Below are 57671 nucleotides of genomic sequence, written 5' to 3'. Positions count from 1 at the left end.
GTTCGAATCGCGGCTGGACGGTTCTAAGGCTTACTAGTACGTTTTGAGTTCTCCGTTCGCAACTGGAAGGCATTGCATTTCATAGCCTTCTTTATTATTTTCTTTCGTAAGATTCCTAAAACAAAAACTCTAAACAGGTTCAACATATTGAATTATCCCTTCGGTATTTCGATTAAACTGCAGATGGTATAGATGTCAACGAATTTTTCTCTGCATCGGGGCGGGATGATATCATTTTATATACTAATGATTACTCTAGAATAAATGTTATTTAATGAATTACCATCATATCCTCGAGTTGGGTCATCTGTTATGTTTACAGTAATATTTGATACGCTCCCAGAATTAGCGGATGTACGAGTAAGGGTAAAACCTAAGACAGAATTACTATTGGCCGGAATAGTTTGACCGGCATTTATTTTAAGTGTCAACTGCTGATTAGACACGTTATTGGTAACAGTCCATTTAGTATTATCAACACTAACCGGGTTACTACTTCCGCCACTTACATTTATACTAGTAATTGTATTATTAAAAGAAATGGAGTAACCTACAGGCACAGAAACCGTAATATTAACACTACCACTCGGAGTTTGTATACTATTGCTTTCAAAAAGGTTTACTGAAAAGCTCCTCACATTATCTGGTGCAGTAGCAAAATTACCTTGGGGTAAGTAAACAGTTGGAGTCAGATCAGGGCTTAGGTCTCTCAGCAATACAACTGATGAAAAAGAACTTAATGTGATCTGGTGATTATAAAATTGATTTTTAACATCACGATAATTACCATTAAGACTTATAGTAGTATCAGTTGAATGCGGGTTATAATAAAGTTTAATAAAATCATCCGGATTATCCTTAGTAATAGTAGCTTCCTGAAAGCTAATATTATCTAACCACATAGACTCTCCATCTTCAAGAGCCTGAAGTACTAAAACTGCATCTGAATCATTTACAGTAGCTGTAAAAGCGACTTCATAGTATTTGCGTGTAGTACCCAATAAAGAACCTACCCGAGTTGCCAATTCCTGCGCTCCGTTTCTTGTCCTTAAATAGGCATGTAACGTTTTCCCATTTATTGAAGATAAAGCATCAAATCGTAATACATAGCTTGTACCACTTGTAATAACGCCTAGATCATGGTATACAAAAATATAGGAAGCTTTAAAACCAGACGTAGGTTGAAAATAAATACGCATGCTGCCTCCATCAAGCTGACCGCCATTATTCCACTCCAATTTTCCATTATTGTAATAACTCTGCGAATACCATTCTGATATATCATTATTAAATGAACCATTACCAATTCTATTAGCACCTGTAATCGAGTTAATTTTGAAACCTTTATAATTAATAGGGCTTTCTTTTGAGTTTAAGTCTTTACTATAAAGTCGTTGCCAATCCTTTAGACCATACGCATTACTCGAATTTGTATTTACGTCTAAAAAAGCAGCATTTATTTTAATTGCGTCGTCAAATGGACGAGCATAATAGTTATTGTCAATATTTCCATACTGCCCTAAGTCTGTTCCAGCTGATTCATAACGTGCAACGGGTTGGGTTGGCGTTTTGCTAACCATAATATTGCCTGTTAAAGTATTGTTCCTAGGAGGACATGCATTCCCTGCTGCTAATACTAACTGACTCTCGTTGTTATTGAAGAATGTATTATTATAAACATTGTTATTCGAAACAGCTATCATAAATATACCTATCCCTCTACAATTGAAGACAGTATTATTACCTACTTCAACATTTTGAGTACAACCATCTAAGTAAACCCCATTAACACCCGAGTATGTAGGGCCTGGCACTGCTCCTTCAAGTGAGCCTATACCATTATAGATTATATTTGATATTATCTTATTATTAGACATTGATAACTGAGAGCCATTAAATGTGTAAACTCCCCCTCCCTCAGTTTTTGTTAATAAAAAGTTTGATATAACATTCTTACTTATAGTTAAACCCGTTGTTTGTGCTGAAAAACTTATACCATGGAATCCAACACTATCAATTATATTATCTTGAAAAATTAAGTTAGTTGTTACAAAAGTTGCTACTCCTAAATATTGACTATCTCCGCTATTTCCTCTACCAGGTATTATGCCTGCTCTTTTAACTTTATTTTTCCGAAAAGTTAAATTCGTTAGTGTTTTTATTTCAACCCCGTTGTTGTTACTTTGATCAATTAAATTATTTTCAACCATTACTGTATTACCTCCACCATGAATTACCAACCCATTTTGACCTGAATTAATTATATCAAGATTCGCAATCGTACAATTAGAAATATTAAAGGCACTTACACCTATTTCAAACGTTTCAGTAACTTTTAAATTTTGAATAGAGACATTCGTAACATTACCAAGATAAACTCCAATATTGGCTACAGTAGCAGTAATCTGTTGGTTATTAGGGTCTTGAAGGCTAAATAGCTGAAAAGTCTTAGTTGAAGAATTATAATACCATTCACCGCTTTGATCTAAAGTAGCCGGGTGGTTTTGTATGAAGTACCCCCACCCATCAGTTAAGTCATAGCCAGCATTTGTATTATTAAGAGTAAGTGCATTGCCGTTTTGCTGTGTAATAGGTGCTCTGTTTATTATCCATAAATTAGGCCTGTAGACAACTTCACCTCCCACCCAATTTGTTGTTAAAGGTTGCTGACTAACCAATTGTGTCTTACCTATATGAGATTGAACTGTTTGATATCCTTTATTCGATGCATCAAGGTTAGGGTACCGCCCCAACGGTAATGTAGAATTATTTTGATACAATCCAGTTACTGAAGTACCACAACTAGGGCAAGTCGCCTGCCATTTGTTTCCTCCAATACTCGTCCATCCGTTAACAAGAGTTGACCCAGATATAACAGGTTTATTCCCCCCCGCTCCATAAGCATCAATACGAATAGGGTTGCCCGCCCCCCCAGAGTTCACAATATTTAATGTCCCTCTAAATATATCCCCTCGGCGAAAAAGTACATTATCGCCTGCTTGCAATATTAATGTATTAACTTTATTTATTGTTTGAAAAGGTGTAGATTGTGATAAACCGTTATTAGAATCACTTCCTGCATTTGATACATAAAAAGTACGTTGCGCATTCGCAATTTGCGCAGTGCAAATCAACAAAATATATATTATTAGTCGCATACCGATCAAAATTGACTCTTTTCAAAGGTAACTCTAGAAAATACATTAATGTTTTATCGAGGTTACCCATAAAACACCCAGCTATTTATAATTTAGTTGCGCATTATATGTGGGCAGGAGTGAGTCCATCAAACGTATGGGCTAGCAAAAACAAATACACTTTCAATAGGTTTGCGAAAGTGATTTTTTAGAAACACATCTCAAGCCGCATCGGGCCAATGGCTACTCTTTTTCCGGTGAATTCGTAAATAAATTTGTTCATGCTCGGCATACAAATCCTCCTGCTCATAGTCGATGTAACCTTTGTCGCCGTAGAGTTCAGTTCCCGCTGGCAAATTGATACTCATCGACTGAAGAGCCGTTACATCCCAAAACTGCCTGCCACTACGAACTAACCGACAGGTAGGCAGTTTTCATCGACAATAACTTAGGACTTTCGCTTTAGAGGGAAATTGCTTGAATTCTGGGTCTAGCCAACTCACAGATCAGATAGTCTTTAAAAGAGATGTTCGAAGCCGATAGATGGTTTGCCCAGTTTGTTTGGCACTCACTTTCAGAGCTACCCAAACCTGATAGCAGCAAGCTAAGTGATTTCGTTGCGAACGGGCTTTTCGAGATTGGCATTTCTCTGAACTGTCAGTTGTTTGAAGCTTCGATGGAAATCCTCGATCTGCCACCGATTGTCATTGGCGAAGTCAGCCACAAATAGGTTTACAGATACGTCTAAGCTATTGGTAATGAACGCTCCGGCGTCCTGGCCAGTCAATGTCGCCGTTTGGGGAAACTATCTTGAACAGTTTGACCATAAAAGGTATTTTTTCAACTTGACGAGTAGCCCGCTGACCATCGTTTTCTCATCAAAAATCAATGCCTCCAAATGCTGATAGCTTATGGCTCAGTCTACACTTACTAAACGGTTGCTCTTCAGTGTGGTGAAGAAAGTTCAACCGTTTCGGTGAATGAGCTTAAGATTGGTAATGGAGGCATACCAACTATCAAAAAGTATTCGTCTGGTTTTGAGTCGTTTATGAGTGATGAGTCGCATAAACATTTCTTCAAAATGGTCATTCTTAGTTTCCCCATCGATGTCAGGATAGTAGATGTAGTAATCACTAGGCCAAAAACCTCCATCATTACCTGTCGAATGAACAAAGTTAACCAAGCCAATACCTTTAACTGTAGTGTGCTCATTGCCAGAGTATTGTTTCTTGACTAAATCAATAAAGAATGAATAGCGTTTGTCCTGTACACTGTCATCAACAATGATCGAAGCGGTTGATAAATCATCAATCTGGGCCTTGACTATAGCCCAGAGATAGCCGGGCTTAAAGCGTTCTGTTCGCACACTGACCACGTCGTGGCTCAGGTTGGGTTTATGGTCAGCCATGTTAGTACAGGTGTAATTAAAAGGAGTACTCAATAAATACTCTATGTACTCATTTTTAGTGATCATTCTACTAATTTACCATTTAAAAAAGGCTAGGCGAAAGTCCTATAAATGAATTTTAAACCCGTAGAAATATTCTTTTTTCGCTTCGTTGTAGCCATAATTGGCTTTCACTTGAAGGAGCTTACATAGGGGAATCCGGCAATTTCAACAAACGGCTACAGCGAATGAGTCGATGATATAACGACTACTGGTACTGAGACCTTTAAGGGTAAAGCCCAACGTATGAAACTGGGCTATTAGCCGGGCTTCAAGCCAATGCAGACGTCGATTAAAGCCTGCCTTGTCGATCATTTCAGGCCATGCTATTCTTACATATATTTCATGACTGAGGCTTGATTACCATAAAAGAAGAGAGTTGCCAGTAAAGCAGTAGTAGCAATTTCGGCCTGGTTAAGTTTACAGTGAGCATCTTCTTAAGGAGCGCTGATCTTGAAGAAATCGTCTAAAAAGCAGTAAATTGCTTTGGCCTTGTCAGTTATGGGAGTTGTTATTTTAGAACCTCGGAGACTCTAAAATACGCTCGTGACTAGCAGGCTCAGACTATCTCGCAACTTGAATTAAATATGTGTTGATAGATAAATTGGCCTCTAAACAGGACGAGGCTTTAGCCACAGCGGCTACGAAAGCCCTTCGCTAAAGCGGGTTTGCTGTCAAGAGCATTACGTTCGATAACTACCTGGAGTTTGCAGGCCATAAGTCGATAGGTCGGGCCTTGGGTGCTACTACTTTCTTTACCCATCCCTACCATAGAGCTGAACGAAAACACGAACGGCTTGATCCGTCAATACATTCCTGAAGCTTGCTTGATTAGTATTGTCAGGCCAACAGATGTATCCTGGATACAGGATCAATTAAACCAACGACATCGCAAAACTTTGGGTTATCTAAGCCCGGCTGAATTTGCTAAGAATGAGCTTTAGAGCGTGTTGGTGAATTATATTTTGGATACCGGCCTGATACGTTGTAGCATGAGTTGGATGTTAGCTAAAAGTAGCCAACCAACCGAAGAAGATAGCGTGAATTCGTAATCTTTGACGGTCCGCCGAAAAAAATTGGTCCAGGCAATGCTCCGCTCCACGACCCATCGTTTGGCAACGGGCACAAAGCCCTGAGCTGATTCAGGACGAGAAGCCCGCTCAAACCGGGTCGCCAGAGCTTTTGCAAAAACACCGCCGTATAACCCATCGCCAAAAACCATTTCAACCTAGTCGCCGTACCACAAAATATTGCTCACCAAGATTAATGCGGCAGGGCCATCAGCGTCATTGATAGCATGTACGTGAGCAGCCCACAAGCGACCACCGGTATCGACTAATAACTAGCGTTTGCGTCCGTTCGTTTTCTTATGTGGGTCAAGACCTCGATATTCACAGATCATAGGCACTAGCTTAACGCTTTGACTATCAATGCAAAACGCAGATAGGCTTCACGTTTTTCCTGTCTTCGATTTAGTTGATTCAACTCTCGGTTGATTCGTTCGAGAGTCCCATCCGTTTTCCAGCGATTAAAATAATAGTAAACGGCCTGTTAATGCGGGTATTCATCAGGCAAATTTCTCCATTGGCAACCTGAGCGCAATAGCCATAAAATCGCATTCATTACTTGGCATAAATCGAGTTTTCGTTTGCGTTTAAGGGATAAAAAGGACGATATTGTGGCCCACTGAGAGTCGGTCAGTTTAGAAAACTGTTTGGTCATTTCTTTGCATTTTGGTCGATACAAAGATGATACGACTCTCAGCCTTTATCAATTCCCAAACACGTTCTTATACACTGCAAATGAGAATGTTCGTCTTATTTTCTTAAAAAGAAGTGAATAAATATATCTTGAAACTGCCCTAAATATTTATATTTTGTCCTAATATTATATGAATATCCTGTTTCTTCAAAAGGCTTTAAAAAATCTGATAAATGGGGTATATCAGATTTATTCATAAGGTGATGGTACTCTAATAAATATTTACTTGGTAACGGTAATTTTCGGTTTGCTTGTAAGTCAGCCAAAATTTGACTTTCAGCTCCTTCTACATCAATCTTGACAACGTCTATTTCGTCTGTAATAAATGATGACAATCTAGCTGTTTGCACCGTATATTTCTTCTCACCCCCACGGCCTGTAAAAAGTGATCCATGGAGAGTTCCTAGATCATCACTCAAATAAAAGTCTAAAGGTTCAACATTATTAGCAAGAGCAACATTATATAAACTTACATCGGTAAGGTTATTTTCTGTCATATTTTTACAAAGCAATTCAAATGTAAAAGGATTAGGTTCAAATGCAATAATCTTGCACTTTGGGTATAATTTTTTAAAATATAAAATACTCATACCTATATTAGCCCCACAATCTATAATTTGGGGGCTATTATTCGAATGTTCGAAAAAGTAGTCTCCCTCTACAAAAACTTCCTGAAATAAAAAACCAATAGCTTCATAAGAAAACCCATATACTTTAAATCCAAAAATATTGTGAGATTTAATCTTATTATCTTTACGCTCAAATATCTTCTTAAACCATAGAACTAATAATGTTATGAATATATATAGCTTATCAATTGGTCTATTAAAATGGCTTTTAGCAGATAAATAAGTAAACTTTGCAATAAAGAGAGGTAGTTTTAACAAATCAGCCATAACCATAATAAGTATCTTAAACTATTTTAACACAATTGTCACAAAGGTAGCTTATTTATCATACAATATAAGACTACTGTTTGAAATTTTCGGTTACTCTACTTGATTATGCTCTATTTGCTTATGAAATCTGTATGGCTAAGCCTAATCGGGAGGCAATTCTGCTCAAAAATGAATGAAGTCAGCGAAGTTTAGGAACATCTATACCTCATTGTTCCCTCCCTATTACGAATGGCAACCTGATTAATGCTTATTTCATGTTAGATATCGGCAAAGAATGCTATCGTTTCAGCTTGTCCAAACCTAATAAACAATGCAACAGGCATTCGCATATAATTTTACAAATTTGATTTTCAACTAAAATGATTGATTGGCTGATTTAAGAAGCAGCAGTTCAAAAAACTGCTAGTTTAGAATACTCAACTTTATCATAGATAAATTAATGATTTTTAATTAAATATGTTCTAAAGACTGTTTTAATAGGCTTGTTAAAGCGATCTTTAGAATCACTCTCACATTCAAGTATAATATCTGTAGCCAAATTAAAAGGTGGTTTATCAAGGTAAACACCCGAATTATAAACAGTACGAATGTGAGGACCTTGATGTTTATCTAAATTTGCAATAATCCCCTCTCTTTCGGAAGGCTGCTCTTCTGTAACTAGAATATATTTATAATTTTTAAATTTAGCTATTATATTTTTTATCTGTTCATTACTTAAATGCTGTAATACTTGACGGATTGTACATAAGTCAGCTTTGGGCAAGTTATCTTCAACTATATTTAGTTTAACAAAGCTAGTGTTTTGGTTCCCATAATGAGCTTGATTATAGCTAATTAAATCATCAACAATATCTACCCCTGTGTAACGCAATTTATAATCTTTGGGCAAATAGCCAATAATTGATCCCCCTACTCTAAAATCTCCACAGCCAATATCGGCAATTGATTCAATTTCGTTTTCGACAATAAAATCCGCTACTGTCTTTACATAGCGGTAAATTATTTGCTCATCTGATCCTACTCCAGAATAAAAATCTGACTCTCCCTTTCCCCAAAGTTTTTCTCTGTATATATGTGTAAACAACTCTTCTGTTGGCATACCATCAAATTTAGAGTAGCGCCGATCTTGAAGCAGAACAACAACTTTCTTAGGAAGAATTGCTTTAATAAAGCGTAGTACTAGTTCTCTCATCAGTTAATATTTCTAATTTAGTTCTAACTAGACTAATGTTCATTACAATTTTTGAGTTAAGCAAGTTAATTGAGTAGTAAAACCTATTACTTGAATTAAATTAATTATCATTGTAATTATAAAAGCATAAATATGATTATTTAAATTGGGTTCAGAGATTTATATTATCAACAATTTGTGTTACCGAAAAACTCTCAATTTACTGGCATCGATATATAAAATAAAGCAAAATAACCTATCAATTATATTATTAATATTAGTTGCGTTGAATAATTTCTATTAATTCATGTTAGCCGATAAGCATCAATGAATTCAACGGGGCGAAATTGATTCTTTACTCACTGTCCAGCCAAGTATTCAGCATCGGATAATCTACTGTTTATATTTATCAAAACTTTTCAACTGCTCATAGTTTTATTAAAAATGATAATTTATCCATATAAATTCTTGGGCAAATATAAGCGGATTTAGTAAGTGAACAATATTCATGATCGTGTAAAAGTTTAGGCTTTTAGAGATCATACATACAATTACATATGATATAATATTCAGTCATAAAACCCTCCCAAATACTTGCCGCTTAAAGATTAAGGACAGGACTGTCTTGAGGTCCTCCCCAATACTGGCTCTTATGCAATTTGTGTGTCATATTGATTATTCAGGCTAAATGAGTATAAAACTTCCATTCCATTCCTTGTTTACTTGCCAAATCATAGCATGCCGTATTTTTCAAGAGGGTTGTAGGCTAGTCGTCTACTCAACTAATCAGTAGCTTAACTGTCCCCTCTACCAACAACTATCTAAACGCCTACATGGGTTTTATTCTCGGTAGCCTTCGGACGGGGGCTGTTTGTGCAGGTCGAATCAGCCAAGTAGCTTATGATCTGAGATGGGCCTAAAAATCCGGACACGAAACTTTTTAAATTCGTGTCCGGATTTTTAGGCCCATTTCAAGGAATCAATGAGTGGGCGATACGAAACGCTATGAACTTATTCGACTGAATCAGCATCTATCTATTGATTTACTGGAAGGTCTAACTACCGAACGCTTGCGAGTTTGGCTAATGGCCTATCCTAGCGTCGAAGTGATTACTCGGAATCGGTCAAGAGAATATGTACCGAGCGCTCGTAAGCTAATGAACAACATCAAGCTTTTAAATTGGCAGATGTATAGGTAGCTAAGCTGTATTTATTACGAAAAGGGTTCTTTATCGACACTAAACCGCACAAATTGCGTAAGAGTCAGTTAATCGGCAGGAGGTCAGTCAACTATCAAGTAGGTTTATGGGTTTTGCTTTATAAACAATTTATATGCATTAAAAATAGGCTTGTTTGTTACATGTGAATACTTATTTCGCCAAGCTCCTAGCCCATAAGAAACCTCACCTAAATTATAATAAGGGGATTGCTTATTCGCAAATGCAGGTTCGTCCAGAAGTTCATAAAAAAACACAGCGCCGATTTTTTTATTATATCGTATAAATTTTAAATTTCTTAAAAACCAATCTTTGTCTTTTTTGGCTAAATTAAATGATGATCCATTTCTGATATTGATCTCCGTAATCCATATTGGCTTATAAAAGCGCTTATATATATCATTAATTACATTTCCAAAATCGCCATTTGCATCTTGTAGATCTAACATTTCGGAATACCAGTGACAACCTATTATATCATATTTAACTTCGGTTTTATTTAGCAGTTCAAGAAATCCCCAATGCACCCAAGCATGGTTAATTATTATCTTTGCATATAAATCTTCTTTTCTTATGCCGTTACAGACACCTTTAAAATATGACATTATAGTTGAAGCTTTAACCGTATCAAAGTCAGCTATATTTGTTCCATGCCTTCCAGGTAAAATTAAATTATTATCTTCTTCATTACCAACTTCATAATAATCAAACGTATTCTTATAGTTTTTAGCAAAATTCCTCCCATAATTATATCCATTCTGGTAAGCTTTCTGAGAAGATTTTTGGTTATATACACTAGCATTAAAAACTAAGACAGGCAATAATTTAATATTGTTCTTCTTTAATTTTTTTATTATCAAATTATATAACTCTTTATTATGTACTGATCCGTTTGAGTCAGTAGGCACATCAAATCGATAAAATTTGCTATTTAATTCTTTTATAATATTTATTTGTAAGTCAATATTTTCCGAGTAAGATTCTTGAGTTAACGGATGTCCACTAACGCCATATTTAAAACTACCATTCCTGCTCTGTGCTAACAAGCAATGGCTGATTTGGAGAGCGAGTATGACAATTAATTTACTTGAAGGCATAGAAATCTTTGCTTAATTTATAAGGCAACATAAAATAAGGCAAATAGTTTAAATTTATAATCTTCAACATCTAATAACATATTTTTATAAGCTTTAGAACTAAATTAAGTATAAAGAGAATAGTTACTATTTTCTCTCACTAAGCCTTATTAGCGTAAGCAATCTATAGATCTTTTAATAATATTTGCGAATTTTTGAGCTGAGTTCTGTTCACTAAAGTAGCGAACACGCTCGTATCCTAGACGAACTAACTCGCCCCGCAATGCCTCATCTGTCATTATTCGCTCGAGGCCCGCTTGAATACTACTTATATCATAAGGATCCACGTACAAACTTGCATCTGCACAAACCTCAGGTAAACTTGTTGTGTTGGATACTAGAGTTGGGCAACCACAGGCCATTGCTTCTAATGGAGGAAGACCAAAACCTTCAAAAAACGAGGGATAAGCAAAAAGAGCTGCATGGTGGTACAAACTTATCAATTCGTTATCATTCACATAGCCGGTAAATGTAACGGCCTCATCGCCTTCAATCAAACTCCGAAGTGTATTATCAGCAAACACTTTATGCTGCTGGCCCACTATTACCAGACGGGTATCGGTCAGCCTAGCAGCCTTGAAGGCTTTAATAAGCCCCAGAAAGTTCTTTCTGGGATCTATTGACGAAACACCTAATATATAGCGTCCATATCTATTAGGCAACAAATTGGAAGGGGGCGCCTGGAAAAGCTCCGAAACACTCGAATAGATTATATCTATCCGCTCTTTGGGTATATGCAGAGTGCGGCATATATCATCCTGCGAATAGTTGCTAACTGTCAGTAAATGTCTGGCATTTTTAGCAACTCTGGGTATCATTAATTTATAGATGAACGCAAATTGCTTTGAATACCATTCTGGATGATGATAAAAAGCAATATCATGAACACAAACTATATTCTTATTATAATAAATCGGAGCACTATTCCCCAGATTAATAAGAATGGGGTTTTTTTTATTCCTCAGAAAAAATGGCAATTCAAGTTGTTCCCACATTTGGCCATTAGTGATGTTACCCCAACATTCGACATCAAGTTCAGAAGCCAAACTTGAATCCACAATATTTTTTGGTGAAACAAAGCGAATAGTAGGAAATATTTTTTTTATTTTTAATGAAAGTTCAATAGCAAAGCGCTGGACACCTGTTACTTTCTGCGTAAGAAATCTAGCATTAACATAAACATTACTGTCCAGCATTTATTAAATCTAACTAGTTAGAGTGTTATATTACATATAATTAAGCGTATTAATTATATGTAATCATTACTTTTCTGTGTAACAAAAATAACCTTAATTATTAACCAAAGTTTCAATCAAATTAAATCAGTTACAGTTTTACCACTATGTCAAATCTGCCTCTATTTGCTTAATAATATTTGCGAATTTTTGAGCTGAGTTCTGTTCACTAAAGTAGCGAACACGCTCGTATCCTAGACGAACTAACTCGCCCCGCAATGCCTCATCTGTCATTATTCGCTCGAGGCCCGCTTGAATACTACTTATATCATAAGGATCCACGTACAAACTTGCATCTGCACAAACCTCAGGTAAACTTGTTGTGTTGGATACTAGAGTTGGGCAACCACAGGCCATTGCTTCTAATGGAGGAAGACCAAAACCTTCAAAAAACGAGGGATAAGCAAAAAGAGCTGCATGGTGGTACAAACTTATCAATTCGTTATCATTCACATAGCCGGTAAATGTAACGGCCTCATCGCCTTCAATCAAACTCCGAAGTGTATTATCAGCAAACACTTTATGCTGCTGGCCCACTATTACCAGACGGGTATCGGTCAGCCTAGCAGCCTTGAAGGCTTTAATAAGCCCCAGAAAGTTCTTTCTGGGATCTATTGACGAAACACCTAATATATAGCGTCCATATCTATTAGGCAACAAATTGGAAGGGGGCGCCTGGAAAAGCTCCGAAACATTGGGGTAAACTACATCTAACCGCTCTTTGGGTATATGCAGAGTGCGGCATATATCATCCTGCGAATACTTACTTATAGTTAGTAAATGTCTGGCATTTTTAGCAACTCTAGGTGTAATAAAGTTATAGATGAACGCAAATTGCTTTGAAAACCATTCTGGATGATGATAAAATGACAAATCTAAAACGGCAACAATACTGTTTTTATATGTTATAGGACCTTCATTTCCTAAGTTTACAAGTAAAGGATTGCCTTTTTTTGAAAGAAAAAAAGGCAACTCAAGGTGCTCCCAAATTAAGCCATTTTTTGAATGACCTACAATTTTAACATCCAGTTTATCTGCTAATTGCTTATGAATAATTCGGTCAGGGGCTACAAAAATAGCATCCGGTAAATATTCCTTCGCTACAAGACAAAGTTCTGAGGCAAACCGCTGTGTGCCCGTCATTTGCTGAGTGAGGAAACGAGCATTAATTACTATCATGCTACTATTTTATATTTTTCGCTATCAATTTGGTTATAAGCAATTCCAACTAACAACCACAAAGACAAAAAAGAGTATTCAGATACGCCAGCCATCATAATGCAATAGACAACAATCAAAGCCATTTTTAGTCCTTTATTACGAGGAGTATTTTGTAAGACAAAAACTGGCTGTAAAAGGAAAATTGTAAATAAAGTAAATCCAATCAAGCCCGTATTTACCAATAAAGTCGAAAAAAATTCCGCAGATCTAACATAGCCAAAGCCTACGCCAGTGAAAATCAACCAGACAGGTAAGTTAAGAAAATAAGATAAATGATTTGTAAGATTTTGGGTCCTATCGACTCCAGAATAATTATTTTGATTTAATTTATCTAATAATGCCTCTTTTATAATTATATTAACTATTGATTCAGCAAATAAGGTGGAAATCGATACAATAAATACGACACCAACGATCAAAATAATAATTCTATTTTTTGAATAAACAACTAATGTAACAAAATAGATACCTATGCCTAATATAAAAGTCCCAGAAAAAGTAAGTAGTAAAGAAGCAAACAATAGACTTGCAATCTTAATTTGATTATCATGAAAAAAATAAATACAAAAAGGCAATATTGAAAATACATACATTGAAGGCTCACCTGTCAGGCTCACAAAACGAGTCACATTAAGTCCAGCAATATAAATTGCTTGAAAACCTATACTTGCAACATCATCACCAGATATTCTATTTGAAAGCTTATCACCGTTATTTCCAAATAAAAAATAATAAAACCAGAAATAAAAACCAATAAAAACAAATATTATTAGAGCCTTTATTAAATGTTTGTCATGACGATTTTTATCATAATAAGTTCTAACAAAAGTAAAAGTAATAAAGCACGATATTAAATATAAAGATTGAGTGAATAAGCTACTTCTTAAATAAGGTTGTGCATCCTTGCTAATAGTTATTATATCAGATGAATTAGGTAATATAGGAAATATAATTATATAAAGTTGCGAAAGCAATATTAAACCTACATATATTAATACTAATAAGATCAGTCTGGACAAGAAAAACCCACTATATTTTGGCACGCTCAATAAGCCTACAGGCAGCGCCAAAAATGATAGCACATAACCGACTGTAGCCCCTTTAACGGCTGTTGTAATAACGAAAGAAGTTATAAATAGCGTATAAAGCCATATTGACAAATATGATTTTATACTTATTTTAACTATTAAACTATCCACTTGGAATAAAATTTTGTACAACTAATAATTTATTATTTAATCAGATAGATACGATAATAGCTCCCGTACTGATTTGGAAAACAATAAATGATTAAATTTTGCAACTTGCTTATATCCTAACTCCACTAGTTTATAGCGTTCACTTGGCTCATTAACGAGCTTTAACATAGCATTTACTATGCCGTTAACATCTGTTGGGTTAATGTACAAACTAGCTTCACCGCATACTTCTGGGAGACTAGCAGCATTGGAAACCAATGTCGGACAACCACATGCCATAGCCTCTAAAGGTGGTATACCAAACCCCTCAAAAAAAGAAAGGAAAGCAAAAAATAAAGCATGCTTATACAGACTAATTAGCTCTTGATCGGAAATAAACCCTGTAAATACAATTCTCGGGTCATCTTTATACAAGTGATATAAAGAGTATTTACTCTCATCCATTTGCACATTTCCTACAATTACTAATTTAACATCCGGTAGGTTTGCTTTTTGAAAAGCCCGAATTAAGCCTTCAAAATTTTTATGTGGATTAACAGATGAAACGCCTAATATATATTTACCATATTTATTAGGCAATCTATTAGTAGCAGACTGATTTAAAAATATAGGCGGTATTGTAGGGTATATTACCTTGATCTTTTTAGAGTTAATTTCAAAATGATCAGCGATATCTTTTTTTGAATATTGACTAATTGTAATTATTAGTTTTGATGACTGAGCAATATGCGGAATAATGTACTTATAAAACTGAATTTCACGTTTTGGATAAGCAAAATAATGGTTAGGAAGAAGTGTTTCACAGTGTTCATAGAATAAATCTAATATAGAAACAATTTGATTTGTATACAACAATGGTGCTGTGTTACTTAAACTAAGTAGTAATGGATTGTTATGCTTCCAGAGATACAAGCGCAAATCAGTTTGCTCCCAAATCAGCCGGGATTTATTCAAGTCTTTAATAAACGAGCTAAAAAAGCTATTAATCTGAATAACTTCTAATTCTTTTGCTATAGTTGGGTGCTCAATATTTTTAGGTGCCAATAAAATAACGTCATCGCCAAGAGTCTTTTTCAACTCATAGGCTATAGCTAAAGCAAACCTAGATATTCCAGTAATTGATTTAAGGCTAAGAAAGCTTGCATTTATGTATAATTTCATGCTGTGCCAATTCAATTAATGATGACATTATTTAAAGAATATCTCTAAGATACACCATGCTTTATCCCTATAAAACATTATCCGTAGTATCACTTTTACCTCAGTCATAGAGCATAAAGGAATTTTCAAGACACAAAAGCTCTTCTAATCATTTTACTAATTTTATCTCGTACATAAGTAGAATTCATCGCCAGGATTTGTTTAAGTCCAAATCTTAATTTTTCATATATAGATGGCTCATTCTTTAGGAGTTGCTTACAATGATATTCATCATAATCATAGTCAGGTGTTAATAAAGTAGGTTCTTTAACTACTTTAAATTGAACTGAAGTCGGCTTAAAGTGTATCCCTGCCTGAGAATCATAAGTATGTACACCCTCAGTCCCAATATTTTGAACAAGGTTTTCTCGAGGAGTTACAACAAGTCCTTGATATTTAAAAATTGTGTATTGCCATTGAAAATCCCAGTTATCTATACCACCTTGTATATGATTATAATATGCCTCAAGTTTTTTAAACCAGAACTTTTTAATATCTGGAAGGTTTAGCCATTTTAAAAAATATTCAGATTGCTTTAATTGCGGCCAATCATTCATTGTGAAATCATAGCGTTTCCAAGCACGGCGCCAAGTAGCCCATCCCCAAGTCGAAGTAAAGAGGCTAAAAAAATAGTCTGTTTCTATAGGAAACTCCTCATTCCATCTATTACCTGATATCAACATTACCTCTGTTCGCTCTCTATACTTCGCCAATGTTAATTCGCAAAAGTCAAAAAAGCTCTGAGAGGGTATACAATCGTCCTCTAATATGATACCTTCCTCCACTTCGTTAAAAAACCAGCTAATTGCTTCGGAAACATTTACGCCACAGCCAAGATTATAAGTTGAAATTTTTTTATGAACTTCACAAGGCCAATCTATTTTACTGATAAGCTTAATACACTCATCAACTTTTTCCTTATCAGTTACACGATTGACCCTCGGACCATCGATAGCAACAAAAAGTTTCGTCGGCGCAATAGTCCTCAATCTATCTATAAGCTGCTGTGCATTATCAGGCCTGTTAAAAAGTATTATGAGTACAGGAATGGTATTAGCCATTGTTTTATTCCTTTAAGCTGTTAATTTAAATCTAGTCCATTTATACTTGTCAAGTATAACTATAATCAGTATAGTTTTCGAATTGACATATTTCAAACAATAACCTATAGCTTATAATAGGAGCAATCGCTTATGAAGGCCGATTTTAACGTCAGCGTACTTTTTGAAACGCCTTAGTTCTCCCACTTCGAAACGCATAGATGAGCTTTATTATAAAAGCTTATACACTGAATATAGGCTTATACTCAGTGTATGGACAGCAAAAATTTGTCTAATATAGCAAATAATTGTCATCAAAGTACTTTTAATACATTTGGCAAATAGCAAGCAATGGTAATTACTTAGCAGAAGTTAATAAACGATTCATATTAAATATTTGTAAAGAAGGGTAGTATATAAATAGAGTTAAATGCAAACTGACAGTATTAATTAATTCTGTAATTATAATTGCAACAACTGTGCCTGATGGCCCAAAAATTGGTGCTAGAATAAAATTTGCAACTACATTTAGAATACCTATAAAAATAATAATTCTTGCATATCTATTAAGAAGACCATTTATCAGCATTATTTGCGATGCTGACATATTTAAACTTACAATTAGTGGCACAAAAGCTAATCCTCTAAGTAGATTGATAGCATATCCATCAAATCTACCCACAAAGAAAAAAACAATATTATTCGCCATTACTACGACAAATAACCCTATTAGACTAAATAAGGTAGCGAATATATATGTCTCATTTTTAAGGAAATTTTTCAATTGATTATTTGACGATTCTTTTAATTTACAGGCATATGGATAAGTAGCCTGAAATATAATACCCGCTATCTGTTTAATTAGCATCATTATCTTTTCGGCTACGGCAAAAGATCCTATAAGGTGTGGATTAGAAAAAAGACTTAATATAGTTATATTTGAATATATGTTAAGGGCATTCATAGAATTACTCAGAAACAAGGGCCATCCATTAATTAATCTTTTTTTTATAGCTACAAAAGATGGCAAGCTAAACAATTCTATTTTTAACTTTCTATTTAAAAATAGAATTAGGAAAGGCCCAAGTATAACATCGCCTAGTCCCCATATAAAATTAACAAACAAAAAATCTTTAGGTGTTTTAATAAACATAAATACAGCTATATAAACAGCAACCTTACTAATTGTGTTAACAATTGCCATTTCTTTCATATGTTCCGTTCCTATTAATACCCATTGTGGTATAACAGTTCTACCAATTGTAATTGTAAATGATATAAGAAAAAGAACTTTATATTTTGTAATGTTAGGAACAGCGTATATAAAAGCTAAAAGGAGAAATCCGCTTATAGTTAACAAAAATATTCTAGTCCAAGTTACATTATTAAATAGCTTTGTCAGTTCAACCGGATCATCTCTTTTAATTGATGCTTCCTGTGTGGCATCGATGTTAAAACTATAATCAACTAAATAACTTAAGTACATCATTACGCTTTGCGCCATTACAATCAATCCAAATAAATCAATACCCAGTACTCTGATTAGATAAGGGGTAATTAATAATGGAGAAGCAAGAGTTACTAACTGACTAGAACCTGAAAAAATAATATTCTTACTTAACTTTAATAGATCTTCTGATAGAGGGTTCTTTATGAAGTTCCAGCTCCTTACCTTTTTCAATACTAAATACAGTAAGTGCATATAATTTTTTTTCGATTCAAAAATAGGTAATCTAACTAACAGCCTCAATCTACTAATTATTATTTGACAACATAATTTAGCCTTATAATGATATTATCAATTGTACTAAATTTTGAAAATTCTTCTTTATTTTCGTCAATTTATCAACATCTACTTCGATAATTATCTTAGCATTCAGGTTAAATAAGTATTAGATGTATTTACGTTATTGTAAAGATGTCATCGACTAAGAAATTATTTTTTCAAAACGACCTCAATGTTGAAACCAGGAAATAATCTTGACAAAAAAGTATCTTCATAAAGATTCTTAGTACCATTCCTAATGTTTACCAGGGGTTCAATTAAATAGTTATAAAAAAAAATATTGTTCTTTGCAAATGTAATTCTTGAAGAAACAGTTGTCTCAAAGTTAAAATCGAAATAATAGCTACGACTTAAAAAAGAAGTACGGGAAAAAAATTCAAATGTTCGCCATGAAAACTGTTTCTTATGTGTAGGATCAATATAATTATTGCTACTACTAAAGTGAGGTACTCGAATTCTAATAATTCCTTCATTGCTTAATATACGATGCAATTCTTTTAAGACAGGTATATAATCGACATGTTCAAGTATATCTTGGCAAACAATTTCATCAAATTGTCCGTCTTCAAATGGTAATGGTAGCTTTTCAATATTATGAACAATATCTACTCCGGGGAGCGCTGCAATATCCATATTGATCCAATCAGGTCTTATATCTGTACCACAACCAACATTAAGTTTCTTAATCCTCTGTTTATTCATGCTTTATCTTTCTTCTTTTTAAGTAGGGTTAGATTCGCTCATTACCATCATTTTAGCAACCTCCTCCATTTTATAATTTGCCTTCCAGCCTAATTTAGCAAGCGCTTTTGCTGGGTTAGCATGCCCTTCAGCAATATCTGTTGGTCTGTAAAATGATAAATCTGACTGCACATAATCCTCCCAATTTAATCCAACTGTTTCAAACACAACTCGAATAAAATCTCTTAATTTATTTGTCTGACCAGTTGCAATTAGATAATCATCTGCATATTCCTGTTGAAGCATGAGCCACATTGCCTCAATATAATCTGGTGCCCAACCCCAGTCACGAGCTATATCTATATTACCTAATACAAGTTTCTCACTGCTTCCGCCTGCAATCCGACGTGCGGCAGCCACTATTTTCTGTGTCACAAAACGCTCAGGGCGAAGTGGAGATTCATGATTAAATAGAATTCCTGTACAAGCATACAATTGGTAGGCTTCACGATAATTCGCAACCTGCCAGAAAGCAGCCGCTTTAGCTACTCCATACGGGCTTCTAGGTCGAAAGGGGGTATTTTCATCAGCAGCAAGGGAACCCGTATCCCCAAAACACTCGCTTGACCCTGCATTATAAAATCGAATTGGTAGTTCACTGAAGCGAATGCTCTCGAGAAGATTTAATGTCCCAATACTGATACTTTCTAACGTTTCAACTGGTTGCTCAAAAGATAGACCCACCGAACTTTGTCCGGCTAGGTTATAAACCTCATCCGGCTTAATTTTTAGCAGCGTCTGTAGTACACTTCTGAAGTCGTGAATATTTACCGAAACTAATTGGACATCTTGTCGTATAGCTAAGCGAGTTAGGTTTCGAAAAGTTGACATTTGAGCATCTCTAGACCCTCCATATACAGTATAGCCTTTATCTAATAAAAGTTTAGCTAGATAAGCTCCATCTTGCCCCGAAATGCCACACACTAATGCAGTCTTCATTTATTGTTGATTAGGTACTTAGGAAGATAGCGTATTAAAAAAGCAACTAGCCCCACAAAAGCTCCAAAAATAGTAAATCCAATTATAATGATCGTCCGTTTAGGACCACTCTTGCGCGTGGGAACTCTTGGAGGCTCAAGTACTTGAAAAATTGGCGCTTCCTCTTGCACTTTAATACGAGCCTGTTCTAGCTGTTTGGATAAATCGCTATAAACACTTTGAGCTAATAGGTAATCCGCTTGTAATCGCTGCTCTTCGATTTTTGCTGTATTCAGGAAAAGATTTCTATTTTGGTCTCGATAATTTGACAATATTCTTTCAGTTGTCTCATAGCGTTGTCGAGCGGTATTGACCTGTTGTGTTAAAAATTTCACTTGGTGCTGAGCTTTGCCTGTACGATAATTTGTAACATAATTTGTCAGATAATTTAACGTTTGGCTCGCTACTGTAGCAGCAACCGCAGGATCAGGCATCCGAGATGTAATGGTAATTATTCCATTCTTTTTATCCATCTCTGCGCTAACCTGCGCGTGTATCGATTTACATAAAGCCTCCTGCTGTGGTGTCAGTTGTAGGGGGGATTTTACGCTTACTATATCTTTGGCTTTGTTATCTGACTGGCCAAACAAGTTTGAAATACCACTATTTGCCTCTTCTATAAGATAACTTTTTAGAGGCTGCTTTTTAAAAGAATTATTAGGTATAACAAGTTGGTTGAGTATGTACAAACTAAAAGGTATACTTTGTATTACGTCCGGATACAGATCAGGTCGTATTGCCTCAGAAGCACCCATAGAACCGCCTAAACTAACACCCGCCAGACTAGCTAACGATCTTAAATCACCGAATCCTGAGCCTGTTGAAGTTTTCAGTTCAGGCATCACCTTTACGCTTGCTGTATATTCATTTTTTTGAGTAAAGGCGTATAATGCTCCAATAACAAAGAAAGCTATTGACCAATAGACAACTGTTTTCCGGCTGTCTTTCAAAATCTTGATAATATCACGTAAACGGAATTCAATTACGTCGTCTTCAAGACTTTGCTTCTTTTTTATCTCTGTAACTGGCATGATATAGTAATAAAGAGATTATTAACGAAGCAATAAATTCACAAGCGCAATTGACACAGTCGTCAATAACGATAAAATACCTAAACGCTCTGCAATACTTAATTTGCTGTTATCCAACGGTTTAAACGGAATTACTACAGTTGAGCCGGGATACACTTTGGGGCGGGATGGAACAAAGAGAAAGCGGTGAGTTCGATCTTTTCGACCATTTGGATATACTACATATGCCTTGCTTTTTCGCGCATTATCTGTAAAGCCACCTGCTTCACTCACATAATCATTAAAGTCATAATTAAGCTTGTAGCTAACAATGGAGGGGTTCAAAACTGCACCCTGCACAGCAACTACTTCCTGTCTCTGAGGAATGTATAAGGAGTCTCCATTCTGAACCAGTAAATTCTCTTCTATTCCAGAATTTGTTAGGATATCACTCAAATCATTGGCAATAATTCTACCTTTTCTCCTGAACTGCGCCCCTGGTAGGTAAGCCTGAGGCTTGAGCCCTCCTGCTCGTTTGATAATGTCACTAATACGCTCGGCCCGGCTAAAGATGGAGTAGTTACCAGGTTGCATAATCTCCCCAAAAATGTAAACCTGTTGCTGTTGCTCATAATTTAACGAAGTACGCACATAGACAATGTCAAATGGTCGGAGCTTAAATTCGGGAGATGTTCCTTCTAATGCTGTAATCTGCAAATTCCGGTCAATGGAGAATCGGTGAATCTCTTGTAATGTCGTGCTGATACCAGCTGAATCCTGGCGAATGCGACGGGCCACTTCGACCAAGTTTGGTTTAGCTCCTTCCTGAAAACCACCAGCCTGTGCAATTAAATCAGCGACGGTCATATTCGTTACGTACTCGATTGTATCGGGTCGATTTACGGCCCCTTCGATCGTTACATAATATTGTTCCCGTAAATCACGAATGGATAGGACGGTTAAGCTATCCTGCCGCATGAGTGGAATATCTGCGATGTCGCCCCGCATTAGTTTGCCCAGATCGAAGGATAAGTTTTCTCTGTCCATATCAGGGCGCTCCCGAATAATTGAAGCTCGGTTCGTAAACGCATCTTTCCGGAGGCCATCGGCCCGATTGATCAATTGCTTAACGGTTTCCAGCCCTGGCTCAAGCGCGTAATCACCTGGGCGCATTACAGCTCCAGCTACCTGAACACGGTTTTCGTACCGCTCCAAAATTTTTCCGACTTCGTATTTATCGCCTTTCTGGGGAACAAAACTTTTTATTTGATCTTCTGTAATGGTAACGATTCGTCGCTCACGGCTAGTATTTCGCCGAAGTGTGAGGGAGGCCCGATAGGCATCATCCCCAAATCCACCCGCAAAGCTTAGCAGCGTTTGAAGCGTTTCGCCCGGTAATAATTCAAAAATAGCTGGTCGTCTAACTTGTCCGGCTAGTTCAACTCGGGTTTCGTAATCGGCGACTCGAATAACATCCTGATCCCGTAACTGAATATTATCACGCTGGTCGGCCCGTAGAATAAAATCATATAAGTCAATTGTGCGAACGACACGATTGCCGCGAATGATGCTGATTTTACGAAACGATCCGGTTTCTGGATTGGGGCCACCCGCCAGGTATAATGCGTTGAAGGCTGATCCTAATGATGAAATCGTGTACGTCCCTGGCCGAACAACCTCACCAACTAATGTAACCCGAATACTACGGATATTTGTCAGGGTCAGGTTTGCTGTCGTATTGCTGCCTGGCGTTCCTAATCCCTGATAACCACCTTGCCGTAACCGGCCAATGATCCGCTGCTCTGCCTGTTCAATTGTAAGACCACTGACGAAAATGGGAGCCAAATTAGGTACCTTTACAGTCCCATCCGGGCTCACTTTTAAGAGGAATTCTCCAGTAGACGCTCCGGCTATATCGATTCGAATTTCATCATCAGGCCCCACTACATAATTACGGGGTGTTGCAATCCGCAAATCCGGTTCAAATGACAAATTGGCGTTTTCAAATAAGGAGGCACCGAATACACGTAATTTACGGCTGGTATCTTTACGGGTCATCGATAAGGAATCTGGTCGACGCGAGAGGTCAGAAGGTAACGTTCGACCCGTCGTTCTGGCATCCGTCGATGTAAGGCTTAAAGGGCCAGACGTTTTTGTACGGATCGCATCAATACGCTTACGCATCTTCGCAATATCGTCGAGTGTATAGCCTTGTGACATGGCTGCCTGCTCAATCTGGGCTTCGCTTAATCCACTCGCCTGGGCCCGCTTATAAAAACTTTCTACCTCTTCATCACTCAACTGATCCACTCGGGAACGAGAAGCCTGAGCGAACATTTCATATGATCCTGTCAGTAAAAATAGCAGGACAACAGCTTGGAACAGATTAATACGATAGGGAAAACGTGACAATTTGTCCTTAGTATGCATGAACAGTGGCTGTTGGGCCGAAAATTGAACTGCAAAAGTAATAGATTCCTTTCAAATCATCATTCCCTTATAATAAGGTAACTATTAGCAGCGTGGTCTTACCTTGTAGTCCCGCTCTAATGCACTAAATTTGTAGAAAAATAAGTCGTTAGCCGATAGTCGTCAGTCATTACAATCTCCTTGACTTTCTTCCTATCAGCTAACGACTATTGACTAACGACTAACAATATGATTAACCTCATAGCGAAACTTTTCGGCACTAAATCACAACGGGACATTAAAGAACTGCTCCCTTATGTGGAAAAAGTAAATGCCGAATTTGTCCGGTTAAAAGACCTGTCCAACGATGAATTGCGGCAGGTTTCGGCCTCCCTTAAAGCTCAGATTGCCGACGAGTTAGCCGACATCGACAGCCAGCTCACCGAACTTAAAGAACAGACTGGTCACTCAGAAATCGACGTCAACGAGAAAGAACAACTTTTCAACCGGATTGATAAGCTCGAAGCTGAACGGAATACGGAACTGGAACGCGTTCTGCTCGATATTCTGCCCCGTGCTTTTGCTGTAGTGAAAGAAACGGCTCGTCGATTATCAGAAAATGAGCAGCTTACGGTTACGGCTACTGATTTTGACCGTGAACTGGCTACCCGAAAGAAAAACGTAGTAATCGATGGTGAATTGGCGCATTGGGCCAATCGCTGGGATGCCGCCGGATCGCCAATTAAATGGGATATGGTTCATTACGATGTCCAAATTATTGGGGGCGTTGTGCTGCACCAGGGTAAAATTGCCGAGATGGCAACAGGTGAAGGGAAAACTCTTGTAGCCACGTTCCCAGCCTTCCTGAATGGATTAGCAGGTCAAGGAGTTCATATCGTAACGGTCAACGATTATCTGGCCAAGCGTGACTCTGAATGGATGGGACCACTGTTCGAATTCCATGGCTTACGCGTCGATTGTATCGACAAGCACCAGCCGAACTCCGAACAACGGAAGCGGGCTTACCTTGCCGACATTACCTATGGTACCAATAATGAATTCGGCTTTGACTACCTCCGCGACAACATGGCTCGTGAGACCGGCGAACTGGTGCAACGGAAACACCACTACGCGATGGTCGATGAGGTGGACTCCGTTCTGATCGATGATGCCCGGACTCCGTTGATTATCAGTGGCCCCGTTCCGCGTGGCGATGAACAGGACTATATCGAATTGAAACCTCGGGTAGCCCGGGTTGTTGAAGCACAACGGAAATTAGTATACGATTACTTAAACGATGCCAAACGGAAAATTGCCGCTGGCGACGAAAAGGAAGGCGGTTTGTCTTTATTCCGTGCCCACCGAGGGCTGCCCAAGCATAAGCCGCTGATCAAATTCTTAAGCGAAACAGGGAATAAAGCGCTGCTCCAGAAAACGGAGGCCATTTATCTGGCTGAAAACCAGAAGCTGATGCCCGAAGCTGATGCCCCGCTCTATTTTACCATTGATGAGCGACACAATGGCATCGACCTCACTGAAAAAGGCATCGACTATATCACGGGATCAGGTGAAGATCCAAACTTCTTTATTCTGCCTGATTTATCGATTGATCTAAACGCAATTGATAAAGATGCTGATTTTTCGGAGCAGGAGAAGTTACTTCACAAAGAGGCTGTCATTCGCGATTATTCTGTCAAAACCCAGCGCATTAATACGGTCAACCAGCTTCTAAAAGCCTATTGCCTGTTCGAACGGGATACCGAATACGTTATCATGGACGGTAAGGTAAAAATCGTTGATGAGCAGACAGGCCGGATTATGGAAGGTCGTCGGTGGTCCGATGGCTTGCACCAGGCGGTTGAAGCGAAGGAGAACGTTAAGGTTGAAGACGCTACCCAAACTTATGCTACCGTTACGCTCCAGAACTACTTCCGTATGTACCATAAGCGGGCTGGTATGACCGGTACGGCCGAAACGGAAGCGTCTGAATTCTGGCAGATCTATAAAATGGATGTGGTTGTAATTCCTACAAACCGATCCATAAGCCGTAAAGACGAAGAGGATAAAGTATACCGCTCGGTTCGTGAAAAATACAATGCGGTCGTCGAAGAAATTACCAGTCTGGTCGAAAAAGGGCGGCCCGTACTAGTCGGTACGACTTCGGTCGAAAACTCCGAATTACTCAGCCGACTGCTTACACTTCGCAAAATTCAGCATCAGGTTCTGAACGCCAAATACCACCAGCGCGAAGCCGAAATCGTAGCCACAGCCGGTTTGCCGGGTACCGTTACGATTGCCACCAACATGGCCGGTCGGGGTACGGATATTAAACTGACGCCAGAGTCACGGGCCGCCGGTGGGCTTGCCATTATCGGTACGGAGCGCCATGAATCGCGTCGGGTCGACCGTCAGTTGCGTGGTCGTTCGGGTCGTCAGGGTGACCCCGGTACGTCGCAGTTCTTTGTTTCGCTGGAAGATAGTCTGATGCGTTTGTTCGGTTCCGAGCGAATTGCGAAGGTTATGGACCGTATGGGCCTGGAAGAAGGCGAAGTGATTCAGCACTCGATGATTACCAAATCCATCGAACGGGCACAGAAGAAAGTCGAAGAAAATAACTTCGGTATTCGGAAACGGTTGCTCGAATACGACGATGTGATGAACTATCAGCGGGAAGCGATCTACAAACGCCGTCGGAACGCCCTGTTTGGCGACCGTCTGCCGTTGGATATTGCCAACACTATGTACGACGTGGTTGAAGAGGTTGTCAATAATTCCGAAGGCAATTATGAGGAGGTTAAACTTCAATTGCTGACGACCCTGGGCTTTTCGCCAGAATTAAGCAATGAAGAGTTTAATCGCCTGAAGAAACCTGATCTAACCCGGCGTTTATACGACGATGCCGAAGCGCATTATCAAGCCAAAAATCAGGCTATTTCGGAAAAAGCGCTGCCTATACTAACGCAGGTTCTGAATGAGCAGGGACATCAGATTAAGAATATTGTGGTGCCGTTCTCTGATGGCATTCATGAATTAACTGTCGTGTCTGATCTGCGCAAAGCGGTTGATTCGGGCGCTCGTGAAATCGTGACAGAAATGGAAAAGGCTGTCACATTGTCGGTCATTGACCAGGAATGGAAAGAACACCTGCGCGAAATGGATGATTTAAAGCAGTCGGTTCAGAATGCTGTATTCGAGCAGAAAGATCCGTTACTAGTCTACAAATTTGAGTCGGTCGAACTGTTCAAGCGATTCCTGAACAAGGTGAACTTCGACACCATCAGCTTCCTGACCAAGGCTGATATTCCAGCTCAGGAACCGGAGGAGGTACAGCAGGAAATCCGTCAGGCTCCTGCCCAGCGAAAGTCACAGCCACAACCCAAACTGCAAACCAATGCGCAGGACTTCACCGACGATCATCTGGCCACGGGTCCTGAAGAATATGCCCGCCGAATGGCCGAAAACGATGCCATGGGTGCCGGTGCTCCGCCAATGCCTGCGCAGCGACAAGCACCAGCCCGTGTCGCCAAACTTGATCGTAACGCCCGCGTTAACGTACAGTATGCGGATGGCTCAGTAAAACGTGATGTAAAGTTTAAAACGGTTGAGAATGATGTAGTTAGTGGCAAAGCCATGCTTATTGACTAAACTATCGCTGAACTAGTTGACTAAAACGCCCTCTGACTGATTTGTTCGGAGGGCGTTTTTCATGAAAATTCGGCAAAACGTTCGACTAACTTTTTGAGTAGGTAGAAGACCTTTAATAGACACTTTACAGCAGACAGAATCGTTATTAGTACAGCATGCGTTACGTTTTTCTTATCCTACTTTTTGCTGGACTGTTGTCGTTTTCACCCCAGGCTGATCCGATTCGTCTACGCGCTGAATCGCTGCCGTTTAGCCCGAAAGAATTTTACATCGCCAAAGTAACTGACCAGCGTTCAGATCGAGGTCCTATCGCCCGACTAGCGTTGAACATAAATCAGCCGCCCTTACCGGTCGATCTGGATGGGGGTATTGTGGGCGGTTTTCAAGCCTTTATCAATCAAAACCTTAAACAAAACAAAGCACTACGTCCAGTTGGACTACGCGTGCGGGAGTGTAGGGTGATTGAAACGGCTAAGGGTAATCAGGTAACTGGTCAGTTTTCGTTCGACGTTGATTTTGAACTACTCGGCAAGGATGATAATGGAACCGAAACCTACACCCATTTGATGGATTACCGGGGTGGTACCAAATACAGCCGCCCCTTAGGGCAAACAGCCATTATTGAATCGTCCATCCGGCAAACGTTGATTGCTGCCATTCGTCGATTCAATGAATACATGAACCGGGAGAGCAACCAGAATGAGAAACTGGCCAAAACCCTGCGTGTCAATTTTATCGACGATACGCGAATCACCGACGATGATACGGTGCGCTATAACACAACCCGTAAACTAACCTGGGCTGACTTTAAAGCCGAACCCCGTAAGGGTAGCCATTACGCTGCCGAGGTATTTACCAGCTTTGCGTATGAAGGAAAAAGTTCTGTTAAAGACGGGATCATAAGCCTAAATCTGGTGGCGAAAGCCTACATGCTGAAAACCTCATCGTGGGGGCGAGCGGAAGCCCGTAATGCCTATGCCCTCAATCACGAACAGCGCCACTTCGACATTACCAAAATTATTGTAGAGCGATTTAAACGCAAGCTGGTGGCCGATAGCCTGACACTGGAAGACTACAATAGCATTGCCCAGTACAAGTTTATTGAGTCGTTTCGCGAACTGAACAAGATGCAAACGCAGTATGACGACGAAACCAATCATAGCATCAACCAGGCAGCTCAGGAGCGCTGGAACCAAAAGATTGACGCGGAGCTACGCAATCTTGGCGTGATCAAATGAAAAAAATCCGAGTACTGCACATTAGTACGGCTCACCCAGAGCAGGACCCTAGAATTGTTTTCAAGCAATGCCCCACACTGGCCGAACAGTACGAAGTCTATTGTGCACTTCCCCACGCAGATCCTACTAGTTCTGAAACCATCCACTTTATCCGGTTACCCTATTTTCGGCGGGTTATCTGGCGAACCTTATTTACCAGTCCGTATGGGCTGATTCGGGGTTTATGGATTCGTCCGCAGCTCGTGCATGTATACGTACCCGAATTTCTGCCGTTTGCCTTTGTATTCCGGCTTTTGGGCGCTGAAATTATCTACGAAGTGCAGGAAAATCTGTATAAGAAAATGCACATCAAAACCCTTAACCGAGGGCCGTTATTGGAAAAAGCTTTTTACACTATTGATCAGCTTGCCCGGAAATACTGCTATCTGATTTTCACAGAACATGGCTATCTGACTACCTACACTCACTTAGCCAGACCATACGAGGTGATTTACAACTACCCATTACCTGATTTTCTGGAACCGTTTCGAACTCCCTATCAACCTAACGCAAATCAGCCATCGTTTTTCTACCTTGGCCTACTCAGTTTTGAACGCGCTTTCGATACGCTTGTAGAAGCGTTGGCGCTATTGAAGCTTACCTGCCCAAATTTTGTCGTGCATTTGTTTGGCAATCGAACATTTTCCGACGAAGAATTGGCAGCCTTACCGCGCTTCTCCGAAGTGAAGGAAAATCTTCGCTTCTATGGATATACTGATCAGCGGGAAGCCTTCCGATATGCAGCCGGAGCAACGGCTGGCTTAGCCTTACTAAAACCCCTGGGCGATTACCCGGAATCGTATACGACCAAGTTATTCGAATATATGACTCTTGGCCTTCCGGTAATCACCTCCAATTTCCCGCTTTATAAACAGGTCGTTGAACAACATGAGTGTGGGTTTTGCGTATCGCCCAATGATCCACTCCAAATTGCCGAGGCAATTAGGTATTTGATCGAACATCCTGACGAATCCCGCTCAATGGGCCAACGAGGACTTGAAGCTGTCGGGCAGCACTATAACTGGTCAAGCGAAGCCAGAAAGCTACTTAGTTTTTACGACCGAATACTTAACAGGTAATAGAATGGTAAGCAAATAAGCATAAAGTAGATATATCAAATACTTTATGGTATTGTTCCAATGTTTAATACTACGTTTTCCCGGAAGGATTTAACTTTAGACGTTAATTAAGGGTTATCTTCGTATAGCCCAACTTACTTGGCCTGATGTATATACATGCAGTAAGCCACTACTTACCAACAGAGGTAGTTGGCAACGAACACTTTACCCAGCTCAACGGCTTATCCAGCGACTGGATTATTGAACGCACTGGAATTAAGGAGCGACGCAAAGCTGCTCCCGGTGAGAACACCAATACCATGACCATCGAAGTCGTCAAACGGCTTCAGGAAAAAACCGACCTCTCAACCATCGATTTAATTGTAGGTGCTACTTATACACCATACGATACCATCGTTTCTCTCGCTCATGAGGCTCAGCATTATTTAGGCATTGCCGATATTCCGGTTATTTCGGTATCAACGGCCTGTTCGTCGTTGCTGAATGCAATTGAAGTCGTTGAAGGGTATTTTGCGCTCAACAAAGCGACTCGTGCTTTGGTGATTGTAGCGGAGCATAACACGCTTTACTACAACGAGCAGGATACGATTTCGGGGCATTTATGGGGAGATGGCGCAGCCGCTCTATTAATCACCAAAGAGCGACAAAGCGAGAATGATTTCTCGATCAAAGCCCTACTGACAGGCGGAGCTGCCCATACCCCTAAAGCCACTACGGGTGTAATGATGCGTCCTGCCGATGGCGGGGTTACAATGCCACACGGTCGCGACGTATTTATCAATGCCTGCCAGTATATGCCCAAAGCCAGCTTACAAGTGCTGGAGCGTTGCGGCCTTAGCCTGGCCGATGTGGACTATATATTGCCGCATCAGGCTAATCTGCGGATTTCGCGGAACGTGATGAACACTCTGGGCTTACCGGAAGAGAAACTGATTTCCAACATTCAGCGGTATGGCAACACAGGTTGTGCCGGATGCGCCATAGCCCTGTCGGAACAGTGGGATACGTTTAAGAAAGGTCAACGTATTGTCATCACCGTATTTGGTGGCGGCTACTCCTACGGAGCCATGCTGGTAGAAGTGTAAGTAACGCGGGCGGAAGCCCGCGAAGCCGTAGGCTAAGTTATAGCGGCTATAAAACCACTAACTACAGAGTCAGCCTACAGCTTCGCGGGCTTCCGCCCGCGTTACATTAAAATTTCGCTTTGCCCGACTCAAGAAACGCAACAAAGTTGGCTACATCGCGATCGTAATTCTTGGGGGGTACCAGCAACTTACCTTCGCTGTTGACCAGGCAATAGTGGGGTTGGGCGTTGTTGTTGTACTTCACAATCTGTAAATCAGCATTCTGGGCACCAATCGTCTTTTTGATTTTCTGGTCATACGACGACGTGTACCATTCTGATTCGGGCAATTCAGTTTTGTCATCTACATAAAGCGCCAGCATCACAAAATCATTTTGCAGCCTTGATAGAACGGCTGGGTCCGACCAGACGCGGGCTTCCATCTCACGGCAATTGACGCAGCCATGCCCCGTAAAGTCGATAAAGACAGGCTTATTCACTTTTTTGGCGTACGCTAATGCCTGTTTGTAATCGAAAAATCCCTGCAAGTCGTGTGGCAAGTGGAACAAGTCAGCATATTTAACATTCTCCGTAAGGCCAGCCCCGGTTGGTCCATTGCTCGCTGCTCGCTGACCATGCAGATTGAAATCCTGCGAGGTTTCGGGAGGTAGATAACCCGAAAGAGCTTTTAATGGAGCCCCCCATAAGCCAGGAATCATATATACCACGAACGAAAAGGTTGCAATGGCCAGCAGCAATTTCTGTACGGTAATGAATTTGACTTCACTATCGTGGGGCAGTCGAAGTTTGCCAAGAAAATAGAACCCGATCAGGGAGAAAATTACAATCCAGATCGACAGGAACACTTCACGATCCAGCAAGTGCCAGTGGTAAACCTGATCGGCTACGCTCAGAAACTTAAGGGCCAGGGCAAGTTCCAGAAAGCCCAGAACTACTTTCACCGAGTTGAGCCATCCACCCGAGCGAGGTAAATTCTTGAGCCATTGCGGAAACGCAGCAAACAAGGTAAATGGCACTGCAAAAGCCGACGAGAAGGCAGCCATGCCCAGAATCGGCTTAACAACCTCCCCCCCTGCCGACGCCACTAACAAGCTGCCAACAATAGGACCGGTGCAGGAAAACGAAACCAGCACCAGTGTAAACGCCATAAAGAAAACGCCCAGAATACCGCCCTGTTCCGACTTAGCATCAGATGCGTTGATCAGCGAATTAGGCAATACAATCTCGAACAGGCCCAGAAACGACAAGCCAAAAATGAAAAATACTGCAAAGAACAGTACATTGGGCAGCCAGTGCGTACTAACGAAATTGGCAAACGCCGGGCCATTGAATCGTGATACCACCGTCCCTACTAACACATAAATTCCAACGATAAAGGCCCCGTATAACAGCGCCTTCCACTGACCGCCTTTTTGATTAGTAAAAAAGCTGACCGTGGCTGGAATGATAGGAAACACGCAGGGCGTCAGCAAGGCCACCAAACCCGAAAGAAAAGCGGCAAGTAGAAAACTCCAAAGCGAGCCATCCGACGCAGCAGGCTCCGTCAGGGAAACGTCAGGCTTTGTTGCCAGATCAGTTACGGCAGTGGTCGATGGCGCTGAGGCTTCCGCTACTGTGGTGGTCGATGCAGGCGTAGTCGCCACAGCCGTTGTTTCTGTTGTTGGCGCTGTAACCACTGAAGTCGATTTTGGGGTTTCCGCTACCGCAGTGGTTGTACTGGTAGGGTTAGCAGTAACCTGTATGCCAGTAAACGAAAAACTGTCATCGCCCGGAATGCATTGACCATCTTTATCCGTACAGGATTGATAATCGACGGTGCCCTCAATAACTGGCTTTTCGGCTAGAATCTTTACCCGTTGAGAAAACTGTGCAGTGCCATGCATTACGTAGGTGTCACCCTCAAATACTTCTTCGTATTTGGTTTCAACCTTACTGATCGGCTTCACTTTTCCAACCAATTCAAACGTTTTGTTTGGGGTAAACTTGAATTCGGTTGGTAAAGGCCCGTCAATTTTAGGGTTTACCTCTGACGAATAAATATGGAAGCCGTCTTTGATCGTTGCCGTAAACCGCAACTCAACAATGTCGCCTACTTTGGCAGATGACTTGGTGGCTTTATAGGTCCAACTGACTGGCTTAAGTAATTGAGCAAACGTAGCCAAGGGAAGCAGGAGGCCCACCACAAGCGTAAGAATTGATTTCATACCACTCTGGGTAAATAACGGTTCGTTGTTAGAACAGAAATACCGCAAAAATATTTCCATAAACTAATAATAGTCGTTAATCGACAATGATTTTGCGCATTTCATCATCGACTAACGACTATTCTTACTGACTATTGCTTACCCTTTATCGGCTATAGAGTATGGGGTTCATTTCATCCTGTGGGGTACTTTCTACTGGTAAACCAGCCAGCCAGGTAACATGATCGGCAACCTGATATTGATTACGCGGCTGACTGATAATCTGATCTTTATCCATATAAATCATGGTCATCACCTTCCGAGGACGATCCGATCGGTTTGGCCCCGCCCGATGAAATGTCCAACCAGCGTGATAACTAACTTCACCCAGTTCAAACGGAGTGTCGTTCATGCTGAAATTCTGCCGCTGCAGTTCATCAGCCAGCAATTTTTCGCTTTCATCGCTGATTTCAATATCGCGGCCAATTTCTACGTGCTGACTTCCTTCGGCAAAGGCGAGTGGACCCATTTCCATCGGCGTTTCCTGAAATGGAATCCATACCGTAACGGTCTTGGGTGATGCCAGTGGCCAGTAAAACTGATCGGCATGCCAGGGCGTGAAGCCCCCCGAAGGCTCTTTGTATAAGGCCTGATCATGGTAAAGTCGCACACCGTCTACTTCCATCAGATCGGCAGCGATTTTAGCCAGTCGCTTCGAAAAAACGAACTCTTTAGCCTGTTCATCTTCGCGCCAGAGGTTCATAATTTGCAAAAACGCCCGTTCATACGTCGTGCGTTCTTCCATAGGTTTGGTCAGGGTATTGAGCCGAAAAACCAGATCTGTAATAATTGTGCCATAATAGTCCAGTACAGCCGGACTAAGTACATGTTTCAGCTTTACATAGCCGTTTCTTTGGTAGAATTCAACGGTTTCCGGATTAATCGTATAGGATTCATCAAGTTGGCTCAGCAAGAGAGCCTTATCTGCCAGCGCTTCCATAGGTTTAGCAATCAATAGTTAGATAATAAGACAAAAATGTATTGTCTCTACCATTCATGGGCTGCTTTACCGATATGATTTTTCGTCAAAACAAAACTTCCCGAAAGATTGAGCCTTTCGGGAAGTTACTATTCGACATTATCATCAATCACTCTACTCATTTATCATTGCCAGTGACCTTCTACCCAGACTGGCCCACGGCGCGTTTGTTGCCAATGACCAGGCGCCCAGGCCGTGTATCGTCCGGGAGCTACCCGATAGTTTCCACCTACCCAGCGGTAATTTTGTCCCCGACGGACATAGTGTCCTGGAACCCAGATGTGTCGGGCCGAAGGTGGCGGAGGCATTCGTTCTACGCGTGCGGCTGGAGGACCCTGTACGGTGGTTGTAGCGGTACAGGCCGAAAACAAGGCCATGCTTACAAAACTTACTACTGCCAATACGTTTGCTTTCGTTTTCATAACGGTAAATACTTGATTATGCTGGCATTCCACTAGCAGCCTATCTCAACTATGGATTACCATCTATAGCTATTTTTTTAATGAGATTATAAGGTCGGGCAAAGGTTTAATGGCTGGTAAATCTTGTTATCTATACTACCATGGGCGTTTTATGGGTTTTGTCAGGAAATTCTTCCATATTCTACCATTTTCCGCCGTACCTTTGTACCGTAAATGTCTGGCTGTTCGTGCCTTTATGCGTTTTGCCTCTTTAGACCAAACCAGCAGATAACCAACACAATAAATCGCTCATTCTGATGACAACCGCTACCACCACCCGCGATACGCAGGTGTTTGATCTGATTGCGAAAGAACAGCACCGGCAGGAATCGGGTATTGAATTGATTGCTTCTGAAAACTTTGTGTCGCCCGCCGTAATGGAAGCGGCCGGAAGTGTTCTCACCAACAAATACGCCGAAGGCTTGCCCGGTAAACGATATTATGGCGGTTGTGAAGTGGTTGACCAAGTTGAGCAAATTGCTATCGATCGGGCTAAAGAGCTATTTGGCGCTACCTGGGTAAACGTACAGCCTCACTCGGGCGCTAACGCAAATACTGCCGTATTCCTGGCCTGTCTGCAGCCCGGCGATACGATCCTGGGTTTCAATCTGTCGCACGGTGGACACCTGACACACGGTTCACCTGTGAATATTTCCGGCAAATATTTCCGGCCGACTTTCTACGGTGTGGAGCAGGAAACCGGCGTAATCAACTACGACGTAGTCGAAGAAACGGCAAAGCGCGAACGGCCCAAAGTGCTGATCTGTGGGGCGTCGGCTTATAGCCGCGACTGGGATTATGCCCGGCTACGTGCCATTGCCGATGAAGTAGGCGCTTTATTGCTGGCCGATGTGTCGCACCCCGCTGGTCTGATTGCCAAAGGACTGCTCAATGACCCTCTCGCTCATGCGCACATCGTAACCACCACAACGCACAAAACCTTACGGGGTACACGTGGCGGCATCATCATGATGCGGAATGACTTCGAGAACCCGTATGGGATTAAAACACCGAAAGGTGAAACCCGGCTGATGTCGTCATTGTTGGATTCTGGCGTATTCCCAGGTACACAAGGCGGCCCGCTGGAGCACATTATTGCGGCCAAAGCCGTTGCGTTCGGCGAAGCCCTGAGCGACGATTTTTATGACTATGCTGTTCAGGTAAAAGCCAATGCGCAGGCTATGGCGGCTGCTTTCCTGAGCCGTGGCTATAAAATCATTTCGGGCGGCACCGACAATCACCTGATGCTGATTGATTTACGCTCGAAAGGGCTGACCGGTAAGCTGGCGGAAAACACGCTGATCAAAGCCGATATTACGATTAATAAAAACATGGTTCCGTTCGACGATAAATCGCCCATGGTAACCTCGGGGATGCGCGTTGGAACGGCCGCCATGACAACCCGTGGGCTGAAAGAATCGGACATGGAGCAAATTGTCGTATATATCGACAAAGTACTGATGAACCATGATAACGATTCAGTGCTAGCTACCGTTAAAGAAGAAATCAACGAGTGGATGAAAGCATTTCCGCTCTATAAAAGTTAATTGTGAATGATTGAATGTTAGAATGAATCAATGGTTATTAAGCTGTTTATTTATTCTAACATTCAATCATTCTATCATTCGCAATTACAACAATGCCACTCGACCAACTGACTGACGAAGAGATTGATTCTGAAGGTAAGGAAATGTCCTTTCTGGATCATCTGGAAGAACTGCGCTGGCACATTATCCGCTCGGCTGCTGCTATTCTGGTTTTTACAATTACGGCCTTTATTTTCATCGACGATATTTTTGAGTATGTACTGCTGGGACCCGCCAAAACGGACTTCTGGACGTATCGTCAGATGTGTAAGCTGGCCGATGTTACCGGTTACGCTGATTTGTGCGTCAAAAGCCTGACTTTCAAGCTTCAGGCGCTGGGCTTATCGGATCAGTTTACGATGTCGCTTACATCGTCGTTTTTCGTTGGATTGAGCTTTACCTTTCCTTACGCGTTCTGGGAGCTTTGGCGATTTATAAAACCGGGTCTTCGTCCGATTGAACGACGCGCTGCCCGAGGTGCCGTTTTTTATGTATCGTTGCTGTTTGGACTAGGCGTATTGTTCGGTTACTACATTGTATCACCATTGGCTATCAACTTTCTGGTCAATTATACGCTCTCCAGCAAGATTGAGAACAACATCGACATTACATCGTACATCTCAGTTATTGTAACCCTGGCGTTGGGTTGTGGACTCATCTTTCAGATGCCGATTGTTGCCTTTGTTCTGTCGAAAGTTGGGGTTCTGACGCCTGCTTTCATGCGCGAGTACCGTAAACATGCCTGGATTGTGATTCTGGTGGTAGCGGGTATCATTACCCCATCGCCTGATATCTATAGCCAGGTACTGGTTGCCTTGCCCCTTGCGCTGTTGTACGAACTGAGTATCGTTGTTTCCGGAAGAGTCCAGCGTATGCGCGAGGAAGAAAAGAAGGAGTTAATGCAGTCATAAATAATGAACTTTCAGCACAAGCCCTTTCTTCGGAGAGGGCTTTTTGCTTTATAGCGGATTGCCTTATCTTTACTAAAAAGCCAAGAACGTATGCAAGTCATCGAAAAAATACGGCTAACCGATGAGCAGATCGAAGCACTTGAACGTGGTGGGTTAGTCGCTCAAGCTGCATCCTGGGAGGAATTTGAGGAATTTCTTATTGAGACCGACTATCGAGTCGAGTATCACAATGGGCAAATTATAATTATAGGATTAGCCACATTTATTCACGAGTTATTAGTTGTCAGGCTTGGTTATTTACTGACTGGATTCTACTCAGGAAAACCGTATTATGTAGTAGGTAGTAATGCGGGGATTCGAAAAGAGACGAAGAAAGGGCATTATAATGGAGATGTGCTGGTTATCAAAGGAAAGCCTGTTTATCAGAGCGCATCCCGTTCGATCATCACGAATCCTTATCTTATCGTCGAAATTCTTTCCGAATCAACGCTCAACTACGATTTAGGGGCCAAACGACGGAAATATGAGCAAATGGAAACACTTCAGGAACTGGTATTCGTAGATCCGTTTGCGAAGGAAGTTATCGTTTGCCGACGGACCGAACAGGCCAATGTCTGGCTTGAAACAATGTATACACAGCCAGAACAGTTAGTTAACATTGACGGCCTTCAACTGCCACTCAACGAAATTTTTGCAAACCTGCCTGAAGAATAAACAATGTCACAATACGATTTCCGAAAATATCATTACCGGTCCATCAACGCGACGAACGACGCCGAACGGGCGGCTATCAATCAGGAGTTGAAAGATTTATACGCATCCCTGCCTGAGGATGAAAAAGAAGAGTTCAATCGCCAGCTACAGACCTTTCTGGCCAAAGAAATGGGCAGATTAAAGTCTGATTATGAATCAGTAAAAGGAAGCCTTAGCGATAATTGATAGATTGTTATACTGACAAAAAGTTAAATCATTCCCCGCGCCTTCAACTCCAGGTATTTGTTGACCGTATTGGCCGTCAGGTTTTGTGGGGCTGTCAAAATCGTCTGGATACCGTACTGGCCTAACTCTTTCACAATCTGCCGTTTTTCGAAGGCGAACTTTTCGCCGATGGTTTTTAGGTAAATATCTTCGGTATCGGCAGCCGGTTCAGTCAGTAGTTCACGGAGTTCAGTGTTTTCAAAGAAAATCACCAGCAACAGGTGATCTTTGGCCAACCGACGCAGGTAAGGCAACTGCCGGTGCATTCCGCTCACGGTTTCGAAATTGGTGAACAGTAGCAACAAACTCCGCTGGCGGATATGCGCCCGAACACTCGCGTACAGGTTTTCATAGTCTGTTTCCAGAAAACGCGTCTTCTGTCGGTATAGCAATTCCAGAATTTTCAGCATTTGCCCCGAACGACGGTCGGCAGGAAGAAGCTGGCCAATGTGGTCGGAGAAGGTCAGAATACCGGCTCGGTCCTGTTTCATAAGTGCGATGTTACTCAATACCAAGCTGGCATTGATCGCATAGTCGAGTAGGGTTAGCCCCTCAAACGGCGACTGCATCACCCGACCTTTATCGATTAGGCAGTAAATAGGTTGGGAACGTTCATCCTGAAAGGCATTGATCATTAGGGACGTACCTTGCGGATCGCTCCGGCGGGATGTCGCTTTCCAGTTGATAGTCCGAACATCGTCGCCAGTTGTGTAGGGACGCACCTGCTCAAACTCCATACTATGGCCAATGCGTCGGATTCGCTTTACGCCCACTTCGGTCAGACGGTTGGTAGCAGCCAGAAGTTCGTACTGCCGCATCTGCAAAAATGACGGATATACCGCCACCATCTTGCCTTGTTCAAACTGATACCGTCGTTTTAGTAGTCCCAACGGCGACATGACAAACACATTGACCGCGCCAAAACTATACTCGCCCCGGCGTGTTGGGCGCAGTTCATACCGAATTGCCTGCGTTTCGCGCGGATTCAGCCGGGCGCGAAACAGCACATCGCGTCGTTGAAACTGAAACGGGATTTCATCAATCACTTCTACATCCGCACGGAACGTATACCGGTTTTCGAGGTAAATGGTCAGTGGGTTTTCGTCGCCGTTCGATAGCCGTTCAGGCAGTTCACGCCGGGCAAAAAAGGCTGATTTTGACCGAAATAGCAGCCATACGTCGATTCCGACCAGTAGCATAAACACAGCAAAAACGACCTGCATCAATGGCAAGAGGATTGGAAATGCATAGGCTGCTACAAACAACAAGACAATCGCGATCAAACTAAACCACAATCGATTGGCAATAAACAGAGCACGGATAGGTTTCAACGATTTATATTTTTTAAGTTAGCGACAGCCTCTTCAATTTCGGGCTCATACACAGGGTTAAAATCATCTTCCTGATAATCGCTGCTCCGTTCGGCACGGAGGGCTTTAAAGAAAAACGAAGCGTCCTGAAAGGCTGTTCGGGCTTCGGCAATGCGATTCTGCTGCAACAGTGCACGACCTCGATGATAATACACGAGTGCACTACGTTTAAAATTTTTACCCGCTTTTTCCAGATCGGCCAACGCCTTTTCGGATTGATTGGTAGCAATATAGCTTACGGCCCGACTCACAAAATGCTTGTAATTGACCCACTCCGCACCGTGTTTTTCAGCCAAAGGATCAATGGCTTTCGAAAATTGTTCAATTGCCTTTTCATAATTACCCTGACTCCGGTACACTAATCCCCGCATATAACTAACAGGATTAAAGCCCACTATGTCGTCAAAATTGGGCGTTAAGGCATCATAGGCATCGAAATGAGCCAGTGCGCGGGGATAATCACGAAGCTGGGCCAGGTATAGTTCACCAACAATTCCATGTTCTTTTGGATAAAGCGTCGTTGTTTTTTCAAGCCACACAATCGCCTGTTCATAATCGCCCCGCCATACGTAATTGAACGCTCGAAACCGATAGTTCTGAGCACTGACCGATAAGGTATCCAACCGAAGCCGTTCCCTTCGTTCCCGAAAGAAGAACTGGGCCGTGGCAGTCTGATTGGCAGCCATCATCGAAGAGAATGAGTTCAGAAATCGTTCGCCATCCTGCGCCCAACTCGTCAGCGGAATCAGCAGAAAGAAAAGCCCGAATCGTTTCATGGCAATAAATCAGTAATATGTCCTTCTTTGAGCCGAAACGTAAACGAAACCCAGACATCCAATGGCCAGTCACCGGGTCGATCGGGCTCCCGAAGCGATCCATCAGCAGTTACATAATTCTGGCAAATTGCGATCAGTTGGTTGGTGATTTGAGGAGCGAACGTTTTGGGACAATAGTCTTCGCCAAAGGCATTTAACGTTACCGTTCCTTTTTCTCCTTCACAATTGACTACAAACTGAATCTGAATTAAACCCGTTTCACCCGGCCGTTGAACGGGCTGATAGTGTTTAGCCACGAATTGAAGTATGTCGTAGCGCTTCTGGCCACGTGTTAACAAACGCTCATACCAAATGGGCCGAAAACAGTTGCCACAAGCCTGAAAACCACTTGGGCGACAGGAATCACCAGGCGCCAGATTCTTGACAAATTGAAACCGTTCAGTTGTCACAGCCCTGCCATTCCAGCCAATTGCCTGTAATTGGCTGGCGCTCACCTGGCTCAGTTGCCATAGTGGTTTATAGCCTCTGAATCGGGTATATTGATTGCCCTGAATGACGATGAATAGCGATTTGTCGAACGTAGCTAGCTTCCAGAAATGGGCGGTTCGTTGATTCGTAGTCCGATTTTCAAGGCTTACTTTTCCATTGGCATAAAACGCTATAATCAGACTATCCGACTGCCAGACACGCCCGGTCAACTGTCGGTAAGCGCGTGCTGAATCAACAGGAATAGACGTAAACCGTCGAAAGACCATCGGGTAGTTTTTACCAATCCGTAAGAGATCGTTCTGTAGTGTCACCAGCCGGGGGGCAAAGTGAACGGTATCTAATCGTACAGCCTCACCGTGAATAGCCCAGCTTGACACCTGCTCCTTCGCCGATCCATCAACCATCCCAAGGTGGTAGGTGCTATCGGCATCTAACCGAATGTAGTTGGGCAGTGGACAGACAAAATCGATGTCCTGCTCGGTATGCACACCGATCCAAGTACCTACTAGCTGTTCGCGTGTTGGGGCCTGAGCTTGTGAATGAGTAATGGATAATGTACAATGAAGAATGGCCAGTAACAGGCGGTAGAACCGACTTTGCCACCCTGCATTATTCATGATCCATTGCACATTGTTCATTTCTTACCTGGGCACTTCAATTTTCTGCACTAGCTGAGCCACCACTTCATCGGCTGTGCCGCCTTCCATTTCGCGTTCGGGAGTGAGCAGTACGCGGTGGCGTAATACGGGTGCGGCTAGTTCCTGCACATCTTCGGGTGTGATAAAATCACGGCCACGCAAGGTAGCCAGGGCTTTAGCACTATTCAATAAGGCTACCGAAGCACGGGGAGAGGCTCCCAAATACAATGATTTGTTCGCCCTGGTAGCCTGCACAATCTGCGCGATATAATCGAACAGTTTGTCTTCTACATGCACCTGATGCACCTGACTGCGCAACGTTGCCAGTTGGTCGGCAGTCAGAACGGCGTTCACAGCCTCAATAGCATTAGCCAGATTCCTGCGCTCATGATGGCCACGTAGAATGTCTACTTCCTCGGTTACGGTCGGATAATTTACGACGACCTTAAATAGGAAACGGTCAAGCTGAGCCTCCGGGAGTCGGTATGTCCCCTCCTGTTCAATTGGATTTTGCGTAGCCAGTACCATAAACGGCTCTTCGAGTAAATACGTTGTTCCGTCGTTGGTCACCTGCCGTTCTTCCATCACCTCAAACAAAGCCGCCTGCGTTTTGGCGGGTGCCCGGTTTATCTCGTCAATTAGCACCAGATTAGAGAAAATGGGGCCTTGCCGAAACATAAAATCGCTGGTTTTGGGCATAAACACCGATGTGCCGAGTACATCAGATGGCATCAGGTCGGGCGTAAACTGTATCCGGCTGAAGCCTACCGACATGGTTTTGGCCAACAGTTTAGCCGTTAATGTTTTAGCTACGCCCGGTACACCTTCAATCAGAACGTGTCCATCGGCCAGCAATGCCGTAAGCAATAGGTCAACAGTCTGGTGCTGTCCAACAATTACTTTACCAACCTCAGCCCGAATGGCGTCAACGGCTGTTTTAAGGGGAGTCAGGTCTAAGCGGGAATCGAATGTGTCCATAGGATTGTCTGAACCGGGATTTATGTGATTTAACTGACCGACCTTGATTGGCTTTTACAGAAAGCCTTGTTACAAAATCAAAGTCGGTCAGTTAAATCACATAAATCCCGGTTCTGATTGTTTAAATTTTTCTATTGCCCTATTCAGCGTTAGCAGATCGAACTCGGAGAGTGAAATACTCTTCTGTGCGTTGCGCAGCAGCATCACTAACTCCGACGTTTCGACTAACGACGCGCCACTTTTCCGGGCCAGTGTGTCCGTAAATTCTTTATCTAAAACGGTTGTATTGAGGCCGTACCGTTCGCGAATATCAGCCAGAAAATACTGAATTTTCTTCCGGGCAAGGTTATCGTGATCGCCCTGCTGAAAAAACATACGCCCAACGGTCTTCACAAAATCGAGCGATGTATTTTGCGGTGTTTCTACCACCGGAATGATTCGTTGGGTACGTTTCCCCGCGAAGATGGCGTAGAACAATACACCGATCAGAACAAGATAATACGCCCAGTTTAAGGCTGGTTGTGAGCGAATGTACCGAAAAATCGATTGTTGATCTTCGTTAAAACGCCCTTGTTTCTGATACTCATCCCAATACGTTTGCCGGGTGGGCAAGTATGAAAAAGCCTTAAATGCATAATCGGATGTCTTTGTATCGAGCACGTAATAATTGGTAAAAGCGAGGGGTAGGTTATGAATAAATACCTGCCCTTTCCCATATTGTACCCGAATAAAAACGGGCTCTTTCCGAGCATTGCGACCGAGTACGGTTATATTCTTCGGTTTCTGAATTTTCAGAAAATTGCGGCCGTCGTCATGAAAGAAATTGTACCCGATTTTCTTTTGCAGTTGAGGATTGACCAGATTCTGGCGCAATGTTGTATCGGCCTCATTTTGCTTTTTCACATCGGCTTTGAACCCAAGCTTTTCACCAAACGAATCAGGGATATCATAGGCTGATACAAATAGGGCATTCCCTCGTTTGACATAGTCAAGAAGCCGTATTTGCTCGATACTATCAGCCCGGAACTCCTGGCAAATGAACACGTAGTTGCTCAGACCAGAGAACTTATTTTCATCCAGAAAATTATAAATGGGTAGGCGCACTGTCTGGATCGCCGACTGTGGCAGCGCATCTGGCAGCAACTCAAACAAAGCCTGGGTGCCAAACGGAATCTTGTCGTCATTCTGATAGGTTGGTGACCAGTCGATGGGTTTCGGGCGATAATACTCAAAGAGCATATACGCCACCACTGTCGTCAACAGAATCAGTAGGTATTTATTCGGTTTTCGCAAGGTGTGGTTACGGGATAGAATTTATGGGTTTGGATAGCGGAGCCTGGTTAAACTGCCTAAATTGATTTTGTATCGCGTTAAACCGATGCTCATCAACCGGAAAATCGCCATACCAGACAAATTCGAACTGCCGCGTCAGCGTCTCAAATTCAGGTTGTAAAGGCGAATTGATTAGCTCAGCTACATACTGCCGATTCGTTTTATCTGGTTTATACTGCACGCGCCCGGCATCGGTCAGTCGCTTAAGTGTTTGCAGATAAAGTAGTCGAACAGAGAGCCGGAAATTTCGGGCAGCGACCGCTTCCTCAATGGCCGTTTTGAAATCAATTTCATTAATATTTTCGGCCAGATTCTCATAATCCAGCCCGCCCGATTGTGCCTTTTTAGGAAATAGGAAACCCAGCACTTCAGCCTTCATCAGCAGATAGATAACAAAACAGGCAATAACCGCCAGAATCACATACTGCCAGACATTCTGATACGCTTTGCTGGAAAGAAACTGCGCCAGTTTTCGAAAAAGCCAGTTGAAAAAGCGAGCAATCGGATTTTCGGGTGGTGGTGCATCGTTGCCATACTGGTAATCGTGGTCGGTTTGTAAATCGCGCAGGTGGTCCGCTTCGGGGTATCGTACGCGTATGGTCGAACGGTCGTCGCGGGTGACAGCATTGGCCGATCCCGAGGTTGGCTTTTGCTGACTATATACCATCAACGGACTTGCTGTCAGGCCTAAAAAAATAACACAGCCCAAGCACCATAAACGGCCTACCTGCAAAATTGACCGATCAGCCGAAACCCGAAAGCTGAAAACTAAAAACCAACAATCAATACGTTCCTTCATCCGATGCTCGGGGCTGGGTTGGGCTTGTACCAATAGAATCGATAGCCGATAGCAATCCTCGGCCTTCCTGACGTTCCACTAAATTAGTATACTGAAAACCAATAGCCACGTAAATCAGGGCCCTAAGCAATGTACCGCCCACAGTTGCGATGACATTCCCCAGTACAACCCAGAAATTAGCCATATCGGGTAGCAGTCTCATTCCTGTCAGGACACCAATAACACCAGCCGGAATAGAAAACACCAGCCCAACAATTCCCGAAATAATGCCCATGACAATAATCAGCCCAAAGGTTGACCACCACTTATCCCGAATCAGGACGAAGCATCGGTTCCAGGTTTGGCTAAAGTCGGTGTCTTCGAAGGTGGTGACTACCAGAGCCAACGACAGCACAATACCGACATAAACGCCCGGAATGACCAACAGTAAAGTGGCCACAAAGGTGATAATTGCGCTCAGAACGCTAATCAGAACACCCCGGCCGATCAATGGCTGCATTTCTTCCCATACCTCCGTAACGCTAATATCAACTAAACCGGAAGGGCTTATTGGAGCATTGGGGTCAGTCTTACGGGCGTACACTTTCATGTGAGCGTACGTAGCTAAACTAACCGCTAAAATGGCCAGCAGACTAAACAAAATAGAAATACCAAAGGCTGGTGATAAGATCGCCCCTATCATTTGAAAAGGGAGCGCAGGATCATCAGACGAATCGCCATTTCGGGATAAGCCAGCCAGATCAAAAATATTCGACTGCATCACCCCCGAAGCAATGCCAGCTATCAACGCCACTGGCCCGACGATGTAAAGGAGCGCTAATCCCAGACTGCGAAAATTCTGGGTAATATATTGAAACGTTATGTTGATCTTATCGCCAAAATCACGTTGTTGAAAAAGCTGAATCATGATCGAAGTTTACGGTTTAGGTGAATTGGATAATACACAAAATACCAACCAATGAAAGCGGCCGAAATAAGAATAATTCCGCCACTAACCACCGGAGGCAGCGTCAGTCGGGTAATAAAGCTTTCGAGAAAGCCAGCCGTGATAAAAATAGGAACCAGTCCAATAGCTATTTTAAGCCCTTGTTTAACGCCCCGTTTAAACGATGCCAGTCGCGAATACGTACCGGGAAACAACAGACTGTTGCCTACCGTCAGTCCAGCACAGCCCGCAATCACGATGGCTGAAATTTCGAGCGTACCATGAATCCAGATTTTCAGAATCGAATCGAGCAGAAGGCCGCGCTCGTAGAAGAAATACTGAAATGACCCAAGCATCACGCCATTATAAAACAACATGGTGATGGTACCAACCGACGCAAACAGTCCAAAGATAAACGTGCGGAAGGCTACGAAAATGTTGTTCATCGTAATCTGCACAAACATCGTAGCCTGACCGCTGCTGTTGTACACACCCAACGGATCGCCTTTTTTAATATTTTCGAGGGTCATATTCACATACCCATCCCCCAGAATGAGCCGCACAAACGTATTATCGTGTGCCGCCGAAACCCAACCTAGTACACACGCCACCAGAAAAACTCCGGCAGCTAGCGCCAGCATCCGGTGCGACTGACGAAACAAAAGGGGCAGCTCATATTGCCAGAACAGCCGAAACCGGCTTCGATCGTCCCGCCGATTCTGCATCAATCCCCGGTGCATTTGCCCGGCCAATCCATTCAGGTAGCGCGTTACATTCGAGTTCGGGTAAAACGTTCGGGCGTAGGATAGATCATCTGTCAGTTCCACAAAACGATCGGTCAGTTCATCTGGATCGCGGGTCGGGTTCTGTTCGATGTCTCGCCACTTGTCGGAGTTGCGTTTAACGAAAAGGGCTTCACGCATAGAAAGTTGTTAGTCAATAGTCGCCGGTTGGCTGCGAAGTGTTAAATTAGTGAAGTTCCGCATGGCGACCAAGTTGGGGATTCGTTTTCTATGAAAAACTTTTTGCCGAAACGGTCGTAACTTACGACTTTTGACTGACGACTTAGCTATTTCCCCTTCATGGCTGTTGCGATTCGCACCTCCCAAAACGTTCTTCTGGAATACGAACCGGCCAGCATTGGCGAGCGGATTCTGGCAGCGCTGATGGATTATCTGGTGATTTTTGGCTGGCTTATCCTTACGCTATTTCTACCTACCTCGCTGGGCCTTCGCATCGGTAGCTTTTACAGCCTTTTTATTGCGCTACCTGCTATTTTTTACGACCTGCTTTGCGAATGGTTACTCAACGGCCGAAGCATTGGTAAGCTCGCCATGCGCATTCGGGTGGTTATGCTCGACGGCTCACCGCCGGGCATCGGTGCATATTTGATTCGCTGGCTTTTCCGAATTATTGAGTCGGGTGCCTTTTTAGGGGGTATCGTCCCCGTTATTACAATAGCTGCCAACGGGAAAGGACAACGCCTGGGCGACATTGCTGCCGGAACCACCGTTGTTCGGTTGAAACCCGCTGTTACGCTGGACGACGTAGTGATCAAACCCTTCACGGAGAACTACATTGTTCAGTTTCCTGACGTTCGACTGCTTTCCGATCATGATATTACCATCGTACGAAATGTAGTCCGGCAGGGCGATGAACCGCTTTTCCAGCGTACCGCCGACAAAATCAAGGCAGTGACCGGAATCCATAGCGACTTGGGAAACCGGGAGTTTCTGCTTACCGTTATCAATGATTACCAGTTTATAACAACACAGTAATGCGGCTGGAAACCCGCACTATGTTTACTAGACGGCTTTCCAGCCGCACGACTCATGCTTGACTCAATAAAATCGCTTGCCCGTCAATACGCAGCTGACATTGTTCAGACACGTCGACATTTACACGCTCATCCCGAACTATCTTTTCAGGAACGCAATACCGCCCGTTTTGTAGCCGATCAGTTAAAAGCCATTGGCATTACGCCCCAGGAAGGCGTTGCGGATACGGGTTTAGTAGCCCTGATCGAAGGCACAAAAGAATCAACTGGCAGTTCAAGAGTGGTCGGTTTACGGGCCGATATGGACGCTTTGCCCATCCACGAAGCCAATGATGTTCCCTACAAATCGACTGTCGATGGAGTAATGCATGCCTGCGGACACGATGTGCATACGGCCAGTCTGTTAGGGGTAGCGCGTATTCTGCATGTGTTGCGCGACCAGTTCGATGGAACGGTTAAGCTGGTTTTTCAGCCCGGCGAAGAAAAAGCGCCTGGTGGTGCATCACTAATGATCAAAGAGGGTGTATTAGAAAATCCGGCCCCTGTCAGTATGATTGGTCAACATGTAGCGCCTAACATTCCGGTTGGTAAAATCGGTTTTCGGGAAGGCATGTACATGGCCAGCACCGACGAGCTATACTTAACTGTACGGGGAAAAGGTGGCCATGCTGCCATGCCCGATAATCTGGTAGACCCGGTCCTGATCGCATCACATATTATCGTGGCCTTGCAGCAGGTCATAAGCCGAAACCGCCCTCCTGCCAGCCCGTCCGTACTATCGTTCGGTCGGTTCATTGCCGACGGCGTTACCAACGTGATTCCCAATGAGGTAACGATTCAGGGCACATTCCGTTGTATGAATGAAGAATGGCGGGCCGAAGGCAAACGACGCATGGTGAAGTTAGCCGAAGGTATTGCCGAAGCGATGGGAGGCTCCTGCGAATTTCAGATTGTTCACGGCTACCCTTACCTGAAAAACCATCCCGAACTGACCCGCCGTGTCCGATCGGAAGCCGTCGCCTATATGGGTGCCGAAAATGTGGTCGATCTTGATTTATGGATGGCCGGAGAAGATTTTGCGTTTTACTCGCAGGTAGTCGATTCCTGTTTTTACCGACTCGGCACCCGCAACGAAGCGCGTGGCATCATTTCGGGTGTCCATACGCCCACGTTCGACATCGATGAAGCGGCTCTGGAAACAGGGGCCGGGCTTATGAGCTGGTTAGCCGTTCAGGAATTGTCGATCATGTAAATTTCATTTTTGGAAATATTATTTCAGATATGGAATAATATTTCTTTCATATCTGTTAGTTAGATGGTCATTATAACGAAAGGAATTTTAACTCGTTTCGGCCTTGAGCATCCTGATGTAGCCGACGCCCTGAATAGTTGGTATGAGCTAGTGAATACAGCTGATTGGAGCAATTTAGCCGACGTGCGCCAAACATTTAACTCTGTTGATTATGTCAAAAATGAGCGATATGTATTTAATATCAAAGGGAATCAGTATCGCATTGTTGCCATGATATTTTTTAATAAACGAACTGTTTTCATTCGGTTTATAGGCACACACGCGGAGTATGACAAAATAAATTGCAGCATGATATGAAACCAATAAGCAATCAGGAAGAATACAATACTTTACTAACAGAAATTGAAAAGTATCTTCAGAAAGTTACGGAATATGGAAGCTTTGATAGCCTGACATCACCAGAGGCTGATAAATTACATCAACTTTCGTTGCTAGTCGAGGCCTATGAAAAGAGTATTCCGCTTATGCCAATCCGTAAACCCGAAACTTTACCGGGAATGATTCAAGTTAAAATGGCCGAGCGAAACCTGAAGCAGAAGGATATGGCTAAGCTTTTAGGCGTTTCAACAGCCCGTTTGTCAGAGGTAATGAACGGTAAACGACGCATTACCATTGACTTAGCGAAGAAACTTTACGAGCGATTGGATATAAGCCCAGAGTTTATTTTAAAAATGGCGTAACCTGGCAAAGTCTAAAACTTCTGTTATCGTTACTGGACAGATTCTTATTCCATCCGTATGGAAGTCAACCTCATTTCATCCTGAAAACTCTATCCCCAAATAGCACAAACCATTCCTTGATTGTTATACATTTGTAATTCCTTAATACGTTCTACCTGAAAGACTAATTGTTATAACCTATGAACAGAAGAGATGCCCTCATGCGAGTGGCCGCGCTGGCAGGTGCAACCTTGTCGTTGCCAGCTATGGCCGATACGCTTGAAGCCTCCGCCACTCGACGCGCCCTTACCGGCAAACCTGTCTTCTTTACGGCCGATCAGGACGCTACCGTCGCTGAGCTGGCCGATACCATTATTCCAACAACCAGCACGCCCGGTGCCAAAGCAGCTAAGGTGAACGAAATCATCGATGTCATCCTGAAAGACTGCTATAAGGCTGATGACCAGCAACGTTTCATAGAAGGACTGGCCCAAACCAATAAATGGAGCCAGGAAGCCTATGGCAAAGCGTTTGTGCAACTCGATCCAGCCCAGCGTATTGAGATCGTAAAAAAACTCGAAGCAGACGATAAAGCCCAAAAGGCACAAATGGCTCCTGCCAAATCGGTTGCCAAAGTGGAAAACTCTCAGGCCGATCTGCAAATGCCTAACGCCAAAAAACGCTATACGCCGTTCTACTCAATTCTGAAGGATTTAACCTTAACTGGCTATTTCACCTCCGAAATCGGCTGCACGCAAGCGCTTGAGTACGTACCCGTTCCTGGTCGCTATGATGGCTGTGTTACGCTCAAACCTGGCCAAAAGGCGTGGGCAATCTAAATTATAGTATTAGGAGCGAGGAGTGAGGAGTGAGAATGCTCCGCAGAATGAGGTTGCGCCAGCTATTCTCACTCCTCACTCCTCGCTCCTCACTCCTTAACAAAGACATGAATCTCAATATAGACGCAAAAAAAGATATGACCTACGACGCTATCGTTGTAGGATCGGGCATTTCGGGTGGCTGGGCTGCTAAAGAGTTGACTCGGCTAGGCTTAAAAGTACTCATGCTGGAACGGGGCCGCGATGTAAAACACATTGAAGGTTACCCGACGGCTATGAATAATCCCTGGGAGTTTCCGCACCGGGGCCGTATCACCACCATGGCGGCAGAAGAGTACTGGGCCAATATGCGGACGGGCTACACCGCCAACGAAGAATGGCGGCACTTTTTCGAGAACGATAAAGAAAACCCGTACCTGGAAAAACCAAACCGCAAAGTTGACTGGATACGCGGGTATCACGTGGGTGGTCGTTCACTGATGTGGGGTCGCCAAAGCTATCGCTGGAATAAGGAAGACTTCATGGCGAATGGAAAAGAAGGCATCGGTGTCGACTGGCCGATTCGCTACGAAGACCTGGCTCCCTGGTATAGTCATGTTGAAACGTTTGTAGGGGTTTCGGGTAATAAGGATGGCATTGACGTGCTGCCAGATGGCAACTTCCTGCCACCTATGCAGCTTAACTGTCTGGAGCGTGAAGCGAAAAAACGGATCGAAAAAGCGTTCCCAAAGCGGCTCGTAACTATTGGCCGTACTGCCCACCTGACCCAACCCCAAAAATGGCATACCGATCTGGGCCGGGCTGCTTGCCAGTTCCGCAATCAGTGTATGCGTGGCTGCCCATACGGCGCTTACTTCAGTACTCAGTCGGCCACCTTGCCAGCAGCGATGAAAACCGGCCGGTTGACGCTTCGCCCTGACTCCATTGTATCAGAGGTACTATACGACGAGAAAAAAGGGAAAGCAACCGGCGTCCGGGTGATTGACCAGAACACTAAAGAGGTTCGTGAATACTACTCCCGGATTATCTTCCTGAATGCATCAGCATTTGCCAGTACGTCGATCCTGATGAACTCCAAGTCGCACCGGTTCCCCAACGGGATGGGTAATGACTCGGATCAGCTTGGCCGCAACATCATGGACCACCACCTGGCTGCGGGTGCTGCGGGTAGCTTCGAAGGGATGGAAGACCAATACTACTTCGGTCGTCGGGCTAATGGAGTCTACATTCCTCGGTACCGTAACTGGAATGGCGATAAGCGCGACTACGTTCGTGGCTTTGGCTACCAGGGTGGCGCTGGCCGGGGAGGCTGGGGTCGTGGTAACGGCATGGAAGGTTTCGGCGCTGACTTCAAAGACAGTCTGACCAAACCCGGCCCCTGGACAATGAGCCTGGGTGGATTTGGTGAAATGATTGCCGATCCGAACAACCGCATGACGCTGTCGCCCGACCAGAAAGACAAATGGGGTCTGCCTGTGATTGTTTTCGACGCAGCTTATGGCGAAAACGAGAAGAAAATGCGGATCGATATGATGAACGATGCCGCCGAAATGCTGGAAGCAGCTGGTTTCAAAAACGTGACGCCTTATAACGATACAACCAAAAACCCAGGTATCGGTATTCACGAAATGGGCACAGCCCGGATGGGCCGTGATCCTAAAACATCGATTTTGAACGCCCATAACCAGATTCATACGGTTAAAAACGTCTTCAATACCGATGGTGCCTGCATGGCCTCTGCATCCTGTGTGAACCCTTCACTCACCTATATGGCGTTGACCGCCCGTGCGGCCGATTTCGCGGTGAAAGAGATGAAGAAAGGCAATTTGTAATTATTGAAAATTCGATTCTAAAAGCAGGAAGAACGTTCTTCCTGCTTTTTTTATGCAGTAATGATCATTTTTTTAATCAAAAATTAAAACAACCTGCTATTAGTATAGTTATACCATAGAATATCAAGCAATAATGAAACTCAACGATGAAAAAAGCAATGCTAATGGGATGTATGCTGGTAGCCGGTATCGCCCTAAGTGCAAATGCACAATCAACCAATACAACGACCAATACGAATGCAGGTACTACGGGCACATCCCCAACTACGGGAACCCGAACTAACTCAGGTACGTATCAATCACAACCGACAACCGGAACCACGAATTCGACAAATCCGGCAACGAATACAAATATGAGTACGTACCCTACTCAGCCAACGACGCCAACCGGAGTTAATCAGCCGCCGACAGGTACCTATCAAACGCAACCTCAAACGGGTATCAATACCCCAACAACGGGCACAACTCCAACAACGGGTACAGGTACAACCTATAGCACGGGTACCGGTTCGATGACCAATGGCTCGACCACGACGACTGATCCACAGGGCACGATGGGTACTACCGATCGGTTGAATAACGGAACAACCACAAATGGTTCAACCCGTACCCGAAGTGGTACCATGACATCGCCAACAACAACGCGGCCTGGCTCACGAACAAATAGGTAGTAGAATACCCGAGTCGACGGCGTCAGTTACTGATTACGCTCGGCAAACTAATAGCCGTTATCCAACGAAGTAGGTAACTTTGCGAAGTTGCCTACTTTTTTTATGCCTACTACCGCCGAGTTGATTAGCCTACATGACCTCACCGTTCGTCGAGGTGGCCAGCCTGTTTTAACTGATTTAACCTTTACGCTCCGTTCGGGCGAATGCTGGGTAGTTGTTGGCCCAACGGGTAGTGGTAAAACGACATTGTTACAGACACTGGCTGGGCAATTCCACGCTCCGCCCGGTGCCTTAGTGCGTCAGGGCCGTACGGAGTTCGTTTCATTTAAAGAAGAATCAAGCCGCTTTTCCTACAGTAGTTATTTCTACCAGCAACGCTATCAGGCGACCATGAGCGATGAAGGTACGGATGGCGGGTATACCTCTACGCCAACCCTACGCGATTTCTTACAACTAACTGATAGTGAGGAGTCCGATGCGCTGGTCGACCGGCTGGGTTTATCCCCATTGCTCAACCGCTCATTTATTAAGTTATCCAATGGACAAACCCGCAAGGCCCGCATTGGCAGAGCATTACTTAAACACCCGTCCGTTTTACTGTTAGATAACCCGTTTGTTGGACTCGATGCCATTTTCAGAGCCGAACTGACCGATTGGCTGGGCGAACTCACCAACCATGGCTTAACGCTTGTGCTCGTCAAAGAGCCCGACGATATTCCTTCGTTTGTAACTCATGTGGCCGTATTGGAGAAAGGGAGAATTACGTGGGCAGGCCCAAAGGAAACCTACCAGTATACTCCCCCTGCCAACCTATTGGCAACACCGCCCGTTTTACAGACCCCTGCTCCCAACGTGGATTTTGACGAAGCCTTCCGCCTTTGTGATGTCACGGTTCGTTATGGCGACACCCTTATCCTGAATCATATCGACTGGGCGGTTCGGGTTGGTGAACGGTGGGGCCTGTTTGGCCGAAACGGTGCTGGTAAATCAGTATTGCTAAGCTTACTTTATGGCGATCACCCCCAGGCGTACTCAAACGACGTACGTGTTTTTGGCCGTCGGCGAGGCAAGTCGGGCGAAAGTATCTGGGATGTCAAACGACGAATCGGCTTTATCTCTCCCGAACTGCATCTCTATTTTCCGCAGGGATTGTCAGCCCGTCAGGTAGCGCTTACCGGCCTGACAGATACATTAACACCACCCAGCAAGGTTCCGCCCGATTCTGAAGCCGACTTGCGTATGTTATTTGATTATTTTGATCTGTCAACCCTCATCAATCGACCGTTTGGCACTTTATCGGCGGGCGAGCAGCGATTGGTTTTGCTGATCAGAGCCTTTCTGAAAAATGCGCCTGTTTTGCTGCTGGATGAACCTTTCCAAGCCATCGACGACAACCACGTCCAGTTGGCAAGGCAGTTAATTGATAGTTTTACCAACAAAACTATTCTATTCGTCACTCACGATCAACGGGAGCTTCCTGGCAGCATAAATCAATTGTTCTCTATCAACCTTACCCCACTTTTATAGCGTTAAAAAGGTCCTTAACGATTTATATAAACGTCAAGTATCTTATTCCAGCTATATTTATTCTGACCCTGCTAGTTTAGAATTAAAAAAGCCCCTATGTTGGCATGGTTTATGAGGAAAAACCTGGGCCGGTCATATGTAATCCTTTACGTACCATTTACTCACAAAATAGGTAAACCCATCTACTAAATACCTCAATCAACCGAGTTCATTTACTAAAAAAAGGGCTTGGCATGAAATTCGTCTTGTTTCTCAACAAGCGAGATTCATTGATGAGGCAACGACTACTTCACATATTTACTGAAAGGTATGGATGGCTAATGGCTTGGCTATTGCTTTGGCCAAACCTCGTAGCCGTGGCAAATTCCTACATGCCTGGGGATACCTGTCAGCACCCTGAGCCGCCCGTAATTGTTGGTTCTGCCAAAGCAATCTGTCGTAATGAGGTGGTTTCCCTAACAGCAACCGGATGTACGGGAACTGTTATCTGGTCGAATGGCGATACAGGTCCAACAATCTCCGTAAAACCGCAACAGACGACTAAATATACCGCTATTTGTCGGGCAAAACCGGGTTGTATCAGTTGTTTCGCTGACGTCTGGAAAATTACGGTAAATACACCCGAACCTCCGACGATAACAGCCTCGTCAAAACTTATTTGTCCGAACGAAACTGTCACCTTAACGGCGGCTAATTGCCAGGGAACTATTCATTGGGTCAACCAGGATGGAGTCGAACAAAGCGTAGGGAAAACCTGGACAACGACTTTACAAACGACAACAGTTTTCCGGGCTACCTGCGAACAAACGAGTTGTACGAGTAATCCATCTATCCCACTTGCAGTACAGGTCTCTTCCCCACAAACTCCAGTTATTTCAGCCGACAAACGTGACATTTGTGCTGGCCAGCCTGTCCGTCTGGCAGCCTCGGGATGCCTAGGAACCGTTCGATGGACGGATGGGATCGAAGGCTTAGTCAGGACGGTAAACCCAACTCAATCCATAAATTATCGGGCTGTTTGTCAGATTGGCTCGTGCCGGAGCGATAGCTCTCAAACCGTTTCGATAACCGTTCGCTCGGTCAGTATCCCCTTAAATTTGCAGGCAAACCTGGCTAATAGCTGCCCATTTCAGACGGCCGATCTTTCGAGGGCGATTACGGATAAAAATACATCCATTCAGCATTATGAATTCCGAACAGGACCATCGCTACAAGCCGAATCCGTTCAATCACCGGGGGCTGTGCTGGCAGGTACTTACTATATTTTCGGACGAACAGCCGATGGGTGTTATACTGAGCCGGTAGCAATTACCGTAACGAATCAGCCTTGTCAAAATGGAATTGCTCCTTGCCTAAGTAATCCAGCCTCTGTGGCAATCCGGCTCGACTCTCTCAATTGGACGAAAGGCATTGTTCGTTTGACAGCCCAGTTGGGAGGCTCTGCTACCAAACCCGTCTGGCAAAGCGATGGCGGAGGACTGTTTACCAGTTCAGGCGTCGACGCCCGCTATCTATTTTCCGAAGCAGATCGACAACGGGGCAGTACGCTATTTACTTTAACCATCGCTGATCCAGATGGCGATGGCCCCTGTACGGGTGCGTCAGCCCAAAAGTTGGTGACCGCTCCATCACGGGAAATTGTAGGGCTCAGTAAAAAAGTAGCTGAACCCATTTGGGTAACCGAAGGCCAAAAACGCCTGGTTGAACTTACTTACCTCTTTACAATCGCCAATCTGGGAGGCCATGAGCTAACGACTATCCAATTGGCCGATGACCTGGATGCGGCCTTTACAAGTGCCAGTGCTAAAATTCAGTCAGTTAGCGTTCGTGCCGATAGTGGACTGGTCGTAAATAAGACATACACCGGACAGGGAGTCGACACAACTTTACTGGTGGTCGGAACATTGCCGACAGGCAAACAGGCTCATGCCTGGCTCACTGTTCGTCTCGATGTCAGTCAGGCAAATACCCTGACATTTGTTAATAAAGCAACTGTACAGGCAGTTGATGTAACCGGTGGTATTTGCCGGGACCGTTCTACCAACGGCATTGAAACCGATCCTGACCAAAATGGCAACCCTGCGGATAACGATGACCCGACGGTGGTAACGTTGCACTCCGTACGGGGTGAAGAATATTCAAGTATTTTTATTCCCGAAGGTTTTTCACCTAACGGCGACGGAATAAATGATTTGTTTGTTATTCAACATGTACCGACTGATGTAACCCTGCAAGTAGAAATCTACAACCGATGGGGGCACCTGGTTTACCAAAATTTAAATTACAAAAATGACTGGGACGGTACGTCCAACCAGGGAGCCAAAACAGCAGGTGCTCAACAGGGTTTGCCCGACGGTACCTATTACTATCAGATTCGACTCAGCGATGGGCGCGAATTTGTTCGATTCCTGACCTTAGTAAGATAACTTTTATAGCAATGATTTCTGGCCAATTTCGTTTGTCGTAGGGAGAAAGTGTAGTTGGCCGTAGGGAGTAATACCAATGAGTAAAAAGTGGATCGCATGGATCTTGGGCGGATTACTGTGGCTAAGTGGCTTACCAGCCTGGGCACAGGTAGATTCGCTGCTGCAGCAGGCCGACCGCCTGCTCAGCTATAAAGCATATGGCCGAGCCATAGAGGCCTACTCGCAGCTATTGAGCGAGCAGGCCGATCAGCTCACGCCCGTTCAAAAAGCAACCGTTCAGAGTCAGTTGGCGAATGCCTATCGTCAGGTTGGCGATGGCCCAAAAGCTGAACGATACTATCGGGACGCCTTAGCTAATACGCCTGCCCCAAACCCTCAACTGCTCCTGCTTTTCGCCCAGACATTGGTTGGCAATGGCAAATTCCAGGAAGGGCAGAAAATGTTTGAGCAATACGAACAACTCAAAGAAAAACAGCCTGCCCGCACGGCCCTTACTTCTTCCACCACAGATGGTGCTTCGGCAGGCCCCCGCAAAGAACCGGTTAAATACCGACTGGAGTATCTGGACTTCAATACATCGGGAGAAGAGTTCAGTCCAGCATATTATCAGGACGGTCTTGTCTATGTAGCCGGTAAAAAAGGAGGATCGGCCATCGAAACCACCGGCAGTGGTGGTGGCGCAGGGTACCTTGACCTCTTTTATTTACCCAATCGCAACAATCTGAAAGTTAACAGTATTCTGAATGCCGACGGGACAACCAGCCGCCCTGTCAATACCTCCACCAGAAATGATCGTACTAGCGCGAGTTATAGCCGACAAACGCCAAACGACTCCCCCACCATACCCAATTTTGGTCAGGGCATTAATATTTCGGAAGGCCTAGGCTATGCAGCCAATGTGAGTTCGCAGAATGTATCGAAGCGCTTCAGCCAGACGCTCAACACCAAATACCACGAAGGGCCAGCCACGTTTTCTCACGACGGCACGCAGATCATTTTTACCCGAAACAATTACAATAACGGTCGGGCAAGTAAGAGTTCGGAAGGAGTCAATAAGCTTAAATTGTATACAGCTATCCAGGAAAATGGCGCCTGGACCGATATTGTCGAATTGCCGTTCAACAGCGACGAATATTCCGTAGGGCATCCTACGCTGAACAAAAACGACGAACTGCTCTATTTTTCGTCCGACATGCCGGGTGGGTTCGGAGGCACGGATTTATACGTAACACGTTTCCAGAATGGGAAATGGAGCCGTCCGGTTAATCTGGGCAGTACCATCAACTCAAAAGGAAATGAATTATTTCCTTTTGCCGATGATGCGGGCAACCTGTATTTCGCTTCCGACGGCCGAAAAGGACTGGGAGGGCTGGACATTTATTACGCTACCTTGACGAACGGCATAACGGTTCAATCCATTGAGCACCTCGATGCGCCAATCAACTCCCCACAGGACGATTTCGGACTCATCACTGATGCCAATCGAAAAGG

45 protein-coding genes and 3 pseudogenes (1 of these 48 running past the window's edge) are annotated in these 57671 nt (G+C 43.3%); 18 read left to right on the top strand and 30 right to left on the bottom strand.

The genetic code is table 11. The annotated features are described in order from the left end of the window. Positions 1-236: 236 nt before the first annotated feature. From ACYVFD_RS05245 to ACYVFD_RS05155, 19 genes and pseudogenes are all read right to left on the bottom strand, one after another. Entirely contained in the window at positions 237-3158 is a 2922-nt protein-coding gene (locus tag ACYVFD_RS05245) for a right-handed parallel beta-helix repeat-containing protein (protein ID WP_461088719.1), read from the bottom strand. Positions 3159-3261: 103 nt separating this feature from the next. Continuing rightward, positions 3262-3585, bottom strand: a pseudogene (locus tag ACYVFD_RS05240) (IS982 family transposase); the annotation flags it as partial. Between the two features lie 14 nt (positions 3586-3599). Next, positions 3600-4611: pseudogene (locus ACYVFD_RS05235) on the bottom strand (IS701 family transposase). A 42-nt stretch (positions 4612-4653) separates the two neighbouring features. Then, a pseudogene (locus tag ACYVFD_RS05230) lies at positions 4654-5087 on the bottom strand (transposase family protein); the annotation flags it as partial. A gap of 455 nt (positions 5088-5542) precedes the next feature. Continuing rightward, positions 5543-5806, bottom strand: a complete 264-nt coding sequence (locus ACYVFD_RS05225; RefSeq protein WP_461088718.1) for a hypothetical protein — start codon at positions 5804-5806, stop codon at positions 5543-5545. Between the two features lie 329 nt (positions 5807-6135). Further along, positions 6136-6306 carry a transposase gene (locus tag ACYVFD_RS05220; RefSeq protein WP_461088717.1) on the bottom strand — a complete coding sequence of 57 codons (171 nt, stop codon included), beginning with the start codon at positions 6304-6306 and terminating at the stop codon, positions 6136-6138. 95 nt (positions 6307-6401) lie between these two features. Further along, on the bottom strand, positions 6402-7241 hold the full coding sequence (locus tag ACYVFD_RS05215; protein ID WP_461088716.1) for an FkbM family methyltransferase: 840 nt from the start codon (positions 7239-7241) through the stop codon (positions 6402-6404). A gap of 439 nt (positions 7242-7680) precedes the next feature. Then, the gene (locus tag ACYVFD_RS05210) at positions 7681-8436 is read right to left on the bottom strand and encodes a class I SAM-dependent methyltransferase (protein WP_461088715.1); all 756 of its coding nucleotides are present in this window, start codon (positions 8434-8436) and stop codon (positions 7681-7683) included. A gap of 1282 nt (positions 8437-9718) precedes the next feature. Then, positions 9719-10729, bottom strand: coding sequence for a glycosyl hydrolase (locus ACYVFD_RS05205; protein WP_461088714.1), 1011 nt, complete (start codon positions 10727-10729; stop codon positions 9719-9721). 149 nt (positions 10730-10878) lie between these two features. Next, positions 10879-11964 carry a glycosyltransferase family 4 protein gene (locus ACYVFD_RS05200; RefSeq protein ID WP_461088713.1) on the bottom strand — a complete coding sequence of 362 codons (1086 nt, stop codon included), beginning with the start codon at positions 11962-11964 and terminating at the stop codon, positions 10879-10881. A gap of 144 nt (positions 11965-12108) precedes the next feature. Beyond that, on the bottom strand, positions 12109-13182 hold the full coding sequence (locus tag ACYVFD_RS05195; protein ID WP_461088712.1) for a glycosyltransferase family 4 protein: 1074 nt from the start codon (positions 13180-13182) through the stop codon (positions 12109-12111). Next, positions 13179-14423: a hypothetical protein gene (locus ACYVFD_RS05190; protein ID WP_461088711.1), complete on the bottom strand. Its 1245-nt coding sequence runs from the start codon at positions 14421-14423 to the stop codon at positions 13179-13181. Before ACYVFD_RS05190 ends, ACYVFD_RS05195 begins: the two co-directional genes overlap by 4 nt. A 36-nt stretch (positions 14424-14459) precedes the next feature. Further along, positions 14460-15584: a glycosyltransferase family 4 protein gene (locus ACYVFD_RS05185; protein ID WP_461088710.1), complete on the bottom strand. Its 1125-nt coding sequence runs from the start codon at positions 15582-15584 to the stop codon at positions 14460-14462. Positions 15585-15709: 125 nt separating this feature from the next. Further along, entirely contained in the window at positions 15710-16684 is a 975-nt protein-coding gene (locus ACYVFD_RS05180; RefSeq protein WP_461088709.1) for a nucleotide-diphospho-sugar transferase, read from the bottom strand. 337 nt (positions 16685-17021) lie between these two features. Beyond that, positions 17022-18365: an oligosaccharide flippase family protein gene (locus ACYVFD_RS05175; RefSeq protein WP_461088708.1), complete on the bottom strand. Its 1344-nt coding sequence runs from the start codon at positions 18363-18365 to the stop codon at positions 17022-17024. A gap of 234 nt (positions 18366-18599) precedes the next feature. After that, positions 18600-19151, bottom strand: a complete 552-nt coding sequence (locus ACYVFD_RS05170) for a class I SAM-dependent methyltransferase (RefSeq protein ID WP_461088707.1) — start codon at positions 19149-19151, stop codon at positions 18600-18602. 18 nt (positions 19152-19169) lie between these two features. Further along, positions 19170-20129 carry a GDP-mannose 4,6-dehydratase gene (locus ACYVFD_RS05165; RefSeq protein ID WP_461088706.1) on the bottom strand — a complete coding sequence of 320 codons (960 nt, stop codon included), beginning with the start codon at positions 20127-20129 and terminating at the stop codon, positions 19170-19172. Beyond that, entirely contained in the window at positions 20126-21199 is a 1074-nt protein-coding gene (locus ACYVFD_RS05160) for a Wzz/FepE/Etk N-terminal domain-containing protein (RefSeq protein ID WP_461088705.1), read from the bottom strand. Before ACYVFD_RS05160 ends, ACYVFD_RS05165 begins: the two co-directional genes overlap by 4 nt. Before the next feature lie 21 nt (positions 21200-21220). Next, the gene (locus tag ACYVFD_RS05155) at positions 21221-23608 is read right to left on the bottom strand and encodes an SLBB domain-containing protein (protein ID WP_461088704.1); all 2388 of its coding nucleotides are present in this window, start codon (positions 23606-23608) and stop codon (positions 21221-21223) included. 228 nt (positions 23609-23836) lie between these two features. On the opposite strand from ACYVFD_RS05155, the gene secA reads away from it, so the two are divergent. The 4 genes from secA to ACYVFD_RS05135 all read left to right on the top strand — a co-directional run bounded on the left by secA (position 23837) and on the right by ACYVFD_RS05135 (position 30673). Continuing rightward, positions 23837-27232: a preprotein translocase subunit SecA gene (gene secA, locus ACYVFD_RS05150; protein WP_461088703.1), complete on the top strand. Its 3396-nt coding sequence runs from the start codon at positions 23837-23839 to the stop codon at positions 27230-27232. A 155-nt stretch (positions 27233-27387) separates the two neighbouring features. Beyond that, positions 27388-28470 (top strand): hypothetical protein, encoded by a 1083-nt coding sequence (locus ACYVFD_RS05145; protein ID WP_461088702.1) that lies wholly within the window; start codon positions 27388-27390, stop codon positions 28468-28470. Further along, positions 28467-29588 carry a glycosyltransferase gene (locus ACYVFD_RS05140; protein WP_461088701.1) on the top strand — a complete coding sequence of 374 codons (1122 nt, stop codon included), beginning with the start codon at positions 28467-28469 and terminating at the stop codon, positions 29586-29588. The genes ACYVFD_RS05145 and ACYVFD_RS05140 overlap by 4 nt, the downstream gene beginning before the upstream one ends. Positions 29589-29734: 146 nt before the next feature. Next, positions 29735-30673: a 3-oxoacyl-ACP synthase III family protein gene (locus tag ACYVFD_RS05135; protein ID WP_461088700.1), complete on the top strand. Its 939-nt coding sequence runs from the start codon at positions 29735-29737 to the stop codon at positions 30671-30673. 106 nt (positions 30674-30779) lie between these two features. Here ACYVFD_RS05135 and ACYVFD_RS05130 read toward each other — a convergent pair whose 3' ends face one another. The 3 genes from ACYVFD_RS05130 to ACYVFD_RS05120 all read right to left on the bottom strand — a co-directional run bounded on the left by ACYVFD_RS05130 (position 30780) and on the right by ACYVFD_RS05120 (position 34316). Next, complete coding sequence (locus ACYVFD_RS05130) at positions 30780-32876, bottom strand: protein-disulfide reductase DsbD family protein (RefSeq protein WP_461088699.1); 2097 nt, start codon at positions 32874-32876, stop codon at positions 30780-30782. A gap of 145 nt (positions 32877-33021) precedes the next feature. Next, positions 33022-33855 (bottom strand): phytanoyl-CoA dioxygenase family protein, encoded by an 834-nt coding sequence (locus ACYVFD_RS05125; protein WP_461088698.1) that lies wholly within the window; start codon positions 33853-33855, stop codon positions 33022-33024. Positions 33856-34019: 164 nt separating this feature from the next. Beyond that, entirely contained in the window at positions 34020-34316 is a 297-nt protein-coding gene (locus ACYVFD_RS05120; protein WP_461088697.1) for a hypothetical protein, read from the bottom strand. Positions 34317-34612: 296 nt separating this feature from the next. Here ACYVFD_RS05120 and ACYVFD_RS05115 point away from each other — a divergent pair, with 296 nt between their 5' ends. The 4 genes from ACYVFD_RS05115 to ACYVFD_RS05100 all read left to right on the top strand — a co-directional run bounded on the left by ACYVFD_RS05115 (position 34613) and on the right by ACYVFD_RS05100 (position 37791). Then, on the top strand, positions 34613-35902 hold the full coding sequence (locus tag ACYVFD_RS05115; protein ID WP_461088696.1) for a serine hydroxymethyltransferase: 1290 nt from the start codon (positions 34613-34615) through the stop codon (positions 35900-35902). A 92-nt stretch (positions 35903-35994) separates the two neighbouring features. After that, positions 35995-36852, top strand: a complete 858-nt coding sequence (gene tatC, locus ACYVFD_RS05110) for a twin-arginine translocase subunit TatC (RefSeq protein WP_461088695.1) — start codon at positions 35995-35997, stop codon at positions 36850-36852. A 90-nt stretch (positions 36853-36942) separates the two neighbouring features. After that, positions 36943-37566 (top strand): Uma2 family endonuclease, encoded by a 624-nt coding sequence (locus ACYVFD_RS05105; protein ID WP_461088694.1) that lies wholly within the window; start codon positions 36943-36945, stop codon positions 37564-37566. A gap of 3 nt (positions 37567-37569) precedes the next feature. Then, the gene (locus tag ACYVFD_RS05100; protein ID WP_461088693.1) at positions 37570-37791 is read left to right on the top strand and encodes a hypothetical protein; all 222 of its coding nucleotides are present in this window, start codon (positions 37570-37572) and stop codon (positions 37789-37791) included. A gap of 23 nt (positions 37792-37814) precedes the next feature. Here the strand turns inward: ACYVFD_RS05100 and ACYVFD_RS05095 are convergent, their stop codons facing one another. The 8 genes from ACYVFD_RS05095 to ACYVFD_RS05060 all read right to left on the bottom strand — a co-directional run bounded on the left by ACYVFD_RS05095 (position 37815) and on the right by ACYVFD_RS05060 (position 46060). Further along, on the bottom strand, positions 37815-39161 hold the full coding sequence (locus ACYVFD_RS05095; protein WP_461088692.1) for a DUF58 domain-containing protein: 1347 nt from the start codon (positions 39159-39161) through the stop codon (positions 37815-37817). Then, complete coding sequence (locus ACYVFD_RS05090) at positions 39158-39976, bottom strand: tetratricopeptide repeat protein (RefSeq protein ID WP_461088691.1); 819 nt, start codon at positions 39974-39976, stop codon at positions 39158-39160. Before ACYVFD_RS05090 ends, ACYVFD_RS05095 begins: the two co-directional genes overlap by 4 nt. After that, positions 39973-41103 carry a hypothetical protein gene (locus ACYVFD_RS05085; RefSeq protein ID WP_461088690.1) on the bottom strand — a complete coding sequence of 377 codons (1131 nt, stop codon included), beginning with the start codon at positions 41101-41103 and terminating at the stop codon, positions 39973-39975. Before ACYVFD_RS05085 ends, ACYVFD_RS05090 begins: the two co-directional genes overlap by 4 nt. A gap of 3 nt (positions 41104-41106) precedes the next feature. Then, positions 41107-42081 carry an AAA family ATPase gene (locus ACYVFD_RS05080; protein WP_461088689.1) on the bottom strand — a complete coding sequence of 325 codons (975 nt, stop codon included), beginning with the start codon at positions 42079-42081 and terminating at the stop codon, positions 41107-41109. 96 nt (positions 42082-42177) lie between these two features. Continuing rightward, the gene (locus ACYVFD_RS05075) at positions 42178-43374 is read right to left on the bottom strand and encodes a DUF4350 domain-containing protein (protein ID WP_461088688.1); all 1197 of its coding nucleotides are present in this window, start codon (positions 43372-43374) and stop codon (positions 42178-42180) included. A 7-nt stretch (positions 43375-43381) separates the two neighbouring features. Next, positions 43382-44212, bottom strand: coding sequence for a DUF4129 domain-containing protein (locus tag ACYVFD_RS05070; protein WP_461088687.1), 831 nt, complete (start codon positions 44210-44212; stop codon positions 43382-43384). After that, positions 44196-45119, bottom strand: coding sequence for a hypothetical protein (locus ACYVFD_RS05065; protein ID WP_461088686.1), 924 nt, complete (start codon positions 45117-45119; stop codon positions 44196-44198). The genes ACYVFD_RS05070 and ACYVFD_RS05065 overlap by 17 nt, the downstream gene beginning before the upstream one ends. Further along, a complete protein-coding gene (locus ACYVFD_RS05060) occupies positions 45116-46060 on the bottom strand; it encodes a stage II sporulation protein M (protein WP_461088685.1) in 945 nt (314 codons plus the stop codon). The genes ACYVFD_RS05065 and ACYVFD_RS05060 overlap by 4 nt, the downstream gene beginning before the upstream one ends. Positions 46061-46219: 159 nt before the next feature. Between ACYVFD_RS05060 and ACYVFD_RS05055 the strand changes: the two genes are divergently transcribed. From ACYVFD_RS05055 to ACYVFD_RS05010, 10 genes are all read left to right on the top strand, one after another. Continuing rightward, the gene (locus ACYVFD_RS05055) at positions 46220-46915 is read left to right on the top strand and encodes an RDD family protein (RefSeq protein ID WP_461088684.1); all 696 of its coding nucleotides are present in this window, start codon (positions 46220-46222) and stop codon (positions 46913-46915) included. 54 nt (positions 46916-46969) lie between these two features. After that, a complete protein-coding gene (locus ACYVFD_RS05050) occupies positions 46970-48166 on the top strand; it encodes a M20 metallopeptidase family protein (protein ID WP_461088683.1) in 1197 nt (398 codons plus the stop codon). A 63-nt stretch (positions 48167-48229) separates the two neighbouring features. Then, positions 48230-48523, top strand: a complete 294-nt coding sequence (locus ACYVFD_RS05045; protein ID WP_461088682.1) for a type II toxin-antitoxin system HigB family toxin — start codon at positions 48230-48232, stop codon at positions 48521-48523. After that, the gene (locus ACYVFD_RS05040; RefSeq protein ID WP_461088681.1) at positions 48520-48906 is read left to right on the top strand and encodes a helix-turn-helix domain-containing protein; all 387 of its coding nucleotides are present in this window, start codon (positions 48520-48522) and stop codon (positions 48904-48906) included. The genes ACYVFD_RS05045 and ACYVFD_RS05040 overlap by 4 nt, the downstream gene beginning before the upstream one ends. Before the next feature lie 179 nt (positions 48907-49085). Beyond that, positions 49086-49724: a gluconate 2-dehydrogenase subunit 3 family protein gene (locus tag ACYVFD_RS05035; RefSeq protein WP_461088680.1), complete on the top strand. Its 639-nt coding sequence runs from the start codon at positions 49086-49088 to the stop codon at positions 49722-49724. Between the two features lie 107 nt (positions 49725-49831). Continuing rightward, positions 49832-51556, top strand: coding sequence for a GMC oxidoreductase (locus ACYVFD_RS05030; protein WP_461088679.1), 1725 nt, complete (start codon positions 49832-49834; stop codon positions 51554-51556). A 146-nt stretch (positions 51557-51702) separates the two neighbouring features. Further along, a complete protein-coding gene (locus tag ACYVFD_RS05025; RefSeq protein WP_461088678.1) occupies positions 51703-52227 on the top strand; it encodes a hypothetical protein in 525 nt (174 codons plus the stop codon). 102 nt (positions 52228-52329) lie between these two features. Continuing rightward, positions 52330-53754 carry an ATP-binding cassette domain-containing protein gene (locus ACYVFD_RS05020; protein ID WP_461088677.1) on the top strand — a complete coding sequence of 475 codons (1425 nt, stop codon included), beginning with the start codon at positions 52330-52332 and terminating at the stop codon, positions 53752-53754. A 356-nt stretch (positions 53755-54110) separates the two neighbouring features. Further along, the gene (locus ACYVFD_RS05015) at positions 54111-56180 is read left to right on the top strand and encodes a gliding motility-associated C-terminal domain-containing protein (RefSeq protein ID WP_461088676.1); all 2070 of its coding nucleotides are present in this window, start codon (positions 54111-54113) and stop codon (positions 56178-56180) included. 76 nt (positions 56181-56256) lie between these two features. Continuing rightward, positions 56257-57671 carry the 5' portion of an OmpA family protein gene (locus tag ACYVFD_RS05010; RefSeq protein ID WP_461088675.1) on the top strand. The gene runs 1036 nt beyond the window's last position, so only the first 1415 of its 2451 coding nucleotides appear in the window; it begins with the start codon at positions 56257-56259; the stop codon falls past the right edge of the window.

The sequence above is a fragment of the Spirosoma gilvum genome (assembly GCF_054776815.1).
Note: the sequence above shows the minus strand (reverse complement) of the source record. Positions and strands in the feature narration are given on the sequence as shown.

Coding starts and splice junctions, on each gene's coding strand:
- ACYVFD_RS05245 (WP_461088719.1), bottom strand. CDS start 3,158: ATGCGACTAATAATATATATTTTGTTGATTTGCACTGCGCAAATTGCG.
- ACYVFD_RS05225 (WP_461088718.1), bottom strand. CDS start 5,806: ATGGTTTTTGGCGATGGGTTATACGGCGGTGTTTTTGCAAAAGCTCTG.
- ACYVFD_RS05220 (WP_461088717.1), bottom strand. CDS start 6,306: ATGACCAAACAGTTTTCTAAACTGACCGACTCTCAGTGGGCCACAATA.
- ACYVFD_RS05215 (WP_461088716.1), bottom strand. CDS start 7,241: ATGGCTGATTTGTTAAAACTACCTCTCTTTATTGCAAAGTTTACTTAT.
- ACYVFD_RS05210 (WP_461088715.1), bottom strand. CDS start 8,436: ATGAGAGAACTAGTACTACGCTTTATTAAAGCAATTCTTCCTAAGAAA.
- ACYVFD_RS05205 (WP_461088714.1), bottom strand. CDS start 10,729: ATGCCTTCAAGTAAATTAATTGTCATACTCGCTCTCCAAATCAGCCAT.
- ACYVFD_RS05200 (WP_461088713.1), bottom strand. CDS start 11,964: ATGCTGGACAGTAATGTTTATGTTAATGCTAGATTTCTTACGCAGAAA.
- ACYVFD_RS05195 (WP_461088712.1), bottom strand. CDS start 13,182: ATGATAGTAATTAATGCTCGTTTCCTCACTCAGCAAATGACGGGCACA.
- ACYVFD_RS05185 (WP_461088710.1), bottom strand. CDS start 15,584: ATGAAATTATACATAAATGCAAGCTTTCTTAGCCTTAAATCAATTACT.
- ACYVFD_RS05180 (WP_461088709.1), bottom strand. CDS start 16,684: ATGGCTAATACCATTCCTGTACTCATAATACTTTTTAACAGGCCTGAT.
- ACYVFD_RS05175 (WP_461088708.1), bottom strand. CDS start 18,365: ATGCACTTACTGTATTTAGTATTGAAAAAGGTAAGGAGCTGGAACTTC.
- ACYVFD_RS05170 (WP_461088707.1), bottom strand. CDS start 19,151: ATGAATAAACAGAGGATTAAGAAACTTAATGTTGGTTGTGGTACAGAT.
- ACYVFD_RS05165 (WP_461088706.1), bottom strand. CDS start 20,129: ATGAAGACTGCATTAGTGTGTGGCATTTCGGGGCAAGATGGAGCTTAT.
- ACYVFD_RS05160 (WP_461088705.1), bottom strand. CDS start 21,199: ATGCCAGTTACAGAGATAAAAAAGAAGCAAAGTCTTGAAGACGACGTA.
- ACYVFD_RS05155 (WP_461088704.1), bottom strand. CDS start 23,608: ATGCATACTAAGGACAAATTGTCACGTTTTCCCTATCGTATTAATCTG.
- secA (WP_461088703.1), top strand. CDS start 23,837: ATGATTAACCTCATAGCGAAACTTTTCGGCACTAAATCACAACGGGAC.
- ACYVFD_RS05145 (WP_461088702.1), top strand. CDS start 27,388: ATGCGTTACGTTTTTCTTATCCTACTTTTTGCTGGACTGTTGTCGTTT.
- ACYVFD_RS05140 (WP_461088701.1), top strand. CDS start 28,467: ATGAAAAAAATCCGAGTACTGCACATTAGTACGGCTCACCCAGAGCAG.
- ACYVFD_RS05135 (WP_461088700.1), top strand. CDS start 29,735: ATGTATATACATGCAGTAAGCCACTACTTACCAACAGAGGTAGTTGGC.
- ACYVFD_RS05130 (WP_461088699.1), bottom strand. CDS start 32,876: ATGAAATCAATTCTTACGCTTGTGGTGGGCCTCCTGCTTCCCTTGGCT.
- ACYVFD_RS05125 (WP_461088698.1), bottom strand. CDS start 33,855: ATGGAAGCGCTGGCAGATAAGGCTCTCTTGCTGAGCCAACTTGATGAA.
- ACYVFD_RS05120 (WP_461088697.1), bottom strand. CDS start 34,316: ATGAAAACGAAAGCAAACGTATTGGCAGTAGTAAGTTTTGTAAGCATG.
- ACYVFD_RS05115 (WP_461088696.1), top strand. CDS start 34,613: ATGACAACCGCTACCACCACCCGCGATACGCAGGTGTTTGATCTGATT.
- tatC (WP_461088695.1), top strand. CDS start 35,995: ATGCCACTCGACCAACTGACTGACGAAGAGATTGATTCTGAAGGTAAG.
- ACYVFD_RS05105 (WP_461088694.1), top strand. CDS start 36,943: ATGCAAGTCATCGAAAAAATACGGCTAACCGATGAGCAGATCGAAGCA.
- ACYVFD_RS05100 (WP_461088693.1), top strand. CDS start 37,570: ATGTCACAATACGATTTCCGAAAATATCATTACCGGTCCATCAACGCG.
- ACYVFD_RS05090 (WP_461088691.1), bottom strand. CDS start 39,976: ATGAAACGATTCGGGCTTTTCTTTCTGCTGATTCCGCTGACGAGTTGG.
- ACYVFD_RS05085 (WP_461088690.1), bottom strand. CDS start 41,103: ATGAACAATGTGCAATGGATCATGAATAATGCAGGGTGGCAAAGTCGG.
- ACYVFD_RS05080 (WP_461088689.1), bottom strand. CDS start 42,081: ATGGACACATTCGATTCCCGCTTAGACCTGACTCCCCTTAAAACAGCC.
- ACYVFD_RS05070 (WP_461088687.1), bottom strand. CDS start 44,212: ATGAAGGAACGTATTGATTGTTGGTTTTTAGTTTTCAGCTTTCGGGTT.
- ACYVFD_RS05065 (WP_461088686.1), bottom strand. CDS start 45,119: ATGATTCAGCTTTTTCAACAACGTGATTTTGGCGATAAGATCAACATA.
- ACYVFD_RS05060 (WP_461088685.1), bottom strand. CDS start 46,060: ATGCGTGAAGCCCTTTTCGTTAAACGCAACTCCGACAAGTGGCGAGAC.
- ACYVFD_RS05055 (WP_461088684.1), top strand. CDS start 46,220: ATGGCTGTTGCGATTCGCACCTCCCAAAACGTTCTTCTGGAATACGAA.
- ACYVFD_RS05050 (WP_461088683.1), top strand. CDS start 46,970: ATGCTTGACTCAATAAAATCGCTTGCCCGTCAATACGCAGCTGACATT.
- ACYVFD_RS05045 (WP_461088682.1), top strand. CDS start 48,230: ATGGTCATTATAACGAAAGGAATTTTAACTCGTTTCGGCCTTGAGCAT.
- ACYVFD_RS05040 (WP_461088681.1), top strand. CDS start 48,520: ATGAAACCAATAAGCAATCAGGAAGAATACAATACTTTACTAACAGAA.
- ACYVFD_RS05035 (WP_461088680.1), top strand. CDS start 49,086: ATGAACAGAAGAGATGCCCTCATGCGAGTGGCCGCGCTGGCAGGTGCA.
- ACYVFD_RS05030 (WP_461088679.1), top strand. CDS start 49,832: ATGAATCTCAATATAGACGCAAAAAAAGATATGACCTACGACGCTATC.
- ACYVFD_RS05025 (WP_461088678.1), top strand. CDS start 51,703: ATGAAAAAAGCAATGCTAATGGGATGTATGCTGGTAGCCGGTATCGCC.
- ACYVFD_RS05020 (WP_461088677.1), top strand. CDS start 52,330: ATGCCTACTACCGCCGAGTTGATTAGCCTACATGACCTCACCGTTCGT.